The organism is Vibrio sp. 779(2023), from assembly GCF_033344285.1.
GTDB classification, from domain to species: domain Bacteria; phylum Pseudomonadota; class Gammaproteobacteria; order Enterobacterales; family Vibrionaceae; genus Vibrio; species Vibrio alginolyticus.
In genome coordinates this window covers 57,672-115,342 of record NZ_JAWPOM010000009.1, presented here as the reverse complement: position 1 = coordinate 115,342, position 57,671 = coordinate 57,672, and the positions used below count along the sequence as shown (strand labels likewise).

The window sequence follows — 57,671 nt, the reverse complement described above, 5'->3', positions numbered from 1 at the left end:
TAATCGACCCCGCGTTCACACTCCCTATTTTAATATTGCTTTTGTTTGTTGCACTGAAGCGAAGCCCAAACTATGCCCGCATTGCATTTTTATGGTGCCTGGCTTACCTAAGTCTTGGAATGATCCAGCGAGATAGAGCAGAAGTAGCTGGTTGGGAAATCGTCAAAGAGCGACAACACAACGCTATACAATTAAAAGCCAAACCAAGTTTCAGCAATCTTTTGGTTTGGAAACTAATTTATGAAACGGAAGAGAGCTACTATGTAGATGCCGTAAGGGTGGGGCGTTCAATAAAAATTTACCCTGGCGAATCAACTCCAAAGTTAAATATAAAAGAGCAATTTCCGTGGCTAAACCCGCAATCGCAACAAGCAAGAGACATCGAACGTTTCCGTTGGTTTTCAAACGGTTTTGTAGCGACGGATCCGAATAATGAAATGCGAATTGTTGATATGCGTTATTCCATCGTACCAAACCAAATTAATGCGTTATGGGGCATCAATCTATCCCCAAAAGCCAGCGCAGACGCGCACGTTGAATACACTGCTCATCGAGGAAGTACTGCAGAAGATCGCCAAGTTTTCTTCAACATGCTTACGGATTTTGAGTGATGGCTTTACTTTGGATACCGATGCGGTGTCGTAGTAACCATTACGTAGACTGAAAGTCCTTTACTAGGGTCGGCTTGCTAGCGAAGAAAATCTTGCCAAACAGGGACTTGTACTTCCAGCCAAGAGACAAAAGCCGTTTAGCTAAGTTCTTGTTTTCAATGATTGCAACCTCAACACCTTGGTAGTGGTAAGGATTGCTTTTGATATAGTCGATAAATGCAGTAAGCACGCCTTGCCCGCGAACGGAGGGTGCAAAGTTGACTGCTACAATAGAAAAGCGTTGGCTACCTGCTGGGCAACGGACTAAACAGTGCCCAAGAGGATGAGTAATAGTCTCAGAAAATTCAGGAAAAGGGCGAGACTCAAGCTCTTGAGAAAGCGCATCGTATCGCTGACATAGATAAGAAAATAGTTGTTTCGCTTCGCTGTTCATATCGGTGCCGCTTTTGTGTTGCTTGGTTTGAAGGCATTGATGTCTCAAACATTGTAACCATAGATAGCAACACAAAACGCGGTAAACTTTTTCAGTAATGATTTCCTATTTTTGAAACCTGAATTGTTACAAATGAAGTTGATTGGGTTTTATATGGTAGTTGTGAACGAGTATTTCTAGTTGAAGGGAGAATACGCTGGTTACTGGGTTCTTACTGGAATTCCTTTGTTAAAAGGCGAGCTGCTTGGTTTAATGCCGCTCGTTTAACTGCGAGTGGCATCTTTTGTATTTCGTCACCTTGTACAGCGACGATGGGACATGATGTGGGATCTTCTATCCTAGCTCTTCATGGTCTAAATTATCTCATTAACCACTCAGAGCTAGATTCTTAGTCTCGCCAAGGCTCGCTGGACTGACACAAAAACATCGTTAAACTCCTGTTATTAAATTATTTGGTCCGCCTTTGCTTACTTTTGAACGCTTAACTAGGCGTTACTCCAAGTGCTTAAATTGCAATGCCACAAGTCGCTGATACAACTCACAGCTTTGCATTAATGATTGGTGGTTACCGACATCGACTAACTCGCCATTGTCGAGCACCGCAATTTTATCCGCATGTTGGATAGTCGAAAGACGATGAGCAATAATCAGCGTTGTGCGTCCTTTCATTAGAGCTTCAAGTGCTTGTTGAACGTGATGTTCACTTTCACTATCAAGGGCGCTGGTAGCTTCGTCTAGCAGTAAGATTTTTGGATCTTTTAGAATCGCGCGAGCAATCGCAATACGCTGCTTTTGTCCGCCCGATAGCCTAACGCCGCGCTCCCCTAAAAAGCTGTGATAGCCCTCGGGAAGCTTCTCAATAAACTCATGGGCATGGGCTTTTTTCGCGGCTTCGATAACTTGTTCATCCGTGGCTTCTGGATTGCCGTAACGAATATTGTGAAACACATCATGGCTAAACAGCGCTGGTTGTTGAGGTACGAGTGCCATTTGGCGTCGAAGCTCGTTTGGATCGAACTGTCGAATGTCTTCGCCACCAAACAACACTTGCCCCTGTTGTGGGTCATAAAAGCGTTGCAGCAGTTCGAATAGCGTTGTTTTACCTGCACCAGAAGGGCCGACCAACGCCAACACTTTTCCTTGTTCAGCAGTTAGATTTAACTCTTTGATAGCTGGTTGATTTGGGCGAGAAGGGTAGTTGAAACTCACCGAATTAAAGTTAACCTCAGCAGGCATGTCGGCACGGACAGGCAAATGGTTGCTTGGCGCTTTAATATCACTGGCTACTTGAAGGATCTCAATCAGCCGTTCGGTAGCACCTGCGGCTCTTTGCAATTCACCCATGACTTCGGAAATGGTTGCAGTCGATGAGGCAACCATAATGGCATAAAACACAAATGCGGCTAGGTCACCCGCAGACATTTTTCCGTGAATCACATCGCTGCCGCCTACCCAAAGCATGCCTGCAATCGCGCTGAACACAATCACAATAACGCCTGATATCAGGATCGCTCGCTGCTTTACTCTCTGTCTACCTATTTCATAAGCTTTTTCCACCTCGACAGCGAAAGCCGCTCGTTCATGCGACTCTGAGCTAAAACTTTGCACGGTTTTAATATGTTCTATCGCTTCTCCAGCGTAGCTGCCGACATCGGCCATTGAATCCTGACTTTTGCGAGAGAGCGCACGCACGCGTCGTCCATAAAACAAAATTGGTACCAAAACCAAAGGCACAGAAGCAAGCACAATCAGCGTGAGCTTAACGTTGGTAGCGAATAACATAATGATGGCACCAAAACACATCAAAGCGCTACGCATCGCCATCGAGAACGATGAACCAATAATGCTTTGCAGCAATGTGGTATCGGTAGTCAGGCGCGACATTATGTCGCCACTACTGTTAGTCTCAAAATAGCTCGGATGCAGCGTAATCACATGGTTAAACACTGCAAGGCGAATATCCGCACTAACGCGCTCACCTACGGCAGAGACAAGGTAAAAGCGAAAGAAAGTCCCAATGGCAATACACAATGTGACACCGACAATAAACTGAATCGCATTGGTGAGCTCTTGCAATGATTGCTGAGCAAAGCCTTGGTCGATAAGAATGCGCACTCCATAGCCAACGGATAACGTCAAACTTGCTGTCGCGACAAGGGCAACCAAGGCTGCCGCAACCCGCCATTTATAAGGTGCAATAAAGGTGCTGAGTTTAAGAAGAATGCTGAGGTTTTTGTTATTTTTTCTGCTCATGAGTGACTCACAAAGCGTTTTAGGTACCTGGCATAGTAAGCCAGTTTGGTTGGTGAGACCAGCGATCTACCGCGTTCGGATTAGGAAGTTGAGGAGTTTGATAGAGTAAACATTACTCTATCTGTTTACTTTTAAGTAATCACTTAAGTCACATTGACTACTTACGGAATCCCCATAGGATTGAAATTCAAACTTTCTGATGGGGTTGGTGGCTTCGCAGTTTAAATTAGACATATTTACTCTTTCCTTCATACCGATGACATGATGCCTGAAAATTCCTTTCCAAATAACAACCTTTTGATTGGCAACGGTTGTGGTCACTTCTACACTGCATATTGTTTGAAATAGGCCATCGAAAATACTTAGAACTTTGTTCCTTTTTCTGAAAACAGGATCAAACTTGAATTCCCCATTTGTATTCGTGGTGAAGCTACGTTCGAAAGAATGATTTGCTGACCGAATGTTAAGTACTACATTTGCATTCTTTATGGGAGTATCGTTCTTCGTAATACGTCCTTTTATGCTTGGTGTAAACTCTTGAGCTTCCTTACCAAAAAATAAAAAGCCAACAGCAAAAACAGAAATCAGTACGAGTATGAGTAAAGCTGCAAACTGTTCTAAGAACAGAAAAACATTGTTGATCATCGCTTACAAATCAGTAGTCAGTGAATACACCTCGAATTGTTGCGTATTGTCTCGAATGACTATAGCGAGTATCTAAATCGGTGAGACATAATTCACGATTTTTTTAGAAGTTTTGGAGGATAGAGTGACCCAGGCGATCTTTGTTTTGAAAAAGAAGCACTGCGATAGTGACAGATATAACCAATATCGCATGTATATCGAAAATCACTTAAACGTCGAAGAGACTAGAATCAGCTTTTAGTTCGGAGGGTGTTACGCACGGCTTTTGGCGAGTAGCAGGTCGACTTTTCCTTTGGCTGTTTTACTGACCGTTTGCATCAACTGAAAACTTGGTTTTTCGACGCCTGAGTTTTCTATCCCTTCGACCATTAAGAGCCAAAGCTTGGCTGTCATTTGCGCATCGGCTAGTGCACGGTGGAAAACACCGTCGTTGTCGATATTTTTATAGCGAACAAGTTCACCTAGCTTATGTGATGGGGCTTCTTGAATGAGCCGTCTTGCTACCAGTAAGGAGCAAGCAAACTCACCCGAATAACCACAGTTGATTCGTTCAAGCTCTGCATCTAAAAATCGTTTATCGAAGGACGCGTTGTGAGCGACAAGGTTCTCGCCAGCAATGAACTCACTAAATGACGCCATTACCTCTTCGCAGCTTGGTGCCGATCGCAACATATTGTTGGTAATGCCGGTGTAGTTCTCAATGAAAGAACTCACTCTGAAACCGGGATTCATGAGTTGCTGAAAACTATCGACAACCTCGCCATTGACTAACTTTACTGCACCAATTTCTATTGCGCGATCACCTAAAGTAGGAGAGAGACCTGTGGTTTCAAAGTCGAGTACGACCACAGAGTTTGCTTGAGGCATAAAATTTTCCAGCTGAGTAATATTGCGCAAGAGTATTATTGAAAGCGACAGAAAAAGAAAGGCGAACACAATGGTGAATATCTGTCTATCTTTACTCCACAAAGTCAGTGTTCGTCGTCCACTGTTTATGGACAGGCACGTTCTGGCTTACCCATCGCGGCTTGTGCGGTAGCCTTATATTTCAAATGTTTTTCGGCTTTTCGATTCATTTCAATTAAGCATTAACTTTCGATATAAAATACTGATTATAAATTGATTTTATAAATCCACTTCGGCATCATTCACGGCTTGATTTTAAAGATGAATGTCATCACGGCAAAAAATTAGAACAACTTATAATGCGAGGCTAGGGAACGATGGAACAAATGAAAAATCACTATTTAGAGATACCTGAAGAAAGAAAATTGCGTATTTTTCGTGAAGAAGACGAACGTTTCTACAGCTTTTGGGAAAAAATGCTTGATGAAAAGCAGTCCTTTTATCAACAACCTCTCAAAAGAATGAAAGGCGACGCTTGGTATTCGCTTGATGCATTCTTCACTGCTTCAAAATACGGACAACATCAGGCCTCACCAGCTTATATAAAAAGAGCGCTTGAGTTACTGAATAACGTGTACTTGCTGGCCAATCATTCAGACAAAGTGGTTGAATTCTCCGTTGGGCAACGACATTTTTCGGAAGTAGGTAACCGTTCTATTGCAGGGGGAACGATGGATGCTTGGTTGGATGAAATCTGTTTAGCGATGGCCGCGAGAGATTGGCGCTGCGTAGAGCTGATGACCATCATGGATGAGTCGTTAGTGCGTTTAAAAGATCCATTCGATGTTGCGCTAGTCGAGTTCGTTAACGGTGTATTTAGCAATTCATCAGCGTTACCAGAGTTATTGCAAACTGTGATGGAGAAATCCTCCCCGCAATACTTAGAATCAACCAGAGTGCCATATGTACACTCTTTGTTTATTCCATTTGTGAATGTGTTTGTTGCCATTATCGATGGCGATGAGGCACATTATCAAGAGGCACTGAGGGATGCGTTAGAGGCGCATTACCAGTTCTACATGAATGAAGATGTTCGCTATTCGCCAAAAGGAAATGTTTCTCTGAAACTGACTGGTCTTGCTGCATTAGCATACGATAAGTATGGCTGGACGATTCCAGAAGCCGCATATTTACCGAAATGGCTTGTTTACGGTGAGCATGATCTTCGTTCTGCGTAAATCACTCTTAAGTTAAATCTATGTCCAATCGGAGGTTCAGCATGGAAGCATAAGCAGAAAATGCATCGCGAAAATGCAGTTTACGCCTCCGTTTTAACAAGTTACATTGTTGAAACTTTGATTCAAAGGACAGAACAATGAGTGCCCACCTAAAACAGCTTTGTCATACCCATCTCCCTGGTAATAAAGAAGATTCTCCAGCCGAACACTTTGTGAAAATGGCAAAGTGGTGCGAAGAAAACAACGTCAATCACGATGTCTACGGCGAGGGCGAAACGGTTCAGGCCTTCGAGAAAAAGGTTGCCGATCTGCTGGGTTACGAGGCAGGGCTTTTTGTTGTAACAGGGACGATGACGCAGCCAACAGTGCTCGAAATTGTCACAAGACAAAAGCGTAATCCTATTGTCGCTATGCACGCATCTAGCCATATTCCTGTGTATGAAAAACAAGGCTACCAGCTTCAACATCGTTTTAGTATTTTGCCAGTAGGGAACCCTTATCAAACATGGAAGCTTGAGGATCTCACTGCGTGGCCGGATGAAATCGCAGCCGTTCTTTATGAACTCCCGATGAGAGAAATTGGTGGTCAGCTACCTTCATGGTCAGAACTGGAAGAAATCAAAGCGTACTGCGCCGAAAATGACATTCATCTCCACATGGATGGCGCAAGACTTTGGGAAACCGCAGCTTACTATCAGAAAGAATACCGCGAGATCGCCGCTGGTTTTGATACGACCTATGTTTCACTCTACAAAGGCATCAACGGTATGGGCGGCTCTATGCTGCTTGGCTCAAAGTCGTTCATTGAACTGGCTTCAATGTGGATGAAGCGCCAAGGTGGCAACTTGTATCACAGAACACCTTATGTGGTGTCTGCGGCAATGCAGTTTGATGAAAGGTTGGCAAAAATGCCAGCTCTATTTGAACGAACAAAGCAGATCTACAAGATCATTGAAGAGTTCCAATCTTTGGCGGTAAGACCTACTCAGGCTCAAGCAAACATGTTGCATCTTATCCTGCCATTTAGCTGTGAAGAGTTGAAAGAACTCCAACACACGTTTGCCACGGAAAAGGGCATTTGGTTTGGTAACCCGCAAGTCACGGCACATCCAAATCAATCGATTGTTGAATGGTATGTTGGTGACTACCTGCTCAATCTTGGTGATGACGAATTAAGGTCGTTTTTCAATCAGTTACTCGGTAATAAGGCATAAACTTATCAATATGCGAGCTTACTAACACGCCATACGTGGCACTTCATGTATTCTTAATTGAAGCGAAGAAGAGGATTTATCAATGTCAAAAAGCTCCAAGCTTCACAATGAAGACAAACTGGTTAAGAAGGCACTAGAGATTGGTGGGAAGATGGCGAAGCTACAAGGTTTTGACCTTCCTCAGTCACCACAACCTCTAAGAGTAAAAGCGATTTACCTATTCTTGGTCGATGCAAAACAGATCACGCCATTGCCGGAAAGCAAGCTAGACGGCGCAAGCATCAAACACCGACTGGCAGTATGGATACACAGTGCGTTGCCAGACAACGACCCTCTAAAGTAGAAAACCTCAACAAGTCACACAGGTTGTTAATTAGCAAGGCGAGCCAAATGGTTCGCCTTGTTTGATCTTGGCGAGAGCACCGAGGTCTTTTTGCGTGGCGGTATCATTGATTTACAAAACAGAATCAAAAGGACTAAAGATAAATCCCGAGAAGCGCTACAATGCATGCGTTGCGAGAGTGCAACCAAGAATACTCATTTATAGAAGCCTTGAAGTAACCATACATGTCTAAAGATTTCGAATTCACTACAGAATACACACTCGACAAGCCATTTTTTGCTGAGTGTTATGATCAAACTAGCCAGCCAACGAAGTTCCCACAAGCGTACCTAAAAGGGATGCTGTTTCTTATCTTTGGTGTGGTTTTATTGGAGTTTGAACTGCTACCTAACGGTTACGTCGGTTGGTTCTTTATCGTATTGAGTGTGATTGAAGCGTGCAGCGTTTACTTCAAAAGAACTTGGTGGCTGTGGCGTCAAACCATCAGCTCAAGCCGCGGCAGTAAAGTGGTGTTTGAAGTGAATGCAGATGGCGTACGCTACAAAAGCGGTAAAGTTGACCGCCGCCTCGCTTGGAATGATATCGACCAACTCGAACAAACTGATTTGGGCTTTATCCTTCACCTTGGTAAACAACGCCAATACATCAGCAAATCTTGCTTAAATGAAGAAGCGATCACGTTTATGGTAGAGCGGCACGCGGCATCAAAAGCGAGCTAACAAAAAAAAGCGAGTCCGTGGGTTTGCTTTTTTGATCTTAGGGTTTGATGCTTATGGGGTAGCTCTGATTCAGACTCAAAATCTGAACCACTACACTCGGTGTTTCTGGTTGCGTCTTTCCAGTATATGGACTCCTTAAGTGTGCTGCGGAGTTAGTGTGTAAACTGAACCAAAAAAGTGACAATGAGATAGTTTATTGTGAGCCTACAGTGATGACGCCAACTTCTAGAGCATTTTTGCTCGATTACTATGTTCGGCAAAGGTTTGACATTCGTTAGTTTGTTGGATTTTCCCTAATAAAGTTCATGTGGCCAGTGTTGGACTTATGCGTCTAAAGGTAACTTCTATGCGGAAGAAACTTATTCGATTTGAGGGGGCTATCCATGGGATTGCGATTCGAGCCCCATGGGAGGCGTTCGAAGTTTTAGGGAAAGTAGCCTATGAGAATGGAGTGTACAGCGAGAATCGAACCTACATCATCATCAGCTTGGAAGGGGGCGCAGTTCGGGTTTTGTAAGAGATATTTCCCATTAAATCTATTTAATGTCAATTGTTTAAGTTACTTTCCCAACAGAAATCCAAAAACAGTTGAAACTGTAAACCTACATTTTGGCTCCTAATCACGAATTTGAAAATAGTGAAAAATTCATTATTTTCAAATTCGTTTTGATAAATCGCGCCCCGATTTGGTTAGAAAGTTTCATCTAAAAAGTGCTTAATAAGAATCCCATTTAGCGGCGTTATGTCAATGTCACCAGTTAACTTATGAGGTGATGAGTTCACCTCTAACTAAGCAATCACGTTACTATGTCATTGCAATGGTTAGGTTAACTTAGCAACGATATCGCTTGTTTAGATACTCTGACTAGTCGTCCAATGGTTCTTTCGAAAACCCATCTAATGAATCGGGCGGATAGATCCTCAATGATGGTCCCATAGTGACCGGCAAAAACAAGCATATGGCCTAATAAGCCTTTTAGTTGCTCTTCATTGCGCTTAGATGATTTAGCAACGGCTTCTAGCTTTCTTGAAAGCCAATCATAAAAGGTCAAGCCAGCAATCACGCCTGCTTGAATCGTTACCGTTGACAAAAGAGCCACATCTTTCAAATAGGTGATAAGTGCGCCCTGTATTCTATCGGCCCAATACTCCGAAAAAGAAGCTTGATTTCGTTGCTCATACTTTAGACGGATAGGGGTAAATAAGTGGTCATTCGATTTCCTCTTCAACGCTCCCCAAGAATCCGAGGAAGCAGTGTTTAAGTAACCCGGATTTTTGTTTCTTGCCATCAAATGGGCTGATATGCTTAATCCAGTGCCAGAGTCCAAGCGGTACTCGCCTGTTGAGATTGGAGCATGAATAAATGGCCAAAGCGGTATTTTTGGTACAGGATCAGCACCATGCGTACATCGATAAACACCATCGTTTAGCTTTTCCGATGAGCGTGCGTATGCTTCCAGACCAACTCTAGGAGCGCCAAAGGTGTATAAGGTGGTTCTGACCTTCATCTCACTACGCACCCAATCAGCGCAAAGTGATGCGAGCGCTCCACCTAAGCTGTGCCCAACGCAATGTATACGTTTTGGTTTAGGGTTCATCTGCATAATATACTGCTTCAACTTGGGGCTAAGACTTTGAAAACAATTGTTGAAACCAGCATGAGCGGGCGAACCGTTTGGTGATCCTTTCACCCCTATATTCGCATTTGTGATCCAATCATTAGCATTTTGTGTTCCTCGAATTGAAATGACAATTTCATTCTCAAATGTAGAACCTTTACCAGTGCCAACCACTGCAAACGCCTCTGAAGTTCTCATCAAGCCAGGGATAACTTTACGCAATACCGGTACATTGGATAAACCCGCTACACCGCCTGTAAAACCATCAAATACATCATTTTCAGAAAAAGAAAAGTGATTTGAAAAACTGTTTTTGCCCGGCATGATAAAACGGCCATTATTTTCATAAGCTTTGTAAGGAATATCCGCTATTTCTGAAGCCATTTTTGGTGTTAACTTTGCCATTACGTGTCCTTATTTAGTAATATTTTTTCAGAAAATCCTTTCAAATCACACCTACTAATAATTTCAAGATCGAGGCCATTCTCAACAAATTTATTTTTAAAAAAGTAACGATATTCGTCCGAATTAATCTCACAACTTAAATCAAGAAGATTATCTGAAATAAATTCATAGGGTTTCACGTCAGAAAAGCGAGCCTCTAGTAAGTAGTATTTTTTGCCATCTACAAAAATGTAAATACCAATGTAGCTAGAGGATTCATGAAGGGCAGGTTCTTTAAACGTCTGATAGTGGTATGTAGGTTCGAAATGAAAATAACCATTTTCTGACGTAATTGTCTCGGTGATATAACGGTTTTTAGAAAAAGCCGTGTGTAGATAAACTACCTCGCTAGTAAACGATTTCCCGTCTAAGTATAAGCGACCAGTGATCTCTGAGCTAAGTATGTATTGAAACTTTTTTGATTTGAAGAAATTAAACATATCTGCGTTACAACCTGTTGAGAGCAATAATATTGTGGCACTCATAAGGGAAACCAGTATTTTAGTCATTTGTTTACCAATATTGTACGTAGGTCAACCCATATCCACGCGTGAGACGATACTATGTCCTAATGCTCTCAAGTGCTAGCCTAGGACCGCCCCAATTCTCAAAAATAAGTCATGTCAAAGCTTATATCTAGGCATACTTTAAAAAATAATGTAAATGACATGTCTATTACTTTCATGGGTTAAACATAAGTAGACTCCCTCTGGCAAAAAATACCGAGCTATTCGTTAAAGTACTTATCCACGTCCATTTCGTAAGCTTGCATACTCATTGTCTCATTCTGAATTCTTATCATGAAGATCAGTTAACAATAGCCACCGCGCAGATGGTTGTTTTTTATAACCGATAAAACATGGCGCCATCTCAACTTTTTCAGCACCATTGCTATATCACAGCGAAAATACCTCGAGTTCACTATAAAGCTCATCGATGTGCCTGGGCAGGTTGGAGTGGTGTCAAAGATGAGCTTCCGAAAGCGAATGTTACTCTCGACTGGTTCCATGTAGTGCATTTATTTACACGAGCTGTTGATGACGCTCGAAAACAATGGCACGCAAAAAGCTCTTCGTTGGGTGGTGTTAAAGGATGTTGAGAGTCCGATGACAGATAAGCAAGCACAAGCTTTAGTTGACTAGAGCCAGTAAGAAAAGTCCTAACAACCTTAGAAAAGCACCCAGAGAGAATACTTCCACGTTGGAGCTCGACCTATGCTAATACTGAGAATTTTGACTGACCGAGGCACTGAATACTGTGGCCGTGTTGAACAGCATGATTACCAACTCTACCTAGCTATCAATGATATCGACCAACTCGAACAAACTGATTTGGGCTTTATCCTTCACCTTGGTAAACAACGCCAATACATCAGCAAATCTTGCTTAAACGAAGAAGTGATCGCGTTTATGGTAGAGCAGCACGCAGCATCAAAAGCGAGCTAACCAACTCACATCAAGCTGGAATGAGCGATCGAAAAAGTAGGTGATATATGATCGAACTTTGTAGCAAGTATATCGTCGATTCTGAATCAATTGGGTTTGATGTAGAAAGCTAATAAGGCTTAGAGGTTTCTCTTTCGGACATACTGCTTCGGTGTCATGCGCGCAATCTGCTTACACTCTCTAGTCATGTGTGCTTGATCGGAAAAACCTTGCTCCAGCGCCAATTCCGATAAAGTAAGATCGGGTTGCGCTCGGAGTTGCTCTAAAGTGTGCTTCACTCGTTTAATGCGTTGGTAATGTTTAGGAGTAATCCCCAACCATTTCTGAAAATTGCGCTCTCTCTGGCGCTGACTGATGGTCCCTGTAGGTTGTTCAATAATGTGGCCGACATACTGCGGTTCATATTCCTCAATCAGTGTTTGAACCCAGCGATATAACGTAGAAATCCTTGCATATGGCGAACGCGCTGTTTGCAGAGACTCAAATGTTGCTAGTGCAGAAGAAGCCAAAGGGTGGTCGTCTTGAATCCGCAATAGCTGTTCTAGACGTTTACCAAATAGTTGATAACCAACAGCAGGATGAAAGCGTACGCCAGTCATCACCGTGCCTGGCGGTATGCAGACTTGATGTGCCAGAATGCTCACAGGTAGTAGGACAACCCCTGGCGTTTGCCACTCACCATCCATTTGTACATCATTCTGTAAAATGAATACCACACCTGTACCAGCATCACTGAGTAATTGTTTACGTACGGTTTGCGTCGTATCAGGTTTGACGGATGCTGACCAAATGGCTTGAACATAGCCAGCTAAAGCCTTTTGAGGTTTTAAAATATCAAATTCTAAGTTCAAATGAATCATCCTATTTAACCTCAACTTAAATGAGAAAGTGATACACATGTACTTTTCATCTTATTAAGCTGAGGTATAAGCAGTGGCTTACAAGTAAGAACCGTCAAATAGAATTATCGAGGTTTATAGACTCCAACCTTTGGCTTAAATGCCTTAACTATTCGGTTCCAACTGTTGATCGCGTTGATCGCAATTGTTAGGTTGACCATAGCTTCTTCTCCAAAGGTATTCAAGGTCAGCTGATAGGTATCATCATCTACTGGTAGGCCAGCAGTTAGTAATTCAGCCCAGCCAAGCGCAACGTGTTCTGCATCGCTGTAGAATGGCATATCTTTCCATGCACTAAGCCCCCATATGCGTTCCGGCTTTTCACCTAACTTAAGCGCATCTTTACTATGCATGTCGATACAAAATGCACATTGATTGATTTGCGATATGCGTAACTTAACCAGTTCCCATATGATCATGTTCATAGTTTCTGATTGGCTAAATTGTTCATGGAAGTAAGCTTCCTGAGCGTATAGGATTTCTATTGCTTTTGGCGCTACTTCAATATAGTTGAGTCGTTTTTTCATGGTCATTCTCCTCTGTTTTTTACATAGTAAAAAACGCTCTTAGCAAAAGATTGAAGATTTTCGACATGCACTCAATAAAGTTAGATAAAAGAGTGAACGACGAAAGCGAAAAAATGTACCTATTGGAAACCAAGAAAACTTATGCCAATTAACAAAGTATTGCTCTAAATAATGCGACTTAAGGTTGGCGTCTATTTTTACTCCACCACCTTCCGTAAACGAGCAAAAGGTGCTGAGTTACCTATATACACACCAGCCGCAACGATAAAGACGCCTAAAACATTTTCCCATTGAGCCTGCTCACCAGAAATGAACGAAATCAGTAGAGTGAATAGCGGCATAATATTAAATAATGGAGACATTTTATCTGGACCAAGAACGATAGCACCTTTCATCCAAAAGTAATAAGCGATCAAAGTGCCAAACAGGCTCATGTACGCTATTAGTGATAGGTCTTTAAATGTTATGGCATTTAAGCTACGGCTAAAGTCGCCGTGGTACATCGCTATAGCGACCATTTGAATGGCACCAATACTTAACACCCAACGTAACTGCTGAGTTACTGGGATATGAGATGTTAAACGCTTCGCTAGAATTGTGTATAAACACCCACTAATTAAAGCAAATAACATGTATAGATCACCAATATTACTATTGCTGCTAATAGAATGAATATTTCCCCCTGTAATGACGATTACCACTCCACAAAAACTGATTAGTGCACCTAAAATAGTTTTAACCGAAATGGAAGTTTTGAGAATAAAGCCCGACAACAAGATAGTGACAAGTGGTAGATTTGCCTGAACAACCGCTGCGTTAACTGGGGTAGTAAAGCTCATTGCAGAGAAAATAGAGAAGTTTTGGATAGTTACACCCACGGTTGCTATAACAAACAACGACAACATACTTTTTCGTGTGAGCTTAGCTCCATATGGAGAGCGTTTAGTTCCTCTTATCAGTAAGAGTATTAAAGCTGCAACGGAAAATCGTAACGTCGCTGAATCCAAAGGAGAGACATCGCTATTAATAGCTTTTATTACGTTAAAGTTACTAGACCAAAAAAAGATAGCGACAACAACACCGCACCAAATTGATAAATGCTTAGACATAGATCTTCCTGATAAAAATTAACTTGACGCGATAATGCTATATATTTCATATTTGATTTTTAATAGCCAAATTTAAGAGGGTTAATCCCAAATATGGAATGTCACTCTTTGGATGACCTTTTGTTATTCGTTTCTGTTGCTCGCTATCAAAGCCTAACACAAGCATCTGAGCGTCTTAATGTCCCGTTAGCCACGCTAAGCCGGAAGTTAAAAAGGCTGGAAATAAACTTAAATTGCAGACTATTTAACCGCAGTGCACACCACTTTGCGTTAACAACTGATGGCGAAAAATATTATCAACTCTGTGAGCCGTTACTTCTTAGCTTAAATAATGTGACATCGAGAATTGCGACTGAGCGTCAGTCTTTAAGCGGAACGGTCAAAATATCAGCGCCAATTAACATGACACAGATGTGGTTAAAGCGGTGCGTTTATGAATTTGCAGAGCAACATCCGAAGATATGTATCGATTTAGATGTACAGAATGAAAAAATCAATCTTGTATCTAACCGTGTCGATGTTAGTTTTCGTCTTGGTGATCTTATTGAACAAGACTGGATTGCTCAGAAATTATGGTCGATTCCATTTGCGCTTTGTGCATCACGAAGCTATTTAGAACAACACCAACCGATTACCCATCCTGAACAACTTGTGCATCATCGCCTAATTACGGTAAACAACGACAGCCAATGGAAATTAGTTAATCAAATCACCAATGAAACATTTGATCATCCGCTAAAGTTTCAATTCACTTCAAATGATGTACTACTAGTTAGAGACGCTGTCATCCATGGTTTAGGAATTGCGTGGATTCCAACCTATTACTTTCATGAGCTAAATCTTGATCAACATAACCTGCTGCCTTTGTTGCCAGAATGGCAATGCTCGGGTAAAGAAGTATTCATTATGTATCGAGACCGCGATAAAAGGCCTGCAAGAGTTGATGCATTTATTGAACATGTCTTAAATTGGAAAAATCGCATTCAAATGTTTGCTTGAAAGAGGTTTATCACATTGTGCTGTGCCGGTAACCTCAATTGAAGCTTCATGACTCTGCTTCAATTGAGTTCATTTATTTAACCTCTAAAAGAATCATGAATACATAGGCAGTTAATGGGATTCGAGTTTACCAGTGATTCGGTCAGCTAAAACTCAAGCTAAGTAGAAAGTATTTGCAGTTGTATTTGCCTCTGAAAATCGTTTAGAGCTTTCTCATCCGCGAGGTTCTATAAGAAATTATTAAGGATATATTTGTGTGTGATTTCGTGAAAAAAATTATTGTAGGTTTACTTTTAAGTGCTTCGTCTTTTGTTTCCTTAAGTCAATATGTTCCAGCAATGAATGATAAGAACGGTTATGTAGAACCATTTCAAATGTTTGATAATGTCTATTATGTAGGAGACAAGTGGGTCTCATCATATGCCATTGCTACAGACGACGGACTCGTTATCATTGATACGCTTGACTTCCCTTACTCTGAGTGGATACCTATCAACCTAGAGAAGCTAGGGCTAAAAGATAAGCCAATAACGCACATATTGGTAACTCATGGGCATTCTGACCACGTTGGAGGCGCCCAGTTACTTCAAGAGAAGTATGGTTCCAAAGTCGTGATGACCAAAAGCGCTCATGAACTATCTATACAGCAATCAAACAAAAGCGAAGGTGAGAACAAGTTCCTTCCTCCAAATTTAGACATAGAGATAAAAAGCGATAGCTCTATGGTTATTGGTGGACATGAGTTTAAGTTCTATCTCACACCTGGCCACACGGAAGGTGATTATTCCTTAGACTTCACTGTTGAAGATAATGGCGAACAATATCGTGCTTTTATCGTTGGTGGGCATAGCGTAAGTAGCAATGATCCAGAAGTTATTGGCCAGTTCCTGACTAGCATGGAGAAAATTAGAAAAATTTCACTACAGGCACCTATTGTGAACGTTAACCTTTCGAACCATCCACATAAAAATTTCCTTTTTGAAAATAGGAAGAAGCTCGGCACAAGCGGTAACCCGTTTATCAGTGAGGCAAACTTCTTCATGTTCCTTAAGCAACAAGAAGATTTAGCTAAGGGAAAACTAGAAGAACTATAATACCGTGGTATACAAGCAGCCTTCTTTATTAGGTTAGAGATTTGCTCTTGAGTTATAGCTAAGGCTTTAATAAGTTGCTCAATCAAGATTCGACACTTGTGGTAGCTATATTATTAGTAGGTTCTAGTGACAAAGGCGCTGTGCGTAAACATTCGTATTGTGTGCCTTACACATTTGCAAGGCGTTATGTGCTTTCTAGAAAAGTCTCAAAATAGCGTACAATTAGCGTTTTGACACAGCGGAAATCATCATGGCCAAAACTGTTCAGCAGCAAATCGGAAACATTGCTCTAGTCGTTGAAAATTACGACGATGCTATCGAATTCTATACTCAAAAACTTCAATTCACTCTGGTTGAAGATACCAACCTAGGTGGTGGTAAACGCTGGGTTCAAGTTTCTCCTCCAAACTCCAATGGTACAAACCTACTTTTAGCTCAAGCGAGTACACCGGAGCAAACGCATGCAGTAGGAAATCAAACAGGTGGTCGTGTTTTCCTGTTTCTGCAAACTAATGATTTTTGGCGTGACTACGAGTTGATGAAGAAAAATGGTGTTGTATTTAATGAAGAGCCTCGTGTGGAAGAATACGGGACAGTGGTGGTGTTCCAAGATCTCTATGGTAATAAATGGGACTTACTGCAACTGAACTAGAAACTACATAGCACCTGCATAGCATAGTGTTCATGAGGAGTTTCCAACAAGCCTTTAAGGCTCTGAGATATTAGTGCTAATTCAAAGGTTCTCAGAAGTTACTGTATTTCTAAATCACTTTTGTGCAAACAATAACTAGCCATCATTCCTTCTCGATGTATCAACAAGTGTTAGGGCGGCACACCAAAAACAAAAAGGCGAACCAAACGGTTCGCCTTTGTCGATTTAGAGGCTACAAAAATTAATCTTCGTAGTTATCGATGCTTGGGCATGAACAGATTAGGTTACGGTCGCCGTATACGTTATCTACGCGGTTTACCGTTGGCCAGTACTTCCAAGATTTGGTCGCTTTAGACGGGAAGCAGCCAATCTCGCGAGAGTAAGGGCGGTCCCAATCTTCAGCTGAAAGATCAACTTGTGTGTGTGGCGCGTTAACAAGTGGGTTGTTATCCAGTGGCCATTCACCGTTTTTCACTTTCTCCATTTCTTCGCGGATAGCGATCATCGCATCACAGAAGCGGTCCAGCTCTTCTAGATCTTCCGATTCCGTTGGCTCAACCATTAGCGTGCCCGCTACAGGGAACGACATAGTTGGCGCGTGGAAACCGTAGTCCATTAGACGCTTCGCGATGTCTTCTTCGCTGATACCTGTTTCTTCTTTCAGCGGACGAATGTCGATAATACATTCGTGCGCTACGCGGCCATTTTTGCCACGGTAAAGAACAGGGTAGTGTTGGCGAAGTGTTTCCATCACGTAGTTTGCGTTCAGAATTGCTACTTTTGTTGCATCTGTTAGGCCAGGTTCGCCCATCATTGCGATGTAAGCCCAAGAGATAGGTAGGATAGAAGCGCTACCCATATCTGCTGCTGATACTGCGAAATCTGCGCCTTCTACACCGTCTTCAATATGCCCTGGTAAGAAAGGAGCTAGGTGAGATTTCACACCGATAGGACCCATACCCGGACCGCCACCACCGTGCGGGATGCAGAAGGTTTTGTGTAGGTTTAGGTGAGAAACGTCTGAACCGATGAAGCCTGGTGATGTTAGACCAACCTGCGCGTTCATGTTAGCGCCGTCTAGGTAAACCTGACCGCCAGCGGCATGAACCATTTCACACACTTCTTTCACTTTCTCTTCGTAAACGCCGTGCGTAGAAGGGTAAGTGATCATAATGCTTGATAGGTTGTCTTTGTGTTTCTCGATTTTCGCTGCTAGGTCGTCGATGTCGATGTTGCCTTCTTCATCACACTTAACCACAACCACTTTCATTGACACCATAGATGCTGTCGCAGGGTTAGTACCGTGCGCAGAGCTTGGGATCAAACATACGTTGCGGTGACCTTCGCCACGGCTTTCGTGGTAGCGTTGAATCGCGATAAGGCCTGCGTACTCACCCGATGCACCAGAGTTTGGTTGTAGTGAGAATGCGTCATAGCCAGTGATTTCACATAGCTTTTCTTTAAGGTCTTTTGCGAGTGCTGCGTAACCAGCTGCTTGTTCTGCTGGTGCGAACGGGTGGATCGAACCAAACTCAGGCCAAGTTACTGGAATCATCTCTGCTGCTGCGTTCAGCTTCATCGTACAGCTGCCCAGTGGGATCATGCCGTGCGTGAGTGAGAAGTCTTTGTTCTCTAGCTGTTTTAGGTAACGCATCATCTGTGTTTCGCTGTGGTGCGTGTTAAACACAGGGTGTGTTAGATATTCTGTTGTGCGGCGCAATGCTTCTGGAATGGCTGCAAACTCGTTGCCTGCGATTTCAGTTGATAGTGCTGCGACTTCTTCTTTCACACCGAATACTGCGAATAGGGCTTCTACATCTGCCACGGTTGTGGTTTCGTCGAAGCTCACACCTAGCTGAGTACCCAACTTACGTAGGTTGATGTCTGCGGCTAGTGCTTTCGCGTATAGGTCTTCAGTTTGTGCACCTGTGTTGATAGTGATGGTGTCGAAGAAGCTGTTGTGAGCAAGCTCGAAGCCGCCTTTAGTTAGGCCAGCGGCTAGGATGGCTGTCATGTGGTGCGTACGACGAGCAATCGTGCGTAGACCTTCTGCGCCGTGGTAAACCGCGTAGAAAGACGCCATGTTCGCTAGCAGTGCTTGAGCAGTACAGATGTTTGAAGTCGCTTTTTCACGACGGATGTGCTGTTCACGCGTTTGCATTGCCATACGCAGTGCTTGGTTACCGTTGGTATCGATAGAAACACCGATAACACGCCCAGGCATTGTACGCTTGTGCTTATCACGAGTTGCCATGAAAGCAGCGTGTGGACCGCCGTAACCCATCGGCACGCCAAAACGTTGTGCTGAACCGATTGCTACGTCTGCGCCCATTTCACCTGCAGGTTTAAGTAGGGTAGAAGCAAGAAGGTCCGTTGCTACAGTCACTAGTGTTTTGTTTGCTTGCGCTTTAGCGATGATGTCCGTTAGGTCACGAACTTCACCTGTTGTACTTGGGTATTGAACTAGTGCACCGAACACGTCTTGCTCTGGTAGTGATTCTAAAGAACCAACCAAGACTTCAAAGCCGATGAATTTCGCACGAGTTTTTACCACTTCGATGGTTTGTGGGTGAACGTCGTCAGCAACGAAGAATACGTTGCTCTTGCTTTTACCCGCACGCTTACAAAGTGTCATCGCTTCTGCTGCTGCCGTTGCTTCATCGAGCAATGACGCGTTCGCGATTTCCATACCAGTAAGATCCATCACCATTTGTTGGTAGTTTAGAAGTGCTTCTAAACGACCTTGTGAGATCTCTGGTTGGTAAGGGGTGTAAGCAGTGTACCAGCCCGGGTTTTCCATCACGTTGCGTAGAATCACATTCGGCGTGAAGGTGTTGTAGTAACCCTGACCAATGAATGTACGTTTAACTTGGTTCTGATCGGCGAACTTACGCATTGCTGCCAGCATGTCTGCTTCGCTTTTCGCTTCTGCCAAGCTCATTGGTTGCTCTAGGCGAATTTGTGCTGGTACGGTTTCGTCGATAAGCGAATCTAGGCTAACTGCGTTGATCGCTTCCAACATTTTCTGTTGGTCAGATTTGTTTGGTCCATTGTGGCGAGCAACGAACTCGTTTTGTGTGCTGAGGCTTTGAAGTAATTCAGTCATTGTCCTTTACCTACTCCTTGGTTCGGGTAACGGATTTGCGTTACTGATAAATTAAATTATACGTCCGAACCTAGAAAAAAAGCTGTTCTCTAAACAGGTTAGGGAACAGCTTTCGTCACATCCTAATTACTCTTCTTCGATAGAGTTTAGGTATTCGTCTGCGTCTTTCAGGTTATCTAGTTCAGATACATCAGACATCTTCACTTTTACGATCCAGCCACCTTCGTACGGCTCTTCGTTAATTAGCTCTGGGCTGTCTTCTAGTTCTTCATTGATTTCTACGATTTCACCAGTGATTGGTGCGTAGATGTCTGACGCTGCTTTTACAGATTCAACGAGAGAGAAGCTTTCACCTGCTTCAACTTCGTCTTCTACGTCTGGTAGGTCAACGAATACCACGTCACCTAGCATTTCTTGTGCATGCTCAGAAATACCAATTGTTACTGTGCCGTCACCGTTGTCACGTACCCACTCGTGGCTATCTGCAAACTTCAGTGTTTTGTCCATTGCTTAATCTCCGAATAACTTGTCAGGAATTATTATGATTTCAAAAAAATCGTTTACTGGTATAGAGGAAAGCGACTGCAAAGTTCTTTTACTTCTTTGCGAACGCGTTTTTCAACTTCTGCGTCACCTTCAGGGTTGTTCACTAAACCGTCCAGTACGTCACCAATCCAATTACCGATGAGTTTGAATTCTTCAGCGCCAAAGCCGCGGCTTGTACCCGCAGGCGTTCCTAAACGGATGCCCGATGTAATCATAGGCTTCTCTGTATCGAATGGGATGCCATTTTTGTTACATGTGATCCCAGCACGCTCTAGAGCTTCTTCTGCTTTATTGCCTTTCAACCCTTTCGGACGAAGGTCAACCAGCATTAGGTGCGTGTCTGTGCCACCAGTTACGATGTCGCAACCGCGAGTTTGCAATACTTCCGCTAGGACTTTTGCGTTATTGATCACCGAATCAATATAAGTTTTAAATTCAGGGCCAAGCGCTTCACCAAATGCGACCGCTTTGGCTGCGATAACGTGCATCAGTGGGCCACCTTGTAGGCCAGGGAATACGGCTGAGTTGATTTTCTTAATGATGTCTTCGTGGTTAGTAAGAATCATACCGCCGCGAGGGCCACGCAATGTTTTGTGTGTTGTAGTCGTAACAACGTGTGCGTGTGGCAATGGGCTAGGGTGTGCGCCTGTTGCGATAAGACCAGCGATGTGCGCCATGTCGACCATAAGAATTGCATTTACTTCGTCTGCGATTTCACGGAATTTTGCAAAGTCGATAGTACGTGGAATAGCGCTACCACCTGCGATGATCATTTTAGGTTGGTGCTCAAGTGCTAGCTCACGAACATCTTCGTAGTTAATTTCTAGTGTTTCGCGATCAACACCGTATTGAACTGCATTAAACCATTTACCAGAAAGTGCAGGGCGTGCGCCGTGCGTCAGGTGACCACCTGCGTCTAAAGACATACCAAGAATGGTGTCACCAGGTTGAAGCAGTGCCAGCTTTACTGCGCCGTTTGCTTGTGCCCCTGAGTGTGGTTGAACGTTTGCGTATTCACAATTGAAAAGTTTTTTTGCGCGTTCGATAGCAATGGCTTCCACTGTATCTACGTGCTCACAACCACCATAGTAACGACGACCTGGGTAACCTTCAGCGTATTTGTTTGTTAGGCATGTGCCTTGAGCTTGCATTACCGCTTTAGAAACAATGTTCTCGGAAGCGATAAGTTCAATTTGTTCGTTTTGGCGAGCGGATTCCGCTTGAATTCCAGCAAAGACAGCATCATCTGTCGCAGAGAGGTTGGTAGAGAAAAAGTTTTCCAAGCTGTGGTTAGGGTAACTCTTATTCATGGTAGTTGACCTTCCAAATCTGAAAATGAACCCGCAATAGATGAGTTATGATTTGCGGTTGTGGTTCATTTGTCCTCAAAAACAGCTGAACTGCGTAGCAGAACAGAGTGAACATCCGGCCCTAAATTTGGGCAAAAACTCCGTTGGATGGCGTGTTTCCTTTACCAATCTCTTACGGAAATATGCATCTCTACATCTAACAAGTTGGTAACATAGCGCCTGTGACGGGAACAATCAACCAAAAATTTCCTATAGGAAACAAGATTTCAAAATTTGTTAACAAGAGCACGCTTTAATTCACTTGGTGGACTTCTATCCACTATGTGCTTCATGCACAATGCGAGTAAGACAAAAAATATGGATATCTATAGAGGGATTTATGGCAGAAAGTATTTACGATGAATACCCATCGATGACGTTGGCAAAAGAGCAACATGACCAAAATATCGAGCCGTTAAAACTGGGCCAGCGTATTAAGGATATCCGCTCGAAACTCGGTATCACATTAGAAGAAGCGAGTCAGCGAACCGGGCTTGCTCGATCTACACTGAGCAAAATAGAAAATGAGCAGATCTCCCCGACGTTTCAAGCGATGCAAAAATTGGCACTAGGCTTACAAATTGACATGCCACAACTCTTTGAGCCACCTAGAAAAAAGGTAGCGACAGGGCGCAGGGATGTTACCAAGAAGAATGAAGGTAAACCACACCCAACACAAACCTATGAACATGAACTGCTCGCGACACAACTTTCCAATAAGAAAATGATGCCGTTTAAGAGCCAAATTCGAGCTCGTAGTTTTGATGAATATAAAGACTGGGTTCGTCATGACGGCGAAGAATTTTTACTTATCTTATCTGGCGAGGTTATGTTCTATTCTGAGTTTTACGAACCTGTTGTTTTAAGCGAGGGAGACAGCGTTTATTACGATGCAAATATGGGACATATGTTGACCAGTGTTAGCGAGGAAGATGCGCTCATTTTGTGGGTGACAGCCAAATAGTGATAAATACTTGTAAATTTCCTATAGTGAAAGCAAACGATTGCTGTTGGTGGTCGTTATGATGAAAAGGCGCTTTTTTGATGAGAACTTGCTCATTAAAGCGCTTTTTTTGTACGATTTGTTGTGATTAAAATGTTAAGAGTCACACTTTTGCAAGTCGATCTACGTCTTGTTCGTGCAAAATAGAATGAGCCATGTTTATTATTGGAAACACATCGAATGCCGATAGCATTCTCGGGTCTATCTAAATGGAGACGAAAATGACTCAAGAACTACTGAAAACACCACTACACGCACTTCACGTTGAAGTTGGTGCCAAAATGGTCCCGTTCGCGGGTTACGATATGCCTGTTCAGTATCCTCTAGGCGTAAAGAAGGAACACTTACATACTCGTGATGCGGCAGGTCTGTTTGACGTTTCTCACATGGGACAGCTTCGCCTAATTGGTGACGGTGCAGCTGCGTTCCTAGAAACATTAGTTCCAGTGGATATTGTGGATCTTGAGTCTGGTAAACAGCGTTACGCTTTTTTCACTAATGAAGAGGGCGGCATCATGGACGACTTGATGGTGGCTAACCTAGGCGATCATCTGTTTGTGGTTGTGAACGCAGCATGTAAAGCGCAAGATATCGCACACCTACAAGCGCATTTACCATCTGGTGTTGAGCTAGAAATTATCGAAGACCGAGCTCTACTTGCAATCCAAGGCCCTAAAGCGGCGGCTGTATTGGCGCGTTTTGCACCAGAAGTTTCTGAAATGCTGTTCATGGATATTCGTAAAGTCGATATTTTAGGCGCCGAGTGCATTGTTTCTCGTAGTGGTTATACAGGCGAAGACGGTTACGAAATCTCGGTTCCTGCTGACAAAGCGGAAGAGCTAGCACGTAAACTGACTGCGGAAGATGAAGTTGAATGGATTGGCCTTGGTGCTCGTGATTCACTTCGTCTTGAGTGTGGCCTTTGTCTATACGGTCATGACCTAGACACAACAACAACACCTGTTGAAGCGAGCTTGCTATGGGGTATCCAAAAAGTTCGTCGTATTGGTGGTGAACGTGAAGGTGGTTTCCCTGGCGCAGACATTATTCTTAAGCAGATTGAGACTAAAGATGTGGCGCGTAAGCGTGTGGGTCTAGTAGGTCAAACCAAAGCGCCAGTGCGTGAAGGTGTTGAACTGTTTGATGCTGACGGCGTTAAAATTGGCGTTGTAACCAGCGGTACGGCGGGTCCGAATGCAGGTAAGCCAGTCTCAATGGGTTATGTTCGTGCGGATTTGGCGGCGATTGGTACTGAAGTGTTCGCTGAAGTGCGTGGTAAAATGCTACCAATGACAGTTGAAAAAATGCCGTTCGTACCACAACGTTACTACCGTGGTTAAAACGAATTGAAACAAAAATGCCGAGCTTTGTAGCTCGGCATTTTTTATGTCTTCTTTTCGCTTGTTTACTTTTAGTTTACTGCTTCATCAATAGTACAGCACATATCAATAACGATATCTTCAAGCTTTTCCGGATGAATCATCTCTTCTTTTGGGATCCCAAATTGAGAGGCCATAATGGTATTAAACAATTCCCAATGCTTGATCAGCAGTTTTTCGCGATTATCTGCAATATCCGGCCATGTTTCTTGCATCATTGGCGCGAGACTGACAGCACCATGTGCGAAGATCAACATTTGCCACTTTGATTCCCACTGATCAAATTGTGCATTAGGGTTTTCGCTGTTGTACTGCTCGAAAATTCCGGTAAATATTGCAGCGAACTCATCTTTTGACTTTAAGAAATACTGCAGCAGAGCACCGTCATCGCCTTGTCGAATGGCATCGGCGATCATCTGTACTGGGTGAGGATTGACGAGAGCAAATGCTAGCATGCGAACCATAAACAGATAAATTTTTCTATTCGAAGGTGTGTTCTCCGGCATTTCATTGATGAGTTCAGCCATATAGCACTGCATGAACTCGTCCATTGCATCGCTAACCGCTTGCCAGATTTTCTCTTTGCTGCCGAAGTGGTGACGGATCAAACTATGTGAAACACCAGCCTTTTCACTGATATTGCGCAGCGAGACACGCTCGTAACCAAGTTCACAAAACATATCTGCTGCCACTTTAAGGATCAGACACTTAGTTTGTTCTGCTGCTTCAGCACTTCTACGCCCCTGCTTTCTTTCATTCATAGTTCGAATTTTCCCGAATATTAATCACGCGCTTACTTTTACCAGAAACCGAACGCTTTGACTAATTAATTTGCTATCCACCTGGAAAATATGTTGATCAATTTCAAATTCTGCTTATACTGCACGGCTGTGTAATATATAAAACCTACGGAGAAAGCGGGTGCGAAAACAATATTTAAAGCGCACTTTAGTTGGCGCAGTGGTGACATTAAGTCTTTCTGGGATGCTAACTGGGTGTAATAAAGCCATTTCTGAGCCGTCTGAACCTTTAATCAAACCTGTAAAATTACTGGCGGTGAAAGACCTAGAACTTGAAGACTCGCACGCCTTTTTAGCGCGTATTGATGCAACACATCGCGCGCAGCTTTCTTTTCAGGTTGATGGAGAGGTTGATGAATTACGTGTACGCATGGGTCAAAAAGTCCAAAAAGGTGAAGTGCTCGCAACGTTAGACCCTAAAGATCTTCAGCTTGCGTTAGATGCCGCTCAAGCGCAGTACGCGTTAGCGAAAACACAATGGGACCGCGCGAAAAACCTTTACGGAAAAAAACTCATTAGTACTGATGAGTACGATCAGAAAGAAACTCAATATAAAGCGGCATTGGCGAACTACGAACAAGCTAAAACCGATTTGAGCTATACCAAAATTCACGCACCGTTTGATGGCATTGTGTCATATACCTATGTCAACCCGTTTCAAGTAGTAGCAGAGAAGCAGGAGATCTTGAATCTCATTGATAACACGACGTTGGATGTGTCGTTCACCTTGCCAGTAAGTTATGCGGAATCTGTATCACTTGAGTCACTGCAAAACTCCGATATGTGGGTGACGATGGATAGCGAGCCAGGAAAACGTATCCCTGGGCAATTTAAAGAAATTTCGACGCAGCCAAACATCGATACCAATAGTTATGAGGCGATCGTGACCATCACTCGACCAGAAGATCGCAATTTGCTGACAGGTATGACTGGGCAGGTACACATTGCTAAACAACATGTATCGGACGCGATGACGTTACCTCAGTCTGCTTGGGTCAACAAAAATGGGACGCAAGGTGAAGTTTGGGTAATGGACAGAAGCACGCAGCAGGTCAATAAAGTCACTGTGTCACTTGACGCAGCAGGTGGTGTGAAAGCCGGGCTTGATAACAATGATTACGTTGTTATTGCTGGTGTTGAGAGACTGGTTGAAGGACAAGTGGTGAAAGCTTGGGTTCGTGAGGGAGGCATTTAATGAAACGTTCTCTACTTACGATCTCTGCGATTGCACTTGCAGTTTTAACAGGGTGCAAAAATGAAAACCAAGCTATCGTCGAGCAGCCACTTTTTGTGTCGACTATCTCGGTGGATGCACCAGTAGAAAGTCAACATCGCGCGTTCAAAGGCATAGTAGTGCCTGCAGAGCAAACGCCAATGGCATTTCGCCGCGCTGGGGAAGTTCAGCACGTATTGGTTAAAGCGGGTGACGTTGTGAAGCAGGGGCAAATGATCGCAAAGCTAGATGATAGCAAAGAGAAGCAAGCCGTGAATGACGCAGAAGCACAATACACACTCGCAATTCGTCAGCTTAAACGCGGTGAAGACTTGCATGCACGTCAAATGATTTCAAAAGCGGAACTTGATGAGCTAACCGCCAATAAAGAGCTAGCTGAGGCTACTTTCTATAACGCGACCAATCAATTGAATTACACCCGTTTATTCGCCCCGTTCGCCGGTAAAGTATCTGATGTTTTCAAAGAACGTTTTGAGCGTGTGGCAATTGGTGAACCCGTGTTAAACCTATACCAAAACGATTTGGTTTACGTGCGTATTGAGCTTTCCGACAATGTTTTAGCGATGGTAGACCCAAACTCAGACAGCATGAGCTACAAGCCTAGAGCAACCTTCTCCGGCATCGATGGCAGATTTGCTTTGGACTATTTAGAGCACACAAGTGAACCCAACGCTGAAACTCAAACCTACGAAATGTACTTGACGATGCCACAGCCAAAAACAGAGATATTGCCGGGAACCAGCGTAAGCGTTTTGGTCGATATGGTGAAGGCGGGCATTACCTCTATTGATGGTTACAGTGTTCCTGTCACGGCGCTTCAAGCAGGCAGTGAAGGGAATGAGTTCTTTGTGTGGAAAAAAGAAGGTGACATTGTCACACGAGTGCCTGTCATGATTTCTCAAGTGAATGGCAATGGAGCCATTGTGTCGTCAGGTGTTAGCCAGGGCGATATTCTGATTAATTCAAATCTGCGTAAATTACGCGAAGGTAAACATGTGGATGTTGTGGAGAATAACCAATAATGAACATTGCTGAGTATTCAATAAAAAACAAAGTCATCAGCTGGTTGTTCATTATTATCCTTGCTGTTGGTGGTTTAACGTCATTTTTGGAGCTTGGACGATTAGAAGACCCGGCATTTACGATCAAAGATGCCATGATCATCTCAACATACCCTGGCGCGACGTCAAAAGAAGTTGAAGAAGAGCTGACGTATCCTCTAGAAAAAGAGATTCGAAAACTCCCTTATATCGACAAAATTACCTCTACGTCTTCTAATGGTATGTCTCAAATAACGGTGAGCATGGAAATGGACTATGGTCCTGATGAACTGCCGCAAATTTGGGATGAAATGCGCCGTAAAATTAATGATTTACGACCATCATTGCCTCAAGGTGTTCAGTCTTTACAGATCATTGATGATTTCGGTGACGTTTATGGCGTGATGTTAATGCTCACTGGTGACGATTACGACTATGTAGAGCTGAAACGTTATGCGGATTACCTGACCCGTGAAATCGAGCTTGTTGATGGTGTTGGTAAGGTAGACATCACGGGCGATCAGCAAGAAATGCTATTCGTTGAGATCTCACTTGATCGCCTTGCTGCACTGAACTTAGACATGAATGTGGTTTCGAGCTTGTTGAACCAGCAAAACAATGTGGTTTCAGCAGGGGAAGTGATGGTCAATGGCGAAAGCCTTGTTATTCGCCCAAGCGGCACCTTAAACACTGTAGAAGCACTAGAAAATCTGATCATTCATGGCCGTGACACAGGAAATCTAATTCGTCTAAAAGACGTAGCAACGATTTCTCGCGGTATTCAAGAGAAGCCAGGCAACGTCGTACTCTTTAACGGTCAAAAAGCGATTAATATCGGTATCTCGTTTGCATCGGGTGTGAACGTGGTTGAGGTTGGTGAACGTTTGGATGCGGAGCTCGCGAGCCTTGAGTCTATCAAGCCTGCTGGCATCGATATGAACTACTTTTACAACCAAGCCAATGAGGTGGATGAATCTGTTAAAGCGTTTGTAATTAGTCTAGCGGAGGCAGTGGCGATCGTAATCATTGTGTTGCTGTTTACTATGGGTTTACGCAGTGGTGTCATCATTGGAGTTGTGTTGTTATTGACGGTATTTGGTACCTTCATTTTGATGAATTACAACAACATCGAACTGCATCGTATTTCTCTTGGCGCGTTAATTATTGCCTTAGGTATGCTGGTTGATAACGCGATTGTTGTCGTGGAAGGCATATTGGTTGGCCTAAAGAAAGGGCGTACCAAAGTTCAAGCGGCTGTCGATATTGTAAAGCAAACACAATGGCCTTTGCTGGGCGCGACTGTTATTGCAATTACGGCTTTTGCACCTATCGGCTTGTCGCAAGATGCGACAGGTGAGTTCATGGGCTCTCTATTCTGGGTGCTGTGTTTCTCACTATTTTTAAGCTGGATTACCGCTATTACACTGACGCCTTTCCTTGCCGATCTTTTGTTGAAAGAGGAAAACAAAGAGCAAGGTACTAGCGAAGATGATCCTTATAAAGGCTGGTTGTTTGTCGTATTTGGGGCATCGCTGAAATTTGCATTGCGATTCCGCTGGCTTACCGTTGCTGGCATGGTGGCGCTATTAGTGGGTGCTGTCGTGGCATTTGGTAATGTAAAACAGCAGTTCTTCCCACCATCGAATACGCCGATGTTCTACGTGGATATGTGGATGCCAGAGGGTACTGACATCCGTGAAACGATCAAAAAAGCTGAAGAGGTCGAAAGCTACATTCGTCAGCAAGATGATATTGACTTTGTTTCTGCTTCGATTGGGCAGGGCCTACAGCGTTTTGCTTTAACCTATCAACCAGAAAAAAGTTACGAAGCGTACGCTCAGTTCCAAGTTCGCGCGACTGATCGTGAGAAAATGTTTGGTTTACTGCATAAGTTAGATGAGAATCTGGCGAAAACATTTGATGCGCCTACGTTCCAGTTTAAATTGATGGAATTTGGTCCATCACCAGCGTCTAAGATCGAAGCGCGTATTACTGGCCCTGATCCACAAGTTTTACGTGACTTGGCGGTGCAAGTTGAAGACATCCTTCATACCGATCCTGGTGCCCGAAACATTCGTCACGATTGGCGAGAGCGCACCAAGGAACTTGTACCCGTTTTCAATGAGTCTAAAGCTCGTCGCTTAGGTATTTCGAAAGAAGATCTTTCAAGCACACTGCAAATGGCGTTTGGTGGTAGCACCTTAGGTTACTTGCGTGATGGTACACATACGTTGCCAATTATGACACGCCTTCCTGAAGAAGAACGCGTAGATTTTGAATCACTACAAAACGTGACCATTTGGAGTCCTTCGTTGCAAACGTATATTCCGGTTGATCAAGTGATTGATGGCGTTCAACTGGATTGGAGTGAGCCGCTAATTCAGCGTCGTGACCGTAAGCGTACGTTAACCGTTCTCGCGGACCATGATGTGTTGAGTGACGACACGGCAGCAAGCTTATTTGCTCGTGTACAGCCTAAAGTGATGGCATTGCATGTTCCAGAAGGGTACGAAATCACATGGGGTGGTGAGTACGAATCATCCAAAGATGCACAAGAAGGCCTATTCGGTTCATTGCCGATGGGTTACTTGTTGATGTTCATCATTACTATTTTACTGTTTAACTCAATCAAAAAGCCGTTGGTCATTTGGTTCACCGTTCCGTTAGCGATCATTGGCGTTGCTTTTGGTTTGCTTACCACGAACATGCCGTTCAGTTTTACAGCATTCCTTGGTTTGTTAAGCCTAAGTGGCATGATTTTGAAAAACGGTATTGTGTTGCTTGACCAAATTAACCTTGAGTTGGAGTCAGGTAAAGATCCTTACCTCGCGATTGTCGATAGTGCGATAAGCCGCGTTCGTCCGGTAAGTATGGCTGCGCTAACGACTATCTTGGGGATGATTCCACTGGTCTTCGATGCCTTCTTTGGCTCGATGGCAATAACGATTATGGCAGGTCTTGGTTTTGCTACTGTACTGACACTGATAGTGGTGCCAGTGATGTTTGCAATTCTGTTTAGGGTAAAACCGACCACTGCATAGGGACTCCTGGCTATTTGCCAGCTTCCTGCCTAGCCCTGAAGGTTTTCTTCGGGGCTTTTTTGATCTTACTAATATATACCAAACCATTCATTTGCTTGATTTTAATGATTTTCTTACGATTACAATGCAAATCATGCGTATACTGATGTAACGACACATCAAAGATTGAGATTACATGAATAAGCGCATATTAAACGGACTCTTCTTCGTTGGTTCTTTCACCTTGGTTGGCTGCACCGCGACGGATAGCATGCCGACACAAACCAAACAACCTGCCCCTAAAGTCAACAGTGTTAGTGCTGAAGTCATTTCCAGTTGGATTGATAGTAAGGTTTTAGCCCCTGAAGGGCTGTCGCTCGAGCAAGACAATCTACGTTATCTATCGGGTAGCGCCGACCTAAACAGCGACGGCAAGGCAGAACACATAGTGTTGCTTCAAGATCGCTATTTCTGTGGTAGTGGTGGCTGCTCTGCATATATGTTTGATAATGAGGGAAACGTTATTAATCGAATGTCGGTAACTCGCACGCCTATTGTACTAGCCGACAGTTACAGTAATGGTTGGCAGGACTTTATCGTTTGGAGTAATGGCTCATATCGACTCATGAGTTACAACGGTGAGTCTTATCCAAGTAACCCGTCACTAGAGCCAAAGGTGGATCGAGACGCTAACCAGCAGGCGGCAATCGCAAATGTAATGGCGACAGAGCTTTATCAGCAAGACGGCTATGACATTCTGCCCGCAGAGTCAAAAACCTTGTGGACGCCAGCTAACGTTTACCACTTTACCTTCAAGCACTACGGTGATCCGCATAGCGCTTATCAAGCAACGGTGGATATGAGCAGTGGGGAAGTAGACATTGTAGCCGTTCCGGCTGCGGAATAAAAAACACCTCCCTTAACCGGAATTAAAGGGAGGTGCTAAATGCCAAATTCGAGGGTGGCATTGTTAACCGGAGTCGCTCTAATTAAGCTGCGACTTCTTGCTTCGCTTCTGCTTTGCTTTTTAAGAATGCGTAAGTAAAGCCAGTTACCGCTGTACCCGCTGCAATAGCCACTAAATACATTAATACTGGTGAAATTGCGTTAGGAATTAGCAGCACGAATAGACCGCCGTGTGGTGCCATTAATTTCGCACCGAATAGCATCGATAGGGCACCAGTAAGCGCGCCACCTGCCATACAAGATGGAATCACGCGCATTGGATCTTTCGCAGCAAATGGAATTGCGCCTTCAGAGATGAAACACAGGCCCAAGACAAATGATGCTTTACCAGCCTCACGTTCATTTTGTTCAAATTTGTTCTTCGCAATGAAGGTCGCTAAACCCATACCTAGCGCAGGAACCATACCTGCGGCCATGATTGCCGCCATTGGTGCGTAAGTTTGTGAAGCCAGAAGGCCAACACCAAATGCGTAAGCGGCTTTGTTTACCGGGCCTCCTAGGTCGAAGCACATCATTGCGCCAAGGATAATACCCAGTAGTACTGCACTGTCAGAACCCATGTTGTTTAGGAAGTCAGTCAGGCCGTTCATGATGCCTGAAACTGGGCCGCCTACGATGTAGATCATGACAAGGCCAGTGAACAATGTTGCTACAAATGGAATGATCAGAATTGGTTTAAGCGCTTCCATCGATTGTGGGAGTTTTACTTTGTCCGCAAGGAGCTTCGCTGCATAACCGGCAATGAAGCCAGCTGCGATACCACCTAGGAAACCAGCACCCGTTGAACTTGCTAGCATACCGCCAACAAGACCAGGAGCCAGACCCGGACGGTCAGCAATTGAGAACGCGATGTAACCAGCAAGTACAGGAATCATCAATGCGAATGCAGAGCCACCACCAATGTTCATCAAGGCTGCTGCTAGTGTGCCTTCTTCTTTAAATGCTTCAATACCGAACACGAAAGATAGAGCGATGATCAAACCACCTGCAACGACGACAGGAAGCATGTGCGAAACACCCGTCATTAGGTGTTTGTAAGCGCCTTTTTTCTCTTCGGTGGAAGATGAAGAGTTAGCTGAACCAGAATGTTGATACACCGTGGCTTGCTCGAATGCTTTGTCCATCTCTTCGGCTGTTTTCTTCAGAGCTGGACCTGTTTTCGTGCGGTACATCTTTTTGCCGTTAAAGCGATCAAGTGGCACTTCAATATCCGCAGCAATGATCACCAGATCGGCGTCTGCAATTTCTTGCTCAGTCAGTTGGTTTTTAGCGCCAACTGAACCACGAGTTTCCACCTTGATTTGATGGCCACGACGCTTGCCTTCTTCTTCTAAAGCTTCTGCCGCCATAAAGGTATGCGCAACGCCAGTAGGGCATGCCGTGATTGCAACAATCTTCTTTGATGCTGATGTTGTATCTGTAGTGATAGGGGCTGCAAGTGTGGTTGCTTTTTCAAGTAAAGTGGCGTTTTCAACCGCTTGCTGGAGAAACGCAGTTGCGTCTTTTGCTACTTCGCTAATTTCCGCTTGGTAAACCTTTTTTCCTACAAAACGAGAAGTGTCGACGCTAGTATTTGCCGCAATGACAATGACTTCTGCTTGTTCAACGTCAGCTTCCGTCAATAGTGTTGGTTCAACCACACTTGATTGACATTCTATTTTGGCATTCCAGTTTAATTTTGCGGCGGCTTGTTCTAGTAATCCTGCCGCAAGGATGCTATTTGCTACACCGCTCGGACAGGCAGTAATAATGGCAATATTCATACGATAACCTTCTGTTCCTTAGTTTTGTTCTAAGTTTGTAATAGGGTAAAGCGCGCTAACTTCAGTTTGTCGCTTGATATTTTCCAGTTCTTCCTGACTGGTTAGCCCTACGCCAACTTGACTAACTGCCAAAGCAGAAAGTGCCGTAGCGAAGCGCAATAAATCGTTTTTAGGCATCAGTTGCATGTGGCCCCAACACAAGCCAGCGACCAGCGTATCGCCTGCGCCAACGGTGCTCACTACATTCATTCGAGGTGGTTTTGCACTAAGCCATTCGCCTTGGTTGAGCCACATAACACCGTCAGGTCCCATAGAAACCACGATGTTTTCTATGCCTTTGTCGCTCAGTGTTTGCGCAGCAGCTTGGCATTGTTCTGGCGTTGAAAGGTGCTCGCCGACAAAGTCACTTAGCTCTTCGTCGTTTGGTTTGATCAACCAAGGATGAGCGTCGATGCCTGCGCGTAGTGCTGCTTTGCTGCTATCGAACAACACTTTCTTGCCTTGCTGATGCAGCTTCTCAATCCATGCTGCGCATTGCTCTGCAGTAACACCGACCGGTAGGCTGCCTGCCAATACAAAGTAATCATGCGTCTCCGCTAGACGAAATAGTGTCTCCTCAAAGCGAGTAATTTCGTCGGCAGCTACTTGAACGCCAGGGAAGTTGATATCACTGACGTTGCCATTGGCCTCAACCAGCTTAACGTTGATACGAGTGGCACCCTTTACTTCCACAAATTCATTCTTAACGTTGATGTCATTGAAAAGCTGATGAAATAGCTCAGGGTTATCTTTACCGAGAAAGCCGGTAACCGTGACGTCTGCGCCTAAATCGCTCAATACTTTTGCTACGTTGACACCTTTACCAGCAGCGTGGAGATTGCTTTGCTGTACTAAGCTCACGGAACCAACGTTTAGTTCATTTACTGAACCTGTTAAATCCAATGCTGGGTTGAGCGTAATAGTGACAACCTTATTTGTTTTGTTTGTCATATCGGATCCTTAACCTTCACCAAGGCCAGAAGCGATTGCATTTCCGATAGACTCCAAGGCTTGCGGCGCATCAGGGCCTTCTGCTGTAAATTGAAGTTGGTGACCGTGCTTAACGCCCAGCGCGATAACTTTCATTAGGCTCTTCGCGTTTACTGCTTTTCCATCTCCGTCTAGGTTGGCAACACGTATAGTGGATTCAAACTTTTTCGCTTCTGCGACTAACATTGCCCCCGGACGAGCATGTAGGCCGTGAGAGTTTTTGATTTTAAATACAGCGGTATTGCCTTCTTCTGAAGATGCGGCTGTGACTTCTTCACCTTTGAACAAAGCAAGAATCTGTTCTACTGATGCATCTAAAAGCTTGCCGTGTTCATTGTTAAACACAATATTAGAAAGCGTTTTTAGGATAGGTTGGTGAGCATTGTTACATGCTGCGAACGCGAAAAGTGCACGCACTTTTTGACCTTCATATTCGCAGTCGTTTGCCGTCGAGACAAATGACACACCTGTGCGAGTGACATGTTTGTCACTGCCAATTAACCACAGGCCATTACCTAAGTGAGTTGGTTGTTTGGTAACGAGATCGGCAACGAATTCGTTATCAGCACATCCCGTATTTTTCAACAGACCACCTGCAACAGCACTAATCTGTAGCATGTCACTCGCAGGGAACATCAGTTGAATTAAAGAAGCGTCAAAGTCTGCTTCAAGCTGAACATCACCGTGCAGTAGGGCGATGATCTCGTCTTCGTTTTTTGCATTACGCAGACGCTCTTCTACGCCATCTGCGCCTAGCACTTTGGTGAGCTGTTTAAGAATACCAAGGTGCTCATCAGATTTAGCTGCGATACCGATAGCGACGAACACAGTATTGCCATCACCCCAGTCGACACCTTGTGGGAAGTGATGCACAGCAACACCCGTTGTTTTCACCATTGTACGAGTGTCGGTTGTACCGTGCGGTATGGCGATACCGTTCCCCAAAAACGTAGAGTTTTGGTTTTCACGGTTTAGCATGCCTTCAACGTAACCGCGTTCAACTAGGCCTTTATCAGTCAGGCTATGAGCAATACTCTTTATTGCTTCAAACTTATCTGTCGCTGATTGCGAGAGGGTAATGTCGTTCTTATTTAGCTTAAGCATGGTGCTTCTCCAGCCTTAAGGTATCAATTTAAAAATGTATTCTGTGTGAGAAGTTGAACGCCGCTTCTTCTGAGCGCTTATCACTCCTCAAACCTTTTATCTTTCAAGCTAAATCGATTCAGCTTGTTGGTAAATTTTTTAAAAGACTCAGAAAAACTGTTTTAAAAACTGACGTTAACAAACGAGCCTTTGCCGCTGTCCTATAGCCTAGCTCACAAATTGGTTTGTTGCGTGTTCGGGTGATTTACGTCAATTTTTAAGTTTTGCTGAATCCTTTCAGCTTTTATACTGAATCGGTTCAGCTTATAATTCAACTTATCGAAAGATCGTTGATGTATTAATATGATCGCGCGCACAGAATAAGGTTTAGAATATGACACTGGATGAAATAGCCAAATTAGCGGGTGTTTCTAAGACAACTGCAAGCTATGTGATTAACGGAAAAGCGCAGAAATACCGCATCAGCGAGAAGACTCAGAAAAAGGTGATGGCCGTTGTAGATGAGTACAATTATAAGCCAGATCATGCGGCGTCTTCCTTGCGGGCAGGTAATTCACGCTCATTTGGGCTTATCATCCCAGACTTAGAGAACACCAGTTATGCGCGTCTTGCAAAGCTGATAGAGCAGAACTCTCGGAAAGCGGGGTACCAAATTTTGATTGGCTGCTCTGATGATGATCCTGATACAGAGCAAAAGGTGGCGGAAGCATTAGTCAGTCGTCGCATTGATGCGTTGTTTGTGGCAAGTGGTATGCCCACTGCAAACGAGTATTACCTTAAGTTGCAAAATTCTGGTACGCCAGTTATCGCGCTAGACCGTCCAATGGATGATGAGCACTTTTGTTGTGTCATCAGCGAAGATTTTGATGCCGCACTTGAACTCACTCAGTCAGTACTGTCAGAGGATATTAAGTCCATTGGCTTAATCGGTGCATTGCAAGATCTTCAAGTCTCAAAAGAGCGTGAGCTCGGTTTTCTATCTGCTTCTCAACAAGGTGGCAAAACGGCAACAGTGGGTTATGGACAACACTTCTCCCGGGAAGAAGGCAAGAAAGTCTTAGAGAGATGGTTAATAGAGAACGCATTGCCGGATGCCATTGTTACAACGTCATACACACTGTTAGAAGGTGTGTTGGATGTAATGCTAGAAAAACCAGAACTGATGGGAAAGGTGCGTTTAGCGACATTTGGTGATAATCGACTGCTGGACTTCTTGCCTGTGAAAATCAACTCTTTGCCTCAACAGTTTGAGTTGATCGCGGACAGCGCAATGGAGTTAGCACTCAACGCTTCCGCCAAGCGTTACAAGCCTGGCGTAGAACTTATCCCGCGTAAAATTGTGAAACGTCACTAAGTAACTAAATAGGTTGCTCAAAGCTTTACTTCAGCCGTCAGCGCCACAAATGCGTGGTCGCTGGCGTTTTTATCTCTGTCATAAATCGGGTTGATCAGATGTTGGTTAGACACCTGATAGTCAACAACCTCGGCAACCGATATATCTGATAAGGTGTCAAACTCTTGTGAGAGCAAGATATAGTCGAGTACGTTCCCAGTGGAAAAATGATAATGCGTGGCGGGGCGTTCATCCTTCTGAGCGTCACTTTGCAATAACCAACCATCTTTGAGTTGTAATTCAGTGACGCTGTCACCAGTATTGGATACCAATGCGCTGTTAACGCTGATAGGAGTGATAGGTTGATTCATATCGCCCATTAACACTGTCGGCATTGGTTTTTTTCGATACCTCTTTTGCATCGCGTCTCTTAACATCGCTGCTTCCCAGCCTCTTTGCTGGGTGGATAACCAGCGCCCAATAATCGTGCTAGACGTTTCTGGTTGTTCTGAGTCGGCCGGGCGTTGAGATTTCAGGTGCGTTACGTAAACGGCGATATGACCAAGTACAGGATGTATTACTTGGGCATAGATAGGTTTGCGACTGAACTCTGGAGCAACACTTACTCCAAAAGGCTCAAGCGTTGCTAAGTCAAACTCTACCGCTTGTACTTTTTCTATTGGAAACCGAGAGGCGATTGCCACAACAGGGCTTGAGTAAATGTACTCATCCTCAACATGTGGGGTGTCAACGGTCGCAAAGTAGGGGTAGCCGATGGTTGAAAAGAATGCCTGGGTCTTCTCGATACTGAACACTTCTTGTAAGCCAATCACGTCGCCTTCCAGTTTTTCAACTTGACGTTGCGTCCACGAAAGTTTGTCTCGCCATTGCTCTAACGAGTATATGTTCTCGAAATCATAGTAGGCGTTAGGCGGTGCGACAAAATTAAACAAGTTCGCAGTGACAAAGGTAATTCTACTTGGTTGAGACAAAGTATTCACTCTTTTCAACAATAACTTAGAGAGTATATACCTTCAGGTTGCGTAATTGCAGCTTCGTTTGAGCTACGCATCGGTATACAAGCTAACGAGCGACAAGTTAAATGGGTTAAGAGGTGCTCAAATGCCAAGGCGAATCGGTGATTGAACATCGGCAGAGGTTTCTATTTTTAAGCATTGCGTTTAAAATTCAGGGCATCAAATAGTAAGAGTAAGTAACATGACCCAAGATTACGACCACGAAGAGTATTTAGAAGGCGAAGAGATTGAGATCGAAGCGATTGGCATCGATGTTGATGCGCATCCAATCGAACTATACAAGCTTTTTAAAATCGCAAACTTGGTCAGCGGTGGCGGCGAAGCAAAACATATCATCGAGGAAGGCTATGTCGCGGTGAATGGTGAACTAGAAACACGTAAGCGCCGCAAGATGTATGATGGTGACTTTTTCGAGTTTAACCAGGAATATTATGTTGTGGTTTGCGATGCGCCAGTAACCGAACCTGAAACGGCAGAGCAAAAAGCAGAAAAGAAAGCGAAAAAAGAAGCACAGTCTTCTCGTAAAGATAAGTCTCGTCAAAGTAAGTCACCCAAAGCCTCTGGGCCTAAATCAACAGGCCGTAAAGCGGCACATAAAGAGCGTAAAGCGCAGAAAGAAGCGTTGTCTCAGTCTGCTAAGAAAGGCAAAAAAGAAGACAAACCGCAAGCCACTCGTGATCCGAAGAGCGGACGTAATTCTATTGATTTTTTCTAGGGAAATGAACGCTTAACTAAATAAGTGACATCTGAGTAAAACTAAAAAGCGCCGAGCATATTATATCGGCGCTTTTTTGGTTTCACTGTGCTGTAAGTGGGTAGTGTTAATGCACTGTCGTCTCGATGTTTAGGCTATCTGTCCAGTGATGAATGGCACAAGGCTTTCCTAAGTAAAAGCCTTGGTAATAATCCAAATTAAGTTGATACATAGCTTGTAGTTGCACGTCTTCTTCAACCCCTTCTATAATGACTTTTGCTCCCATATGATCCGCTAGATCAACGGCGCTATGTATGGAAAAGGTTTCTCCGGCGCAGTAGTCTAGCAAATAGGAACGATCGATTTTGATGATGTCAGGGCAGAGCTGCTGAACACGTGCGATATCAGAATGTTGGGCGCCAAAATCATCGATAGCAAAGATAAAACCATTCGCTTTCATTAACTGTACGGCTTTGATTAATAAATCCGTATCTCCGCATGACTCTTCGACTACTTCAAAAACTACGTCTGATGGGCTCATACCAAGTTCGGAAAGGCGTTTGTAAAGCAGGCCGTTATCTTTAAAGCCCATGTCTTTGGTTAGTGTGAGTAGCGTTTGAGGCATGACGTTAAGAAACAGTTTGATCGGCGTCCCTGCGAAATAGCGTGCAAAATTTCGAATGTGCATTGCTCTAGATAAAAACTCTACACATAAGCGAAAGTAGGGATCAAGACCACTATTGGCCAGAAATACATCAGGACGAATTAGGGAACCATCAATGCCACGAATACGCAGTAAGGCTTCCATACCAATAATACGTTGGCGTCTATCAAAAATTGGCTGATAAACACTGTGAAAAGTGAATTGATTGAGAACTACGTAATATTCACCAAGATTATCTTGTTTTATGTATCGCTCGTAGTCGGATTGATTCTTTAACTCCATGAAAAACGCCGAAAATTTAGCATCTTGCCAATGTAACAGGGTGCAATTCTGATTTGAAGAATCAAAAGTGCCTAATTACATATGCGGTTGAGTTAATTTGAAATGGCTTCCGATTTTGCTTCAATATGGCGAAAAATAAGTGACAGACCAAAACAGATTAAGAAGTAAGCAAGGCCGACAATCAGCCAAATTTCAAATATATACCCTGATGAATTTGCCATCTCTGTCCCAACAAATGTCATTTCTTGTATCGAAATCAGTGAAACAATAGAGGTGTCTTTCACCAAAGCGATGGTTTGACCGGCAAGTGCAGGTGTTATTGATTTAAGCACCTGTGGCGCGATAACAAATCGGTATTTCACCCATCGAGACAAGCCCAATGAGTCAGCCGCTTCCCACTGACCTTGGTCGATACTTTGTAAACCACCGCGCACAACTTCTGCAATGTAGGCAGAAGAGAGTAAGCCGACACATAACACGCCAGAGGCAAGGTTTTCCCAAAGGTTCGAAGGCCCAAACAGAAAGCGCTGTAGCGCATTTGGTTCGCCGTTGTAGTTTCGTAGAAGATCTTCCAAACCGAGTAACGGGATCAATTGGTTAGAAATGAAAAAGTAGAAAATAAAAACAAACACCAACGGAGGGATGTTTCTCACTAACTGGATAAACGCATTGGCAGGTGTGCGCAACCAAACGGAACGAGAGAAGCGTGCTAAGCCTAACAAAGTGCCAAACACTAATGCGAAGCTGATGCCCCAAATACTGAGCCTTAACGTCGAAATCAAACCTTGGAAGAAGTAGGGCAAACCACCATCTGCTCTAGGCGTGAAAAGTAATTCAAGCGCCTCTTTCCACTGCCACAAATAATGCACACCAACAGCGGACCGATGGTACAGCCAAACACCACCGATACCGGACATAACAAGTAGTACCCAGTCTAGTGTGTTTAATTGCGGTAAAAGGTAGCCTGTGCTGGATTTCGCGGGTGCTGTGCGAGTGGTAGTGTGTTCGCCCAAAAATTTGACTCCGATAAGTTATGGAAAAGTAAAATGGATGATTGGAGAGTATAGGCTCGCGGCGTCCACGAGCCATTTAGATTACTGGCCTTGTGCGACTTGATCTTGCCAATCTAATGTCGAGAACCAGTATTCATAACGTTGTTTTAACCATCCATCTTGGGTTCTTGCTTCAATCCATTTATTGAAAAAGGCCTTTTTATCTTCTTCCCCCAAGCGAACTGCAAAGGCTTCGTTACCTTGTGATAGTCGCTCAGAGAATGGAAGGAATAGTTTGTCGCTGTGTTTCACTGTCTCATGTTCTGGTTTTGGGCTAGAAGCAATGACCGCGTGGGCGTTACCATTCAGCACCTCTTGGAACGCTTGCGCGTCGTCATCAAATTGCAGGATCTTCGCTTTCGGGAAGGTTTCTCTGGCTACTTGAACGGTGAATGCGCCGCGACGAGCCGCAATTTTTACGCGTCGTGAGTCAAAATCCGAAAATTCGCTAAAACCAGAGGCGAGTTCTTTGTTTGCTGCTACTTGAACGCCTGAGTGCGAGTAGGGCTCAGTAAACAAGACGCTTTTGGAACGCTCAGGCGTAACCGACATGCCACCGATGATCACGTCGAACTTTTTCGCCAGTAGTGCGGGAATAATGCCATCCCACGCAGTCGGTACGAATTCCACTTTCAAACCTGAATCTTGTGCTAAGCGTTTGGCAACATCGATTTCAAAACCGATTAACTCACCTTGCTTGTTACGCATTGCCCAAGGTACAAATGTTGACATACCAACGCGCAAAGTGCCTCGTTCTTTGATTTGATCTACATTGGGTGTGGCGACATCTTCTTTCGCGATTGTAGGCATAGCGATGGCTAGCCCTAATAATGCAGTAATGGTCGCTTTGAATAACTTCATGTTATCTCCTTATAATTTGCGCCAACTGGCTCCGAGTTTGTGTTCTAGCCTTGCAGACAAGCCAGAAAGTGACAGAGTGAGAGCAAGATAAATTGCTGCCACGGTAAACCAAATTTCGAACGGCATCGCCGTCTCTGAGACGATGTTGCGTGCCTGTGTTGTTAGATCAAAAATCGCCATCACGCTTACAATGGAAGAGTTTTTGATCAAAGAAACCACTTCATTGGTTAATGGCGGTAATGTGCGCTGTAAAACCTGAGGAAAAATTACGTCTTTGTAGGTGTAAAACGGTGATAGCCCGAGAGTTTGTGCTGCTTCGAATTGCCCTTTAGGAATACTGTTTAAACCTGCACGGAATATTTCCGCGGTGTAGGCACCTTGGAAAAGGGACAATGCCAAAACGGCGGTGCTGAATCGGTCCAAACCAATCACCGGGCCAAACACGAAGTAGAGTAAATAGATTTGCACCAACAACGGCGTGTTACGTATTACTTCGACATAAGTGGTACCAATAACATTGCCGACTTTCGAATCGCTAAGCCTTAGTAACGCGGTAACCAACCCTAATACTAAGGTAAAAAATAGACTAATAGCCGAGATGTTAAGCGTTACCAATAGCCCATCAATAAGTTCTGCCGGCCACCATTCGCCATCTTCATAAAAAGCGATGTAATCAGGTACGCGCTCCCATTGCCATTGATAGCCCATAGCGTCGGCACCAGAGTCCAACACCCACACAATCGCGATGAAGAGGAGCGTCATTTGCAGTAAAGCTTGAAGGACAGGTTTGATTACGCGAATTATCATCAGTAACTTAAAATTTGGTTCAAAAATGCTTGGGTTCGTGGATGCTGTGGTGTCTCAAATAAGGCGACTGGAGAGTTCATTTCCACGATTTGGCCTTCATCCATAAATACCACGCGGTTCGCTACTTTTTTGGCAAATCCCATTTCATGCGTGACGCAAATCATCGTCATTCCGCTTTGAGCCAGCTCAACCATGACATCCAACACTTCGTTGATCATTTCCGGATCAAGCGCTGAAGTTGGCTCGTCAAACAGGAGTAAATCCGGTTCCATACACAAGGAGCGGGCAATCGCGACGCGTTGCTGCTGACCGCCAGAAAGCTGGATAGGATACTTACTCGCTTGCTCTTCAATATTGACTCGCTTTAGGTAATGTTTTGCGCGTTTTTCCGCTTCTTGTTTTGATAATTTGAGTGTGCGAATCGGCGCTAAGGTGAGGTTTTCCAGTACAGTCAAGTGAGGAAAAAGGTGAAAGTGTTGGAACACCATGCCGATTTTACCGGGCTTGAGAGATTTTGCGTGAGAAGGCTGGTCGAACACATGAAGCTGGCCATCTTGAATCGATTCAAGATGGTTGATGCAACGAATGAGCGTTGATTTTCCGGAACCTGAAGGGCCACACACCACGACGATCTCGCCAGAATGCACGGAGAAGTTGATGTCTTTTAGAGCGTGGTAATCGCCATACCACTTATTTACGTCGCTAAACTCAACGACGGGAGTATTCTCTTTCAAAGGGGCACGCTATAACGGAAAAATATCCTTTTACAATAGCAAGTTGTGCGCGTAATTTCATTAAGAATAAGCTAATGTTTAGGCGATGATTTTAAGACTCTATTCAGATCGCTTACAAGATACATCCATGTTTCTTTAATGTTGGTGCAGTCTAGAGTATGACTAACTCAGTTCAACGAGATACGGATAACGAACAACAATCGCAACAACAGACATAACCATTAATGTCTGTGCAGAATAGTAGGTCACCATGACAACTTGTCGTGAAAATATTGACCGTCCTCCAAAGCGTTCGAAAGCCAATACGATGCCAGAGATAATAAAGATAAAGCTTCCGAGCACTGCAAAAGAGGAGGATTGTGTTTTCCCACTCAAATAATACTCGATCGAAGCCCAGCACATAGTCATCAGTACCAATATATAACTGGCAACTGGCCGTTTCTCTTTACCGAGATCCGGTCGGAACAACCAGTAGACGCATATACCGAGTCCGAACAAGGCAATTGGGAGCCAAGGTGTAAAATGCCACGCTGACATGATGGCAAAACCATAACTATAGGAGAGATGGGCAGAGCAAAAGAGCACTAATCCTGTAATGAACTTGTCTCTAGGGAGCATTAATAACACGTCACCAAGCAACGAGAGCGATAAGCCAATCAAAATCCAATGCGCATATGGCATTGGGTAAGCCGGGGACTGAATTAAAATACCAAGCATACAGAGCACTGGTAATGGTTTAGAAACGTAAAAGAGCCATTTAGAGCCTTTACGGATACTGATGATATGTATGAATGCTAATACGACAACAACTAGCCACATAAAGTGTTTTCTCGAACAGACAAAATTATGTAGTACATCACTACAACAAATCAAAACTTAATTAACGAGTTAACTCGTTCTTTGATCTCAATTATTTTTATTTGTGTAAAGCTGGACAGTTGTCTCTTTACTAACCAACACGGCCGATTTTTTGTCTGGAGGGAATCGTTGTTTTTAGAAGCCTCCTCGTTTTGAACGTGATGTGGCTTACAAAATAGCATAAAAAAACGGTATTGTGACTGTTAAGTCACAATACCGTTAAACCCTAGGAAGGGCAGTGAAGAATTGTTGCAGTTATGAGACAGCTAACTCTAAGATTTCTCGGCTACGTTCAAGTGTGATCGCCTGGTTTTCACCTAAAACAGTCATGCCGTGTTTGTTTAGTTGATCAATGATGGCATCGATAGCTTGTTCACGGCTCTCACCATAGTTTTCGAGCTTAGTTGCGACATCAAGTTGATGATAAAACGCTTCGATAGATTCGATTGTGCGCTCTGCTAAATCCTCACCTGCTTCAAGACCAAATACGTTGCGACCCATTTGTTCTAACTTAGGGCGCTTAAACTGCATTTGGTTACGAAGTAACGACGGTTGGACAATTGCAAGAGAACGCGCATGATCAACGCCCCATAGAGCCGTTAATTCATGGCCGATCATATGTGTTGCCCAGTCTTGTGGAACGCCACTACCAATTAACCCATTCAATGCTTGGTTAGCAGACCACATTAAGTTTGCGCGCCACATATCGTCGTCTCGTTCCGCAAACTGTTCTCCGAGTGTTTTTAAAGTTTTCAGCAGTGTTTCTGCGTAACCATCTTGAACCATTGCACCGGTAGGAAGCGTCAAGTATTGCTCACATACGTGCACCCATGCGTCAACAATGCCGTTGATAAGCTGGCGTTCTGGCAGTGTTTTCATTACATCTGGGTCTAACACGGCAAATTTTGGCTGCACTGCTGGAGACATGAACGGAAGTTTGTCTTGAGTTTCTTTTTTAGTGATAACTGCGCCCATGTTTGACTCTGAGCCTGTTGCTGGCAATGTCAAAATTGCAGCTAGAGGCGTCGCTTCAGTGACTTGGTGCTTACCAATCATGATATCCCAACCATCACCATCATACTTTGATGCCGCTGCTACGTATTTGGAGCCATCGATGACTGAACCACCACCTACCGCTAAAATAAAGTCAACGCCATGCTCTTTTACCATTGCGACTGCTTTATCGAGTGTTTCTTTGGTTGGGTTTGGTTCAACACCTGAAAACTCTAGCCATTCATGTGCCTCAAGAGCTTCTGCTACTTGGTCGTACACGCCATTTTTTTTGATGGAGCCACCACCGTATACCACTAAAACTTTTTGGTCGGATGGGATAGCTTCTTTGATTGCAGCGATTTGTTTTTGACCAAAGAAAATCTTGGTTGGGTTTACATAAGAAAAGTTCATTATTAGCCCTCTTGCTTCCTGTGAAGGAGATTGAATACATGCATATTAGTCCTGATTAACGATCGTTAACAGGTCGATTTCTGCAAATAATTTGCCTATTTCTACAAAATTAATGCTCTTGAGCTAGAAAGTTAAAGTCGAGAGGAAGTATAGTGCTCGAAACGATAATAGAGACCAAACTCGTTGGTCATTGATGGAGCACTCTAATGCACACTCTCGCAGATATCATGCAGCAATATGTTGAAAAGCAGGGGCTGCATGACCTAGAAGGTATGAAGAAAACAGCGATAGATGGCGTATGGTTTTATCGTAGTAGCAAAGGGAATCATCGCCAGCCGTTTGTCTATCAGTCCGGCATCATCGTATTGGGTCAAGGGCATAAGAACATTCATATTGGTGATACACCAGTGCAATATGGGCCCGAAGATTACCTTGTTGTCGGGGTTCCCATGCCATTAGAGTGCGAAGCGTTTGCGACAAACAATGAGCCTTTACTTGGCATTTCGATAGATATTTCGCCAACGCTTCTTCATAAACTCGTTAAAAAATTAGAGGCTGAGAAATTCAGTAATAAGTGTCTGGATGCAACCCGTTGCGGCCTTAAGTCGGTACGTATGAATGAAGGTATGTTGGATGCGTGCAAGCGGTTAATGAAAGCAATGTGTAACGAGCTTGATGTCATCATGCTTGGCGAGCTGCTTCTTGAGGAAATTGTGTATCGTACTTTGGTGAGCAAAGAGGGGTATGTTTTATTTGACCTAGCACATCAAGAAGGTTCTTACGCGAGGGTCGCTAAAGCACTAAATCGCGTGCATCAAGCGTATCATGAACAGTTGAACGTACAAGCATTGGCTGAAGAAGCCAACATGAGTGTGTCTGCTTTCCATCAAGCATTTCGCAATGTCACGCTTGAATCTCCGTTGCAATATATTAAGAAAGTTCGACTTAACAAAGCGCGCGAATTGATCCAGTTAGAGGGGAGACGTGTTAATGATGCAGCGAGAATGGTCGGTTACACGAGCCCATCACAGTTTAGTCGCGAGTACAAGCGGCATTTTAATGAAACGCCAAGGTCAACAAAGGCTTAGTGATCTTTATTTCAAAATGGCGACTTTTTTTACCTTTTTTATTAATTTGCGAGTGACATATTTATTTGAGTTATAAAATTAGTTACTGGTGCCAAATAATAGGTACGTTGTTGCAATCATTTAGTGGATTGTTGCGAGGCGGTGTGGAAAACTCGTAAATAGATAGTGTGAAATCATCAACTTGTACTTAAGTTATTTTACGTCGAAATAAAAGTATAGATGCGCTTCGTTTAGCGCATTTAGTATTGTTTTAACAATAACTTAAGGAAGAGCGATTATGCACCTTAAAAACGGCAACGCAGTGAAAAACGTGTTCACACTAAGCACACTCACCGCTTCTTGTCTTATGGCCTTCAATAGCTACGCAGCAGTTGACTGTGCCCCTCTAGAAACTTGGCAATCATCAAAAGTTTATAACGGTGGCGACCAAGTTCAGCATGAAGGTAATGCTTATAAAGCGCGTTACTGGACGCAAAACAACAATCCAGCGCAATCTGGTGAGTGGGGCGAGTGGGAAACACTTGGCGCTTGTGATGGCACTGGACCGGTTGATCCACCTCAGAATGAAGTCCCGACGGTTACTCTGACATCGCCTTCTGCGTCGGCTTCTGTGACTGCGGGTGATGTTGTTAACCTAGCTGCAGATGCGGCAGATACTGATGGGACTGTTAGCAAAGTAGAGTTCTTTGTTGATGGTGTATTAGTTGGTCAGGCAACGTCTGCGCCGTATGCTGCATCGTGGACAGCAACTGAAGGACAGCACGAGTTCTCTACCAAGGCCTATGACGATGCAGGTGCCGTTAGTACGGCAAGTGTTGTGACGTTAACTGTGGCATCAGCGCAACCTGGTAACGAAGCGCCGACAGTGGATGTCGCGCTTTCTGCGAGCTCTATTGACCTGGGTGGTTCCGTAACACTGACTGCAAATGCTACGGATGCGGATGGTACCGTTGCTAAAGTTGATTTTTATGTTGCAGGTGTGCTTGCTGGCACTGCTACAACAGCGCCATACACGCTGGATGTAACCCCTTCACAAGCTGGCTCATTAAGTGTTTATGCGAGAGCAACCGATGATGCTGGAGCAACAGCAGATTCTGCAATTGCGACGTTAACAGTAAACGGCGGCGCAGTGACATCTAATTGTCGTCCTGATGGTCTTTATCAAACAACGGGTGTAGATGTTCCTTACTGTTCTATTTATGACGAAGAAGGCCGTGAGAAAATGGGGGCTGATCACCCACGTCGTGTAATCGGTTACTTCACCAGTTGGCGATCAGGTGACGACCCACAATCGACTTACCTTGTTAAAGACATTCCTTGGGAACAACTTACTCACATTAACTACGCGTTTGTGAGCATTGGTTCTGACGGCAAAGTAAACGTTGGCGACGTAAATGATCCTAACAACCCTGCTACAGGTAAAACTTGGCCAGGCGTTGAGGTAGATCCTGCTCTTGGTTTTAAAGGTCATTTTGGTGCACTAGCAACTTACAAGCAAAAACATGATGTTAAAACGCTAATCTCGATTGGTGGTTGGGCTGAAACGGGCGGTCACTTCGATACGAACGGCGATCGTGTAGCTGATGGTGGCTTCTACACCATGACGACGAATGCGGACGGTTCTATTAATCATGCTGGTATTGAGAAGTTCGCAACTTCTGCCGTTGAAATGATGCGTCAGTACAAGTTCGATGGTCTGGATATCGACTATGAATACCCGACGTCAATGGCTGGTGCTGGTAACCCTTACGACAAAGACTTCATGGAACCACGTCGTCAGTATTTATGGGCGTCTTACCAAGAGCTGATGAAAGTATTGCGTGAGAAACTTGATGCGGCATCCGCGCAAGATGGTATTCATTATATGCTGACTATCGCAGCACCATCTTCAGGTTACTTGCTACGTGGGATGGAAACCTTCGATGTAACTAAGTACCTAGACTACGTAAACATCATGTCTTACGACTTGCATGGGGCTTGGAATGATCACGTTGGTCATAACGCGGCTTTATTCGATACAGGTAAAGACTCTGAGCTAGCGCAGTGGAACGTATACGGCACTGCTGCATACGGTGGTATCGGTTACTTGAACACAGACTGGGCTTACCATTACTTCCGTGGTTCTATGCCAGCAGGTCGTATTAACATTGGTGTTCCTTACTACACCCGTGGTTGGCAAGGTGTTACTGGTGGTGAAAATGGCCTTTGGGGCCGAGCAGCACTACCAAACCAAGCAGAGTGCCAACCGGGCACAGGTGAAGGTGAGAAGAACAACTGTGGTCACGGCGCTATTGGTATCGACAACATGTGGCATGATACCGACCCTAAAGGAAACGAAATGGGCGCTGGTTCTAACCCAATGTGGCATGCTAAGAACCTAGAAAACGGTATATGGGGCTCTTACGCAGCTGCTTACGGTCTTGACCCAGTTAATGATCCTTCAGATAAGTTTGTTGGTACTTATACTCGTCATTACGATAGCGTTGCTGTAGCACCTTGGTTGTGGAACGCGGAGAAGAGCGTATTCCTATCTACGGAAGATAAAGCTTCTATCGAGGTGAAAGCCGATTACGTTATCGATAAAGAGATCGGCGGTATCATGTTCTGGGAACTAGCCGGTGACTACAACTGTTACGTACTGGATGCAAAGGGTAATCGTACGGAAGTAGATGCAACTGAACAAGCTTGTGCGGCGGGTAATGGTGAATACCACATGGGTAACACTATGACCAAAGCTATCTACGACAAGTTTAAGTCTGCGACGCCTTACGGTAACAAAGTAGCGACTGGTCCAACACCAACTGAAGCAGTAGACATTACTGTTAGTGTTGGCGGCTTCAAAGTTGGCGACCAAAACTACCCAATTAACCCAAAAATCACGTTTACAAATAACACTGGTCAAGCGATCCCTGGCGGTACTGAATTCCAATTCGATATCCCAGTATCTGCGCCGGACAACGCGAAAGACCAATCAGGTGGTGGTTTGAAAGTGATTGCTTCTGGACATACTCGAGCAAACAACATTGGTGGCTTAGATGGCGTAATGCACCGTGTGTCGTTCTCTCTACCAGCATGGAAAGACTTGCCGGCGGGCGGCACTTACGAGCTTGATATGGTTTACTACCTACCAATCTCTGGTCCGGCTAACTACTCAGTGATTTCTGGTGGTAAAGAGTTTGCGTTTAAGTTTGAACAGCCAGATCTACCAATTGGTGATCTCAATGCGGGCACGGGTGGTGGTACCACTGAACCAGGTACGTGTGATACGACAGGTTTAGTGACATACCCAGCTCTGCCACAAACGGATTGGGCAGGTAATCCAAGCCACGCTAACCAAGGTGATAAGATCATCCACAACGGTGTGGTTTACCAAGCGAACTGGTGGACAGCGGCTGAACCGGGTACAGATGGTAGCTGGTCAACGGTATGTAACATCTAATTATTATGGATTATTTGTTATAGCCTAATGTTTACGGGCACTTAAACAAAAGCGCACGATGATTATCGTGCGCTTTTTTGTTGTGATAGTTTGTCGTTTAATCAAATTGGTAACTTTCGGGTATGACGACAATACCTTTGTCTGAGATTTTAAATCGCTTCGCATCTTCAAGTTTGTTGATGCCAATTTGAGTATGTGGCGGAATACGAACATGTTTATCAACTATGCAGTTGACCAACTGACTTCCTTCACCGACTTCTACGTCATCAAAAATGATGGAATCGACTACCGTTGCACTATCTTGAATGCGTACATTAGAGGAAATAATGGAGTGCTGTACCGAGCCTCCGGAATTGATGACACCGGTAGCAATGATGGAGTTAATAAAAATGCCTTCATTACCCGTGGCCGACGATACAGTACGAGCTGGTGGAAACTGCGGTTCGTAAGTACGAATCGCCCAATTAGACTGATAAAGGTTCATTGGCGGCACAGGTTCTAGTAGATCCATATTCGCTTCATAGAAGGAATCAATGGTACCCACGTCGCGCCAATAGCAATCTTTATCGACGCGCCCTTTACTGCCACAGAATTGATAAGCGTAAACGGATTCGGTATCAATTAGCTTAGGTATGATGTCTTTTCCGAAGTCATGGCTTGATGAATCGAGTTTTGAGTCTTCTTCAAGCGCTTCTTTCAAAACATCCATATCAAAGATATATATTCCCATAGAAACAAGGCTTCTGGTCGCGCTTCCAGGAAGAGTAGGTGGGGTTTCAGGTTTCTCTATAAACGAAGTAACGAGCCCGTTTTCTGTAGTGCCCATTACACCGAATGCTGAAGCATCCTCTACGGGAACATCCATACAGGCAACGGTGAGCTTAGCACCTTTCTCTTTATGCTCTTCAAGCATTGCGGCGTAGTCCATTCGATAGATATGATCGCCGGATAACACAACCACATACTTTGCATCATTTCGCGATAGCAACCACATGTTGTGATAAATCGCATCGGCGGTTCCTTCATACCATGCACCACCTTTGCGCATTTGTGGTGGAACAGCAGTAATGTACTCGCCTAGCTCTGGATTGAATATCGACCAGCCGTCTCGTAAGTGTTTTTGAAGTGAATGAGATTTATATTGGGTTAAAACAAGGATCTTGCGTAAACCCGAATGTAAACAATTGGTTAGTGTGAAATCTATAATTCTATATTTTCCGCCAAAAGGTACGGCTGGCTTGGTTCTGTCATCGGTGAGTGGGCTGAGTCTAGACCCCATCCCTCCTGCTAAAATTACGGCGAGTGCGTCTTCCATAGTATTCCCTTTCCCTTTTCTGACATGCATCAAAACGGTGCTAACCTGAAGGAGGTGGTATGCAACGCAGAGGTTTTGAAAAGCATGTGCTAATGTGCTTATTAGTGAAAAGTCTACTACAAGAATCGAGCCATAGAATATCTCCTTAAAAATCAAGGAGGTTAAAATTTCACTGTAAGACAACTGCACCATATTAGTGAAGTGCTAAATAACCCGTGCATCAAATTGGCGCAAAATTGTAGAAAGGAGAAGTCAACAAGTATGGATTTACAATGTAAAGTGGCGACAAAACAAGAAGATAAATAGGGTTTTCTAGCTTAATAACTATGGCCAAACAAGGCTTAGGGTTAGCGTCTTAACTCTAAAGGTCTAAAACAGGCGCGTTGATGTAAGGCAGGAGAGCTTTGTATCAACGATTCAAGAGTAGAAGGCCTGAGACAACTCTTTTCACAGTTGTTGAGAGTGAGTGGATAGGTAAGTAGACCACTCACTCAATGAATATGCTCACTTCACTGATAGCGATACGTTATCACTGCACTAAGAGAGACCGACGATATTTCCTTCATCATCAAGATCTAAGTTCATAAATGCGGGTTTATCAGGTAAGCCTGGCATCGTCATCACGGTACCAGATAATGCATAAACGAATCCTGCACCCGCACACAAGCGCAGCTCGCGGATTGGGACGGTAAAACCAGTTGGTGCGCCTTTGACTGCGGAGTCTGTGGTTATCGATAGTGGTGTCTTCGCGATGCAAACCGCTAAGTTGTTAAAGCCTAATTGCTCAAAATGTTTGAGCTGTTCAGTCGCGATAGGAGTCATTTCTATATTGGTTGCTCCATAGCCCGCTTCACATACTGCCATGAGCTTTTCGAGTAATGATTGCTCTTTGTTGTATAACGGACAAAACTCTACAGGCGTGGTACACGCATCAATAACATGTTGAGCTAGTTCCGTTGCGCCTTGTCCGCCTTGCGAAAAAGCGGTGCTGATGGCTACTTTAACTTCGGGATTAAATTGGTGAATCAGATCTTCAAGAGCTTTAAGCTCTTTCACACAATCTTGTGGAAACTGGTTAATGGCAACGACAGCAGGTAAACCGTATTTATGAACGTTATTTATGTGCCATTTTAAATTTTCAAACCCAGCCTCCAATGCTGCTTGGTCCGGATTAAAAATGGAATCTGAAATAGCCATACCTGGTCGTAAATCATAGTGTCCGGAATTCGCTTTGAGGCCGCGTAATGTTGCTACGATCACTACACAGTCCGGGGCTTTGTTGGCGGCAGCAGCTTTAATGTTACACGCTTTCTCAAATCCCATATCCGAACCAAAACCGGCTTCAGTTACCGTGTAACCTGACAGTTTTAGCGCAATATCGTCCGCGATAATGGATGAATTTCCATGGGCGATGTTTGCAAATGGACCTGCATGGATCAACGTAGGAACACCTTCTAGAGTTTGCATCAGTGTTGGTGCAATCGCCTCTTTTAGTGTTACTGCCATTGCTCCTGCAACTTGTAGGTCTTCCGTAGTGACGGGGTTTCCGTTCAAATCGTACGCTACGACAATTTTCCCAATACGTTGACGTAAATCTTTTAAATCTTTGGCTAGTGCAATGATAGCCATTAACTCAGAAGCGGCTGAAATATCGAACCCTTCGTCACGCTCGAAACCATTGATGGTTTTTCCTGCATCATTGAGGCCAATTTTGACTTTACGTAGTGCACGATCATTATGGTCCATCACTCGTTTCCAAGTAATACTTGCCGTGTCGATTTTAAGTGCTCTTAACCCGGTGCGTGATTCAAAGGCATCATAACCCTCGCGTTGCTCATGGAACAAGCGAGCGTCAAGAGCGGCTGAAGCAAGGTTGTGCGCCGCTGTCACTGCGTGAATGTCACCAGTAAGGTGTAAGTTTAACTCTTCCATTGGAGCTACTTGAGAATAACCGCCGCCCGCTGCGCCACCTTTAATACCGAAGACGGGTCCCATCGAAGGTTGCCTTATACATGCAATAACAGATTGATTAAGCTTTGCTAAACCTTGCGCCAGTCCTATCGTCGTAACGGTTTTTCCTTCGCCAAGAGGAGTCGGCGTGATCGCAGTGACGAGTACAAGTTTACCGTCATCATTTGCTTTGAGTCGTTCCAAACATTTTGGGTGGACTTTGGCTTTGTGCTTCCCGTGAGTGTCATACTCTTCGGGCAATAGTCCTACTTTTTCCGCGATAACATCAATAGAAGAAAGTGGTGTGTTTCGGCAAATTTCGATATCTGACTGCATGGAGAATCCCCAAAGTGGCACACAGGTAGCGTTGAAAAACTACCTGAGTTATAACGAGTATTATTGTGAGGCAAAGGTCTGCTTGGTGATGGTACTGTTTCGGTTAGGCTTGTAAAGAGTTTACTGCTTCGTATTGTGCGACATACTAACAAAATCTACTCGTTACAGTGCTAGATAAAAACAAAAAGGCCACCAAATGGTGACCTTGATATATTTTCAGCTTTAAAGCTGTCGTTTTAACGATCCCAATAAGTCTCTTCTAAGCTATCTTCTCGTTCAGGAAGCGCTCGCGATAGGCGAGGAGAGTGCTGCGTCAACACTTCATAGCTTACTCGGTTTGCGTATTTACAAATCTGAGAAAGAGAGGAGTAGGTTAAGCATCGTACTTCGTGCTTTTCTGAGTTAGGCACTTCTTTTTGGTGGAAAGAGTTTGCTGCCATGTCATGCAGTAAGGCTGAAAGGGCTGCATCACCTGCACCATTAGTGTTCTTAATCTCTAATGGTCCACCAAGGTAAGGGCCGATGTGAGAGTAGACCTTCATTGGGTTTTGACAGTCTTCTTTACGCATCGCACGACTAAACTCGTACTGGTTAAAGGCTTCGAGGGAGCTTTCAAGGATGTCGTGTGTGGTTTCTCGTTTTACTTTCTCGTCGGTGTAACCAGCCATGTACAGACCATTTGGTCCTGCCGTACAAAGTACGAGATCAACCCATTCAAGTGCTTTATCAGCAGCTGCTAGCGGCTCTGTTTCACCTGTTAGCGCCGCACCTTCTTCTTCATTCATAGCGACAACAGAAATGTTTTCGCGAATGTATTCTTGCCACCACTGTGCGTTACCTTCGATAACGTACTTCGTCCCTAACGTAAGTACAACAGGGACATCGTGCTTCTTAGCAAAGTCGATCGCTCTTTGTACCGCTTTAGGCATTGGATCTTCTTCTTTACCACGCATTAGGTAAGAAGAAACAACCAGGGCTGATGCTTTCTCAAAGATCTCTTCAGGAATGCTTTCCGGAAGTAGTTGATTCATATGACCTTCGTTGATAGCAAATGTACGCTCACCGTCTTGAGAAATTAGGGTGTAGCAGCGACCAATAGGGCCATCTACCGTTTGTAAATGGTTAAGGTTCATGCGTGAAGACGTACGGCAAAGGTAGCGGTAAGCAAAAGAACCGACTTGAATGTTCTTAGACATCACACCGAGCAAAACGGATTTGCTATCGGCTAAAACTGAGTAGTTGTGAAGAGTATTGCCAATCGTGTCACCTGGGTATTGGTGTGTGATCAGGCCTTGCTCAACCAGTTCTTCGTAAAGAGCATCTGCTTTGCTTTCTTCAAGAACGAGCGAATGTCCTTTACTCAGGTTGTATTTCTCTAAAAACGCGTCATCTACACGTGCTTCGATATCTACAATGGTTTGACCGACACCAACAATAGTTGGGCGATATAGCTTAGGTGCCTGTCGGATTTGGTTTACTAATGGATCTCGAGCGTGAGTTGGGAAGTAGTGTTTAGATTTACGCTGACCAGGAAACTTCATGCTTGTTCTTGAGTGAGAAAAAAAAGAGGCGGGATTGTATCACAAAAAAATGAAAATCGTGGCGATTTATTACAAAGAAGTCTGCTCGCTGAAAAAATCAGCGAGCTGAGTAAATAGCAACCAAAGCAGCTGCAATTTATGACGCTTGTCGTATTGCAATGGGTTGTTTTTTAAACTTGTTGCTCAGCAGCGCCCGGAAAGAGCCTGCTCCGCGCTAACTAAATTTACCCGCGTTACTTTTTCACTTCAGTTGGCTCAACGTAAGCCTTGGTACCCCAAAGTGGGACTGTCGAAAGGCTATGTTTAAAACTACCATCGGTCTCTTTTGTTGTATAAGACAAGTAGAGTAAGGTTTGGTTATCGGCATCATAAATACGGCGAACCTTCATTGTTTTGAAGAAAATGCTTTTTGACTTCTTAAATACAATTTCACCGGACTTACTCTTATCTATTTTTGCAATCATTTCCGGTGTGATTTCGCCAGTCTGACGACATGATATTGAGCTATCACTTGGATCTGCTAAGCTGAAATCCGCTTCGATAGAGGCGATGTGACATGTGACACCTGTTACCACCTCGTCTTTCAACTCACCGACTTTGATGTCTTTCAAAGTAAACCAACCGAGCCCCACGTCAGCAACATCGTTATCTGAACAACCAACTAGAGTAGTAGCAAGCAATGCACTTAACAGCATCTTTTTCATTATTTTTGTCCTTAACTAGGAAAGATATTGATGAAATCTATCAGAGGTTTGCACCTAAAACAAAATTTAGCCACGGAAAGGTCTATGTGCGCTAGGTTTGTTGCGGGCTTCATGCTAATGTACTGCTCTAAACGAAGGTATCAAGATGAATGAACAACAGTTAGCCAGTATCGAGCGTAAAAATACATGGCTGTATGATCTGGTCGAAGTTGAATTTCCGACACCAGAGAGTTTGAAAGGGCGCGATGTCTATTTCAAAACGCTAGAAAAAGCAACGTATCAAGTAGTCGACAAAGACACACTACTGGAAAGTGACTCTGAATTTAACCCCGACGACATTTTTCTGGTCGATTTTCATCGACTGACCATTATGTTCTCTATCTTGCAATCTCAGCGCTGGGAACAGCAGCATGATAAAGATATGATCATTGAATATCTGACACAGATTATCCTCACGCCAGATTTTGAATTATATGTTGGTTTTAAATCTGGAGTCCCAATTGGTGCTGCTATTGTTAGCCATCTCGAAGGAAATACACTCATCTCTGATGTTGCTGTTTCTGAATCAAAATACAAAAGCTCGTTTGTGGCTGATCTGGCTAAAAGACTAAGCACCGAGCAAAAACTGTTAGACTCAGTGGTTATCGAAGACTAACTTACACATCAATGTGCATAAAAAGTAAAGCAAGATGACGTTGGGTGATCTTGCTTAGAAAAACTGTAATTGCTCCCTTCTATTTCCATGAAATGCCAAGCTCGTCGTTTCAACAATCCCAAACTCAAATAAGATTAATCCAAACATTCTTAAAATCAGCTTGGGCTTGAGCCTTTAAGACGTCTGGAGATGGCTATGGCAATTACCAATATTAAGTGCGTGATATTTGACTGTGATGGTACGTTGGTCGACAGCGAAAGACTGTGTTGCCAAGCGCTCGTCAACGTATTTAACCAGCATGGGGCTGCGTTAACGATGGAAGAGTGCGTTTCTCACTTTAAAGGAGGAAAGCTCGCTGACATCCTTTTAGATACTAAAGAATTGAAAGATATCAAAGTCCCAATTGATGTTTTAGAGCCGCAATACCGAGAAGAAGTCCAGTCTCTTTTTGTGCGTCACTTACAGCCGATGGATGGCGCAAAACGATTAATTCAGTTTTTGGATTCGCATAATATCGAATATTGTGTGGCGTCTAATGGACCTAAAGATAAAATTGAATACGCTTTGGAGTTAACCGGTTTACTCGATGCTTTCCGAGGGAAAGTGTTCTCGGCATTCGATGCGAATAGTTGGAAGCCTGAGCCCGATTTAATCATGTACAGTGCTATGAGCATGGGCTTTTTACCAAGTGACTGTCTTTATATTGATGACACGCCTAAAGGAGTTGAGGCGGGACTAAACGCCGGTATCAAAACGGTGCAGTTATTTAATGGTGAAGCTATCAATCTTGTTGATGACGAGCGTGTAATTCGCATCCATCATTTAGATGAATTAAAAGAGCAGCTGTGTGGCTGCTCTGTTTGACCTACTAATGGCAAACCGGACTCAAGCTGTGGATGTGCTTAAGTTTAGACTGTAGGTAAGGCGTTTGATGTAGACATTGGATAGATGAGAAGTTTTTTGTATGAAATCCGCAAGCAGCGCATGTGAATTTCTCGCCATCCGATGAAATGAGATATTCATCTCCTTGGCAGAGTGGGCAATTCAGGTTCTCTATGTCTTTTGTGTCTTTGTAATTATTCATATTGTTTTCCAGCAGCAAATTGGAATTGGCAAGATCAAGCATAGCGGAACGCTTTGTTTAAGAACATTATTTCATCGGGTACAGCGAGAACTTGAGATTCACTTCAAATATCCACTTGGATGTCGTAGAAAATATCGAAGGTAATAGTTGAACACGGTTTAAAGAAAAGGGCTCCTTAAGGAGCCCTTGTTGATCATAAGCCTCACAACGTTATGCGGTGCGGTAGCGTTGTAATATCTCACCAAGAGAAACGGAGGCTTGCGTGAGATTAGCGACGCCAGCGGTAGATTGCTCCGCCACTTCTCTGATTGTGCTTGATTGACTACGAATTTCTGAAAGTTCCGATGCAATATCGTTAGCCACTGCGCTTTGTTCTTCAGCAGATGTGGAAATCTGAATGCTCA

Annotated in this window: 50 protein-coding genes and 2 pseudogenes (2 of these 52 cut by a window edge); 23 read left to right on the top strand and 29 right to left on the bottom strand. The window is 44.0% G+C overall.

Annotated elements, in window-relative coordinates; genetic code table 11:
- Window positions 1-611 carry the 3' portion of a metal-dependent hydrolase gene (locus R8O70_RS13370; protein WP_154204330.1) on the top strand. 394 nt of this gene lie to the left of the window's left edge, so only the last 611 of its 1,005 coding nucleotides appear in the window; the start codon falls outside the window, past its left edge; its stop codon occupies window positions 609-611.
- Window positions 612-651: 40 nt separating this feature from the next.
- Here the strand turns inward: R8O70_RS13370 and R8O70_RS13365 are convergent, their stop codons facing one another.
- From R8O70_RS13365 to R8O70_RS13350, 4 genes are all read right to left on the bottom strand, one after another.
- The gene (locus tag R8O70_RS13365) at window positions 652-1,044 is read right to left on the bottom strand and encodes a hypothetical protein (RefSeq protein WP_064354741.1); all 393 of its coding nucleotides are present in this window, start codon (window positions 1,042-1,044) and stop codon (window positions 652-654) included.
- Between the two features lie 492 nt (window positions 1,045-1,536).
- The gene (locus R8O70_RS13360; RefSeq protein WP_115386621.1) at window positions 1,537-3,297 is read right to left on the bottom strand and encodes an ABC transporter ATP-binding protein/permease; all 1,761 of its coding nucleotides are present in this window, start codon (window positions 3,295-3,297) and stop codon (window positions 1,537-1,539) included.
- A 117-nt stretch (window positions 3,298-3,414) separates the two neighbouring features.
- On the bottom strand, window positions 3,415-3,942 hold the full coding sequence (locus R8O70_RS13355; protein ID WP_258625071.1) for a carboxypeptidase-like regulatory domain-containing protein: 528 nt from the start codon (window positions 3,940-3,942) through the stop codon (window positions 3,415-3,417).
- A gap of 252 nt (window positions 3,943-4,194) precedes the next feature.
- Window positions 4,195-4,809 (bottom strand): PolC-type DNA polymerase III, encoded by a 615-nt coding sequence (locus R8O70_RS13350; protein WP_169644072.1) that lies wholly within the window; start codon window positions 4,807-4,809, stop codon window positions 4,195-4,197.
- A gap of 356 nt (window positions 4,810-5,165) precedes the next feature.
- Here R8O70_RS13350 and R8O70_RS13345 point away from each other — a divergent pair, with 356 nt between their 5' ends.
- The 5 genes from R8O70_RS13345 (at window position 5,166) to R8O70_RS13325 (ending at window position 8,819) form a co-directional block, all read left to right on the top strand.
- The gene (locus tag R8O70_RS13345) at window positions 5,166-6,026 is read left to right on the top strand and encodes an immunity 49 family protein (RefSeq protein ID WP_104976121.1); all 861 of its coding nucleotides are present in this window, start codon (window positions 5,166-5,168) and stop codon (window positions 6,024-6,026) included.
- A 137-nt stretch (window positions 6,027-6,163) separates the two neighbouring features.
- Window positions 6,164-7,240 carry a threonine aldolase family protein gene (locus R8O70_RS13340; RefSeq protein WP_206954146.1) on the top strand — a complete coding sequence of 359 codons (1,077 nt, stop codon included), beginning with the start codon at window positions 6,164-6,166 and terminating at the stop codon, window positions 7,238-7,240.
- A gap of 82 nt (window positions 7,241-7,322) precedes the next feature.
- Entirely contained in the window at window positions 7,323-7,583 is a 261-nt protein-coding gene (locus R8O70_RS13335; protein WP_005376453.1) for a DUF5062 family protein, read from the top strand.
- A gap of 224 nt (window positions 7,584-7,807) precedes the next feature.
- Window positions 7,808-8,302 (top strand): YcxB family protein, encoded by a 495-nt coding sequence (locus R8O70_RS13330; protein ID WP_206954144.1) that lies wholly within the window; start codon window positions 7,808-7,810, stop codon window positions 8,300-8,302.
- Window positions 8,303-8,648: 346 nt separating this feature from the next.
- Window positions 8,649-8,819 carry a hypothetical protein gene (locus tag R8O70_RS13325; protein WP_170960426.1) on the top strand — a complete coding sequence of 57 codons (171 nt, stop codon included), beginning with the start codon at window positions 8,649-8,651 and terminating at the stop codon, window positions 8,817-8,819.
- Window positions 8,820-9,129: 310 nt separating this feature from the next.
- Here the strand turns inward: R8O70_RS13325 and R8O70_RS13320 are convergent, their stop codons facing one another.
- Together R8O70_RS13320 and R8O70_RS13315 are read right to left on the bottom strand one after the other, a co-directional pair.
- The gene (locus R8O70_RS13320; RefSeq protein ID WP_104980635.1) at window positions 9,130-10,326 is read right to left on the bottom strand and encodes a lipase family protein; all 1,197 of its coding nucleotides are present in this window, start codon (window positions 10,324-10,326) and stop codon (window positions 9,130-9,132) included.
- A complete protein-coding gene (locus R8O70_RS13315) occupies window positions 10,326-10,874 on the bottom strand; it encodes a DUF6795 domain-containing protein (protein ID WP_226082956.1) in 549 nt (182 codons plus the stop codon). The genes R8O70_RS13320 and R8O70_RS13315 overlap by 1 nt, the downstream gene beginning before the upstream one ends.
- Before the next feature lie 350 nt (window positions 10,875-11,224).
- On the opposite strand from R8O70_RS13315, the pseudogene R8O70_RS26495 reads away from it, so the two are divergent.
- Window positions 11,225-11,380: pseudogene (locus tag R8O70_RS26495) on the top strand (hypothetical protein); the annotation flags it as partial.
- Between the two features lie 277 nt (window positions 11,381-11,657).
- Window positions 11,658-11,810: pseudogene (locus R8O70_RS13310) on the top strand (YcxB family protein); the annotation flags it as partial.
- Window positions 11,811-11,929: 119 nt separating this feature from the next.
- Here the strand turns inward: R8O70_RS13310 and R8O70_RS13305 are convergent.
- The 3 genes from R8O70_RS13305 to R8O70_RS13295 form a co-directional block, all read right to left on the bottom strand.
- Window positions 11,930-12,670, bottom strand: coding sequence for a helix-turn-helix domain-containing protein (locus R8O70_RS13305; RefSeq protein ID WP_196334440.1), 741 nt, complete (start codon window positions 12,668-12,670; stop codon window positions 11,930-11,932).
- 104 nt (window positions 12,671-12,774) lie between these two features.
- The gene (locus R8O70_RS13300; RefSeq protein WP_005376442.1) at window positions 12,775-13,236 is read right to left on the bottom strand and encodes a carboxymuconolactone decarboxylase family protein; all 462 of its coding nucleotides are present in this window, start codon (window positions 13,234-13,236) and stop codon (window positions 12,775-12,777) included.
- 197 nt (window positions 13,237-13,433) lie between these two features.
- Window positions 13,434-14,345, bottom strand: a complete 912-nt coding sequence (locus R8O70_RS13295) for a DMT family transporter (RefSeq protein WP_318184207.1) — start codon at window positions 14,343-14,345, stop codon at window positions 13,434-13,436.
- Between the two features lie 93 nt (window positions 14,346-14,438).
- Between R8O70_RS13295 and R8O70_RS13290 the strand changes: the two genes are divergently transcribed.
- The 3 genes from R8O70_RS13290 (at window position 14,439) to R8O70_RS13280 (ending at window position 17,090) form a co-directional block, all read left to right on the top strand.
- Window positions 14,439-15,344: a LysR family transcriptional regulator gene (locus tag R8O70_RS13290; RefSeq protein ID WP_318184206.1), complete on the top strand. Its 906-nt coding sequence runs from the start codon at window positions 14,439-14,441 to the stop codon at window positions 15,342-15,344.
- Between the two features lie 266 nt (window positions 15,345-15,610).
- On the top strand, window positions 15,611-16,438 hold the full coding sequence (locus tag R8O70_RS13285) for an MBL fold metallo-hydrolase (RefSeq protein WP_170890114.1): 828 nt from the start codon (window positions 15,611-15,613) through the stop codon (window positions 16,436-16,438).
- A gap of 250 nt (window positions 16,439-16,688) precedes the next feature.
- A complete protein-coding gene (locus R8O70_RS13280; RefSeq protein WP_005388788.1) occupies window positions 16,689-17,090 on the top strand; it encodes a VOC family protein in 402 nt (133 codons plus the stop codon).
- 241 nt (window positions 17,091-17,331) lie between these two features.
- Here the strand turns inward: R8O70_RS13280 and gcvP are convergent, their stop codons facing one another.
- From gcvP to R8O70_RS13265, 3 genes are all read right to left on the bottom strand, one after another.
- On the bottom strand, window positions 17,332-20,196 hold the full coding sequence (gcvP, locus tag R8O70_RS13275; protein ID WP_042520777.1) for an aminomethyl-transferring glycine dehydrogenase: 2,865 nt from the start codon (window positions 20,194-20,196) through the stop codon (window positions 17,332-17,334).
- A 126-nt stretch (window positions 20,197-20,322) separates the two neighbouring features.
- On the bottom strand, window positions 20,323-20,703 hold the full coding sequence (gene gcvH / locus R8O70_RS13270; protein ID WP_005376432.1) for a glycine cleavage system protein GcvH: 381 nt from the start codon (window positions 20,701-20,703) through the stop codon (window positions 20,323-20,325).
- Window positions 20,704-20,756: 53 nt separating this feature from the next.
- Complete coding sequence (locus R8O70_RS13265) at window positions 20,757-22,052, bottom strand: serine hydroxymethyltransferase (protein WP_005376430.1); 1,296 nt, start codon at window positions 22,050-22,052, stop codon at window positions 20,757-20,759.
- 379 nt (window positions 22,053-22,431) lie between these two features.
- Here R8O70_RS13265 and R8O70_RS13260 point away from each other — a divergent pair, with 379 nt between their 5' ends.
- Together R8O70_RS13260 and gcvT are read left to right on the top strand one after the other, a co-directional pair.
- Window positions 22,432-23,055 (top strand): helix-turn-helix domain-containing protein, encoded by a 624-nt coding sequence (locus R8O70_RS13260; protein WP_005376429.1) that lies wholly within the window; start codon window positions 22,432-22,434, stop codon window positions 23,053-23,055.
- A gap of 260 nt (window positions 23,056-23,315) precedes the next feature.
- Window positions 23,316-24,434 (top strand): glycine cleavage system aminomethyltransferase GcvT, encoded by a 1,119-nt coding sequence (gcvT, locus tag R8O70_RS13255; protein ID WP_017820967.1) that lies wholly within the window; start codon window positions 23,316-23,318, stop codon window positions 24,432-24,434.
- A gap of 71 nt (window positions 24,435-24,505) precedes the next feature.
- Here the strand turns inward: gcvT and vdeR are convergent, their stop codons facing one another.
- Entirely contained in the window at window positions 24,506-25,234 is a 729-nt protein-coding gene (vdeR, locus tag R8O70_RS13250) for an efflux transporter transcriptional repressor VdeR (protein ID WP_005376423.1), read from the bottom strand.
- Window positions 25,235-25,394: 160 nt separating this feature from the next.
- Here vdeR and R8O70_RS13245 point away from each other — a divergent pair, with 160 nt between their 5' ends.
- The 4 genes from R8O70_RS13245 to R8O70_RS13230 all read left to right on the top strand — a co-directional run bounded on the left by R8O70_RS13245 (window position 25,395) and on the right by R8O70_RS13230 (window position 31,474).
- Window positions 25,395-26,468 carry an efflux RND transporter periplasmic adaptor subunit gene (locus R8O70_RS13245; RefSeq protein ID WP_318184205.1) on the top strand — a complete coding sequence of 358 codons (1,074 nt, stop codon included), beginning with the start codon at window positions 25,395-25,397 and terminating at the stop codon, window positions 26,466-26,468.
- Complete coding sequence (locus R8O70_RS13240; protein ID WP_017820964.1) at window positions 26,468-27,529, top strand: efflux RND transporter periplasmic adaptor subunit; 1,062 nt, start codon at window positions 26,468-26,470, stop codon at window positions 27,527-27,529. Before R8O70_RS13245 ends, R8O70_RS13240 begins: the two co-directional genes overlap by 1 nt.
- Window positions 27,529-30,588 (top strand): efflux RND transporter permease subunit, encoded by a 3,060-nt coding sequence (locus R8O70_RS13235; protein ID WP_005376413.1) that lies wholly within the window; start codon window positions 27,529-27,531, stop codon window positions 30,586-30,588. The genes R8O70_RS13240 and R8O70_RS13235 overlap by 1 nt, the downstream gene beginning before the upstream one ends.
- 175 nt (window positions 30,589-30,763) lie before the next feature.
- A complete protein-coding gene (locus tag R8O70_RS13230) occupies window positions 30,764-31,474 on the top strand; it encodes a hypothetical protein (protein ID WP_213867693.1) in 711 nt (236 codons plus the stop codon).
- Window positions 31,475-31,556: 82 nt separating this feature from the next.
- On the opposite strand, the gene fruA is transcribed toward R8O70_RS13230, so the two are convergent.
- The 3 genes from fruA to fruB are packed head-to-tail and all read right to left on the bottom strand — an operon-like array spanning window position 31,557 to window position 35,429.
- Window positions 31,557-33,296, bottom strand: a complete 1,740-nt coding sequence (fruA, locus tag R8O70_RS13225) for a PTS fructose transporter subunit IIBC (RefSeq protein ID WP_005376409.1) — start codon at window positions 33,294-33,296, stop codon at window positions 31,557-31,559.
- Window positions 33,297-33,314: 18 nt separating this feature from the next.
- Window positions 33,315-34,286, bottom strand: a complete 972-nt coding sequence (gene pfkB, locus R8O70_RS13220; protein ID WP_222133252.1) for a 1-phosphofructokinase — start codon at window positions 34,284-34,286, stop codon at window positions 33,315-33,317.
- Window positions 34,287-34,295: 9 nt separating this feature from the next.
- Window positions 34,296-35,429 (bottom strand): fused PTS fructose transporter subunit IIA/HPr protein, encoded by a 1,134-nt coding sequence (fruB, locus tag R8O70_RS13215; RefSeq protein WP_318184203.1) that lies wholly within the window; start codon window positions 35,427-35,429, stop codon window positions 34,296-34,298.
- Between the two features lie 373 nt (window positions 35,430-35,802).
- Between fruB and cra the strand changes: the two genes are divergently transcribed.
- Window positions 35,803-36,783, top strand: a complete 981-nt coding sequence (cra, locus tag R8O70_RS13210) for a catabolite repressor/activator (protein ID WP_005376402.1) — start codon at window positions 35,803-35,805, stop codon at window positions 36,781-36,783.
- A gap of 17 nt (window positions 36,784-36,800) precedes the next feature.
- Here the strand turns inward: cra and R8O70_RS13205 are convergent, their stop codons facing one another.
- Window positions 36,801-37,754, bottom strand: a complete 954-nt coding sequence (locus tag R8O70_RS13205) for an endonuclease/exonuclease/phosphatase family protein (protein ID WP_017634189.1) — start codon at window positions 37,752-37,754, stop codon at window positions 36,801-36,803.
- A gap of 226 nt (window positions 37,755-37,980) precedes the next feature.
- Here R8O70_RS13205 and R8O70_RS13200 point away from each other — a divergent pair, with 226 nt between their 5' ends.
- On the top strand, window positions 37,981-38,514 hold the full coding sequence (locus tag R8O70_RS13200) for an RNA-binding S4 domain-containing protein (protein WP_005376400.1): 534 nt from the start codon (window positions 37,981-37,983) through the stop codon (window positions 38,512-38,514).
- A 106-nt stretch (window positions 38,515-38,620) separates the two neighbouring features.
- Here R8O70_RS13200 and R8O70_RS13195 read toward each other — a convergent pair whose 3' ends face one another.
- The 7 genes from R8O70_RS13195 to R8O70_RS13165 form a co-directional block, all read right to left on the bottom strand.
- On the bottom strand, window positions 38,621-39,439 hold the full coding sequence (locus tag R8O70_RS13195; protein WP_053349127.1) for an EAL domain-containing protein: 819 nt from the start codon (window positions 39,437-39,439) through the stop codon (window positions 38,621-38,623).
- Window positions 39,440-39,531: 92 nt separating this feature from the next.
- A complete protein-coding gene (locus R8O70_RS13190; protein ID WP_318184202.1) occupies window positions 39,532-40,452 on the bottom strand; it encodes an amino acid ABC transporter permease in 921 nt (306 codons plus the stop codon).
- Window positions 40,453-40,533: 81 nt separating this feature from the next.
- A complete protein-coding gene (locus R8O70_RS13185; RefSeq protein ID WP_086047417.1) occupies window positions 40,534-41,352 on the bottom strand; it encodes a transporter substrate-binding domain-containing protein in 819 nt (272 codons plus the stop codon).
- A gap of 9 nt (window positions 41,353-41,361) precedes the next feature.
- Window positions 41,362-42,159, bottom strand: coding sequence for an amino acid ABC transporter permease (locus R8O70_RS13180; protein ID WP_213888947.1), 798 nt, complete (start codon window positions 42,157-42,159; stop codon window positions 41,362-41,364).
- Window positions 42,159-42,893: an amino acid ABC transporter ATP-binding protein gene (locus R8O70_RS13175; RefSeq protein ID WP_053349123.1), complete on the bottom strand. Its 735-nt coding sequence runs from the start codon at window positions 42,891-42,893 to the stop codon at window positions 42,159-42,161. Before R8O70_RS13175 ends, R8O70_RS13180 begins: the two co-directional genes overlap by 1 nt.
- A gap of 162 nt (window positions 42,894-43,055) precedes the next feature.
- The gene (locus R8O70_RS13170; protein ID WP_005376394.1) at window positions 43,056-43,712 is read right to left on the bottom strand and encodes a lysoplasmalogenase; all 657 of its coding nucleotides are present in this window, start codon (window positions 43,710-43,712) and stop codon (window positions 43,056-43,058) included.
- A 294-nt stretch (window positions 43,713-44,006) separates the two neighbouring features.
- Complete coding sequence (locus R8O70_RS13165) at window positions 44,007-45,155, bottom strand: iron-containing alcohol dehydrogenase (protein ID WP_047103556.1); 1,149 nt, start codon at window positions 45,153-45,155, stop codon at window positions 44,007-44,009.
- Between the two features lie 206 nt (window positions 45,156-45,361).
- Between R8O70_RS13165 and R8O70_RS13160 the strand changes: the two genes are divergently transcribed.
- Complete coding sequence (locus R8O70_RS13160; RefSeq protein WP_005386077.1) at window positions 45,362-46,243, top strand: AraC family transcriptional regulator; 882 nt, start codon at window positions 45,362-45,364, stop codon at window positions 46,241-46,243.
- 277 nt (window positions 46,244-46,520) lie between these two features.
- A complete protein-coding gene (locus R8O70_RS13155) occupies window positions 46,521-49,682 on the top strand; it encodes a chitinase C-terminal domain-containing protein (RefSeq protein ID WP_318184201.1) in 3,162 nt (1,053 codons plus the stop codon).
- Between the two features lie 97 nt (window positions 49,683-49,779).
- On the opposite strand, the gene glgC is transcribed toward R8O70_RS13155, so the two are convergent.
- From glgC to R8O70_RS13135, 4 genes are all read right to left on the bottom strand, one after another.
- Window positions 49,780-50,997, bottom strand: coding sequence for a glucose-1-phosphate adenylyltransferase (glgC, locus tag R8O70_RS13150; RefSeq protein WP_025767797.1), 1,218 nt, complete (start codon window positions 50,995-50,997; stop codon window positions 49,780-49,782).
- A gap of 537 nt (window positions 50,998-51,534) precedes the next feature.
- Window positions 51,535-53,283, bottom strand: coding sequence for a formate--tetrahydrofolate ligase (locus R8O70_RS13145; protein WP_064369262.1), 1,749 nt, complete (start codon window positions 53,281-53,283; stop codon window positions 51,535-51,537).
- Window positions 53,284-53,519: 236 nt separating this feature from the next.
- Complete coding sequence (locus R8O70_RS13140) at window positions 53,520-54,824, bottom strand: inosine/guanosine kinase (protein ID WP_005376376.1); 1,305 nt, start codon at window positions 54,822-54,824, stop codon at window positions 53,520-53,522.
- A gap of 233 nt (window positions 54,825-55,057) precedes the next feature.
- Complete coding sequence (locus tag R8O70_RS13135) at window positions 55,058-55,528, bottom strand: CreA family protein (RefSeq protein ID WP_005397614.1); 471 nt, start codon at window positions 55,526-55,528, stop codon at window positions 55,058-55,060.
- A 145-nt stretch (window positions 55,529-55,673) separates the two neighbouring features.
- Here R8O70_RS13135 and R8O70_RS13130 point away from each other — a divergent pair, with 145 nt between their 5' ends.
- The gene (locus R8O70_RS13130) at window positions 55,674-56,183 is read left to right on the top strand and encodes a hypothetical protein (RefSeq protein ID WP_017634184.1); all 510 of its coding nucleotides are present in this window, start codon (window positions 55,674-55,676) and stop codon (window positions 56,181-56,183) included.
- A 195-nt stretch (window positions 56,184-56,378) separates the two neighbouring features.
- The gene (locus R8O70_RS13125) at window positions 56,379-57,047 is read left to right on the top strand and encodes an HAD-IA family hydrolase (RefSeq protein WP_318184200.1); all 669 of its coding nucleotides are present in this window, start codon (window positions 56,379-56,381) and stop codon (window positions 57,045-57,047) included.
- Window positions 57,048-57,477: 430 nt separating this feature from the next.
- Here R8O70_RS13125 and R8O70_RS13120 read toward each other — a convergent pair whose 3' ends face one another.
- Window positions 57,478-57,671, bottom strand: the final stretch of a protein-coding gene (locus R8O70_RS13120) for a methyl-accepting chemotaxis protein (RefSeq protein WP_025767793.1). It continues 1,237 nt past the right edge of the window; only the last 194 of its 1,431 coding nucleotides appear in the window; its start codon lies off the right edge, out of view — the gene reads right to left on this strand; the stop codon is at window positions 57,478-57,480.

Bases quoted from the DNA above. Each gene is read 5' to 3' on its own strand.
- R8O70_RS13365 (WP_064354741.1), bottom strand. From the start codon at position 1,044: ATGAACAGCGAAGCGAAACAACTATTTTCTTATCTATGTCAGCGATAC.
- R8O70_RS13360 (WP_115386621.1), bottom strand. From the start codon at position 3,297: ATGAGCAGAAAAAATAACAAAAACCTCAGCATTCTTCTTAAACTCAGC.
- R8O70_RS13355 (WP_258625071.1), bottom strand. From the start codon at position 3,942: ATGATCAACAATGTTTTTCTGTTCTTAGAACAGTTTGCAGCTTTACTC.
- R8O70_RS13350 (WP_169644072.1), bottom strand. From the start codon at position 4,809: ATGCCTCAAGCAAACTCTGTGGTCGTACTCGACTTTGAAACCACAGGT.
- R8O70_RS13345 (WP_104976121.1), top strand. From the start codon at position 5,166: ATGGAACAAATGAAAAATCACTATTTAGAGATACCTGAAGAAAGAAAA.
- R8O70_RS13340 (WP_206954146.1), top strand. From the start codon at position 6,164: ATGAGTGCCCACCTAAAACAGCTTTGTCATACCCATCTCCCTGGTAAT.
- R8O70_RS13335 (WP_005376453.1), top strand. From the start codon at position 7,323: ATGTCAAAAAGCTCCAAGCTTCACAATGAAGACAAACTGGTTAAGAAG.
- R8O70_RS13330 (WP_206954144.1), top strand. From the start codon at position 7,808: ATGTCTAAAGATTTCGAATTCACTACAGAATACACACTCGACAAGCCA.
- R8O70_RS13325 (WP_170960426.1), top strand. From the start codon at position 8,649: ATGCGGAAGAAACTTATTCGATTTGAGGGGGCTATCCATGGGATTGCG.
- R8O70_RS13320 (WP_104980635.1), bottom strand. From the start codon at position 10,326: ATGGCAAAGTTAACACCAAAAATGGCTTCAGAAATAGCGGATATTCCT.
- R8O70_RS13315 (WP_226082956.1), bottom strand. From the start codon at position 10,874: ATGACTAAAATACTGGTTTCCCTTATGAGTGCCACAATATTATTGCTC.
- R8O70_RS13305 (WP_196334440.1), bottom strand. From the start codon at position 12,670: ATGATTCATTTGAACTTAGAATTTGATATTTTAAAACCTCAAAAGGCT.
- R8O70_RS13300 (WP_005376442.1), bottom strand. From the start codon at position 13,236: ATGAAAAAACGACTCAACTATATTGAAGTAGCGCCAAAAGCAATAGAA.
- R8O70_RS13295 (WP_318184207.1), bottom strand. From the start codon at position 14,345: ATGTCTAAGCATTTATCAATTTGGTGCGGTGTTGTTGTCGCTATCTTT.
- R8O70_RS13290 (WP_318184206.1), top strand. From the start codon at position 14,439: ATGGAATGTCACTCTTTGGATGACCTTTTGTTATTCGTTTCTGTTGCT.
- R8O70_RS13280 (WP_005388788.1), top strand. From the start codon at position 16,689: ATGGCCAAAACTGTTCAGCAGCAAATCGGAAACATTGCTCTAGTCGTT.
- gcvP (WP_042520777.1), bottom strand. From the start codon at position 20,196: ATGACTGAATTACTTCAAAGCCTCAGCACACAAAACGAGTTCGTTGCT.
- gcvH (WP_005376432.1), bottom strand. From the start codon at position 20,703: ATGGACAAAACACTGAAGTTTGCAGATAGCCACGAGTGGGTACGTGAC.
- R8O70_RS13265 (WP_005376430.1), bottom strand. From the start codon at position 22,052: ATGAATAAGAGTTACCCTAACCACAGCTTGGAAAACTTTTTCTCTACC.
- R8O70_RS13260 (WP_005376429.1), top strand. From the start codon at position 22,432: ATGGCAGAAAGTATTTACGATGAATACCCATCGATGACGTTGGCAAAA.
- gcvT (WP_017820967.1), top strand. From the start codon at position 23,316: ATGACTCAAGAACTACTGAAAACACCACTACACGCACTTCACGTTGAA.
- vdeR (WP_005376423.1), bottom strand. From the start codon at position 25,234: ATGAATGAAAGAAAGCAGGGGCGTAGAAGTGCTGAAGCAGCAGAACAA.
- R8O70_RS13240 (WP_017820964.1), top strand. From the start codon at position 26,468: ATGAAACGTTCTCTACTTACGATCTCTGCGATTGCACTTGCAGTTTTA.
- R8O70_RS13235 (WP_005376413.1), top strand. From the start codon at position 27,529: ATGAACATTGCTGAGTATTCAATAAAAAACAAAGTCATCAGCTGGTTG.
- R8O70_RS13230 (WP_213867693.1), top strand. From the start codon at position 30,764: ATGAATAAGCGCATATTAAACGGACTCTTCTTCGTTGGTTCTTTCACC.
- fruA (WP_005376409.1), bottom strand. From the start codon at position 33,296: ATGAATATTGCCATTATTACTGCCTGTCCGAGCGGTGTAGCAAATAGC.
- pfkB (WP_222133252.1), bottom strand. From the start codon at position 34,286: ATGACAAACAAAACAAATAAGGTTGTCACTATTACGCTCAACCCAGCA.
- fruB (WP_318184203.1), bottom strand. From the start codon at position 35,429: ATGCTTAAGCTAAATAAGAACGACATTACCCTCTCGCAATCAGCGACA.
- cra (WP_005376402.1), top strand. From the start codon at position 35,803: ATGACACTGGATGAAATAGCCAAATTAGCGGGTGTTTCTAAGACAACT.
- R8O70_RS13200 (WP_005376400.1), top strand. From the start codon at position 37,981: ATGACCCAAGATTACGACCACGAAGAGTATTTAGAAGGCGAAGAGATT.
- R8O70_RS13195 (WP_053349127.1), bottom strand. From the start codon at position 39,439: ATGGAGTTAAAGAATCAATCCGACTACGAGCGATACATAAAACAAGAT.
- R8O70_RS13185 (WP_086047417.1), bottom strand. From the start codon at position 41,352: ATGAAGTTATTCAAAGCGACCATTACTGCATTATTAGGGCTAGCCATC.
- R8O70_RS13180 (WP_213888947.1), bottom strand. From the start codon at position 42,159: ATGATAATTCGCGTAATCAAACCTGTCCTTCAAGCTTTACTGCAAATG.
- R8O70_RS13170 (WP_005376394.1), bottom strand. From the start codon at position 43,712: ATGTGGCTAGTTGTTGTCGTATTAGCATTCATACATATCATCAGTATC.
- R8O70_RS13165 (WP_047103556.1), bottom strand. From the start codon at position 45,155: ATGAACTTTTCTTATGTAAACCCAACCAAGATTTTCTTTGGTCAAAAA.
- R8O70_RS13160 (WP_005386077.1), top strand. From the start codon at position 45,362: ATGCACACTCTCGCAGATATCATGCAGCAATATGTTGAAAAGCAGGGG.
- R8O70_RS13155 (WP_318184201.1), top strand. From the start codon at position 46,521: ATGCACCTTAAAAACGGCAACGCAGTGAAAAACGTGTTCACACTAAGC.
- glgC (WP_025767797.1), bottom strand. From the start codon at position 50,997: ATGGAAGACGCACTCGCCGTAATTTTAGCAGGAGGGATGGGGTCTAGA.
- R8O70_RS13145 (WP_064369262.1), bottom strand. From the start codon at position 53,283: ATGCAGTCAGATATCGAAATTTGCCGAAACACACCACTTTCTTCTATT.
- R8O70_RS13140 (WP_005376376.1), bottom strand. From the start codon at position 54,824: ATGAAGTTTCCTGGTCAGCGTAAATCTAAACACTACTTCCCAACTCAC.
- R8O70_RS13135 (WP_005397614.1), bottom strand. From the start codon at position 55,528: ATGAAAAAGATGCTGTTAAGTGCATTGCTTGCTACTACTCTAGTTGGT.
- R8O70_RS13130 (WP_017634184.1), top strand. From the start codon at position 55,674: ATGAATGAACAACAGTTAGCCAGTATCGAGCGTAAAAATACATGGCTG.
- R8O70_RS13125 (WP_318184200.1), top strand. From the start codon at position 56,379: ATGGCAATTACCAATATTAAGTGCGTGATATTTGACTGTGATGGTACG.